Annotated in this window: 53 protein-coding genes and 2 tRNA genes (1 of these 55 cut by a window edge); 31 read left to right on the top strand and 24 right to left on the bottom strand. The window is 67.4% G+C overall.

The genetic code is table 11. The features are described from left to right. Positions 1-29 precede the first annotated feature (29 nt). Complete coding sequence (locus G3N96_RS07490) at positions 30-3,722, top strand: DNA translocase FtsK (RefSeq protein WP_206136851.1); 3,693 nt, start codon at positions 30-32, stop codon at positions 3,720-3,722. 100 nt (positions 3,723-3,822) lie between these two features. On the opposite strand, the gene G3N96_RS07495 is transcribed toward G3N96_RS07490, so the two are convergent. After that, complete coding sequence (locus tag G3N96_RS07495; protein WP_241022538.1) at positions 3,823-4,995, bottom strand: lactonase family protein; 1,173 nt, start codon at positions 4,993-4,995, stop codon at positions 3,823-3,825. A 238-nt stretch (positions 4,996-5,233) separates the two neighbouring features. Between G3N96_RS07495 and G3N96_RS07500 the strand changes: the two genes are divergently transcribed. Both G3N96_RS07500 and phaZ read left to right on the top strand, forming a co-directional pair. Continuing rightward, on the top strand, positions 5,234-7,063 hold the full coding sequence (locus tag G3N96_RS07500) for a glycoside hydrolase family 15 protein (protein WP_206136820.1): 1,830 nt from the start codon (positions 5,234-5,236) through the stop codon (positions 7,061-7,063). 212 nt (positions 7,064-7,275) lie between these two features. Continuing rightward, entirely contained in the window at positions 7,276-8,742 is a 1,467-nt protein-coding gene (gene phaZ / locus G3N96_RS07505) for a polyhydroxyalkanoate depolymerase (protein ID WP_206136821.1), read from the top strand. A gap of 79 nt (positions 8,743-8,821) precedes the next feature. Here phaZ and G3N96_RS07510 read toward each other — a convergent pair whose 3' ends face one another. Then, a complete protein-coding gene (locus tag G3N96_RS07510) occupies positions 8,822-9,454 on the bottom strand; it encodes a TetR family transcriptional regulator (RefSeq protein WP_039370405.1) in 633 nt (210 codons plus the stop codon). Between the two features lie 253 nt (positions 9,455-9,707). On the opposite strand from G3N96_RS07510, the gene rsxB reads away from it, so the two are divergent. Both rsxB and nth read left to right on the top strand, forming a co-directional pair. Next, a complete protein-coding gene (gene rsxB, locus G3N96_RS07515; RefSeq protein WP_206136822.1) occupies positions 9,708-10,613 on the top strand; it encodes an electron transport complex subunit RsxB in 906 nt (301 codons plus the stop codon). Further along, the gene (gene nth, locus G3N96_RS07520; protein WP_042976184.1) at positions 10,610-11,254 is read left to right on the top strand and encodes an endonuclease III; all 645 of its coding nucleotides are present in this window, start codon (positions 10,610-10,612) and stop codon (positions 11,252-11,254) included. The genes rsxB and nth overlap by 4 nt, the downstream gene beginning before the upstream one ends. Positions 11,255-11,403: 149 nt before the next feature. Here the strand turns inward: nth and G3N96_RS07525 are convergent, their stop codons facing one another. Further along, the gene (locus G3N96_RS07525) at positions 11,404-12,333 is read right to left on the bottom strand and encodes a DMT family transporter (protein ID WP_124582665.1); all 930 of its coding nucleotides are present in this window, start codon (positions 12,331-12,333) and stop codon (positions 11,404-11,406) included. Between the two features lie 261 nt (positions 12,334-12,594). On the opposite strand from G3N96_RS07525, the gene G3N96_RS07530 reads away from it, so the two are divergent. Continuing rightward, on the top strand, positions 12,595-13,029 hold the full coding sequence (locus tag G3N96_RS07530; RefSeq protein ID WP_011352791.1) for a DUF1841 family protein: 435 nt from the start codon (positions 12,595-12,597) through the stop codon (positions 13,027-13,029). Positions 13,030-13,114: 85 nt separating this feature from the next. On the opposite strand, the gene G3N96_RS07535 is transcribed toward G3N96_RS07530, so the two are convergent. Both G3N96_RS07535 and G3N96_RS07540 read right to left on the bottom strand, forming a co-directional pair. Continuing rightward, positions 13,115-13,474, bottom strand: a complete 360-nt coding sequence (locus G3N96_RS07535; RefSeq protein ID WP_011352792.1) for a cytochrome c — start codon at positions 13,472-13,474, stop codon at positions 13,115-13,117. 40 nt (positions 13,475-13,514) lie between these two features. Then, positions 13,515-13,874: a c-type cytochrome gene (locus tag G3N96_RS07540; RefSeq protein ID WP_011352793.1), complete on the bottom strand. Its 360-nt coding sequence runs from the start codon at positions 13,872-13,874 to the stop codon at positions 13,515-13,517. 246 nt (positions 13,875-14,120) lie between these two features. Here G3N96_RS07540 and G3N96_RS07545 point away from each other — a divergent pair, with 246 nt between their 5' ends. The 5 genes from G3N96_RS07545 (at position 14,121) to G3N96_RS07565 (ending at position 19,261) form a co-directional block, all read left to right on the top strand. Next, on the top strand, positions 14,121-14,963 hold the full coding sequence (locus G3N96_RS07545) for a MoxR family ATPase (RefSeq protein WP_089426034.1): 843 nt from the start codon (positions 14,121-14,123) through the stop codon (positions 14,961-14,963). A 27-nt stretch (positions 14,964-14,990) separates the two neighbouring features. Continuing rightward, entirely contained in the window at positions 14,991-16,166 is a 1,176-nt protein-coding gene (locus G3N96_RS07550) for a VWA domain-containing protein (RefSeq protein WP_206136823.1), read from the top strand. Positions 16,167-16,220: 54 nt separating this feature from the next. Continuing rightward, positions 16,221-17,432, top strand: a complete 1,212-nt coding sequence (locus G3N96_RS07555) for a benzoate/H(+) symporter BenE family transporter (RefSeq protein WP_206136824.1) — start codon at positions 16,221-16,223, stop codon at positions 17,430-17,432. A 168-nt stretch (positions 17,433-17,600) separates the two neighbouring features. Then, positions 17,601-18,554, top strand: a complete 954-nt coding sequence (tal, locus tag G3N96_RS07560) for a transaldolase (protein WP_206136825.1) — start codon at positions 17,601-17,603, stop codon at positions 18,552-18,554. Between the two features lie 251 nt (positions 18,555-18,805). Then, positions 18,806-19,261, top strand: a complete 456-nt coding sequence (locus G3N96_RS07565; protein ID WP_124582657.1) for a VOC family protein — start codon at positions 18,806-18,808, stop codon at positions 19,259-19,261. 67 nt (positions 19,262-19,328) lie between these two features. On the opposite strand, the gene G3N96_RS07570 is transcribed toward G3N96_RS07565, so the two are convergent. From G3N96_RS07570 to G3N96_RS07580, 3 genes are all read right to left on the bottom strand, one after another. After that, a complete protein-coding gene (locus G3N96_RS07570) occupies positions 19,329-20,879 on the bottom strand; it encodes a sodium:solute symporter family protein (protein WP_206136826.1) in 1,551 nt (516 codons plus the stop codon). Further along, positions 20,876-21,118 carry a DUF3311 domain-containing protein gene (locus G3N96_RS07575; protein ID WP_011352801.1) on the bottom strand — a complete coding sequence of 81 codons (243 nt, stop codon included), beginning with the start codon at positions 21,116-21,118 and terminating at the stop codon, positions 20,876-20,878. The genes G3N96_RS07570 and G3N96_RS07575 overlap by 4 nt, the downstream gene beginning before the upstream one ends. 198 nt (positions 21,119-21,316) lie before the next feature. Continuing rightward, complete coding sequence (locus G3N96_RS07580; RefSeq protein ID WP_206136827.1) at positions 21,317-22,234, bottom strand: spermidine synthase; 918 nt, start codon at positions 22,232-22,234, stop codon at positions 21,317-21,319. 144 nt (positions 22,235-22,378) lie between these two features. Between G3N96_RS07580 and G3N96_RS07585 the strand changes: the two genes are divergently transcribed. From G3N96_RS07585 to G3N96_RS07595, 3 genes are all read left to right on the top strand, one after another. Further along, complete coding sequence (locus G3N96_RS07585; protein WP_206136828.1) at positions 22,379-22,633, top strand: hypothetical protein; 255 nt, start codon at positions 22,379-22,381, stop codon at positions 22,631-22,633. A 343-nt stretch (positions 22,634-22,976) separates the two neighbouring features. Beyond that, positions 22,977-23,339 (top strand): type II toxin-antitoxin system RelE/ParE family toxin, encoded by a 363-nt coding sequence (locus G3N96_RS07590; RefSeq protein WP_046544690.1) that lies wholly within the window; start codon positions 22,977-22,979, stop codon positions 23,337-23,339. Next, positions 23,336-23,659, top strand: coding sequence for a helix-turn-helix transcriptional regulator (locus G3N96_RS07595; protein WP_206136829.1), 324 nt, complete (start codon positions 23,336-23,338; stop codon positions 23,657-23,659). The genes G3N96_RS07590 and G3N96_RS07595 overlap by 4 nt, the downstream gene beginning before the upstream one ends. A gap of 61 nt (positions 23,660-23,720) precedes the next feature. Here the strand turns inward: G3N96_RS07595 and G3N96_RS07600 are convergent, their stop codons facing one another. From G3N96_RS07600 to G3N96_RS07615, 4 genes are all read right to left on the bottom strand, one after another. Then, complete coding sequence (locus G3N96_RS07600) at positions 23,721-24,197, bottom strand: DNA-deoxyinosine glycosylase (protein ID WP_206136830.1); 477 nt, start codon at positions 24,195-24,197, stop codon at positions 23,721-23,723. Further along, complete coding sequence (locus G3N96_RS07605) at positions 24,197-24,793, bottom strand: chorismate lyase (RefSeq protein WP_206136831.1); 597 nt, start codon at positions 24,791-24,793, stop codon at positions 24,197-24,199. The genes G3N96_RS07600 and G3N96_RS07605 overlap by 1 nt, the downstream gene beginning before the upstream one ends. 8 nt (positions 24,794-24,801) lie before the next feature. Beyond that, on the bottom strand, positions 24,802-26,700 hold the full coding sequence (gene htpG / locus G3N96_RS07610; protein WP_206136832.1) for a molecular chaperone HtpG: 1,899 nt from the start codon (positions 26,698-26,700) through the stop codon (positions 24,802-24,804). A gap of 158 nt (positions 26,701-26,858) precedes the next feature. Beyond that, entirely contained in the window at positions 26,859-28,319 is a 1,461-nt protein-coding gene (locus G3N96_RS07615; protein ID WP_124582647.1) for a PLP-dependent aminotransferase family protein, read from the bottom strand. 230 nt (positions 28,320-28,549) lie between these two features. On the opposite strand from G3N96_RS07615, the gene G3N96_RS07620 reads away from it, so the two are divergent. The 7 genes from G3N96_RS07620 to G3N96_RS07650 all read left to right on the top strand — a co-directional run bounded on the left by G3N96_RS07620 (position 28,550) and on the right by G3N96_RS07650 (position 36,896). Next, positions 28,550-29,242: a VOC family protein gene (locus tag G3N96_RS07620; RefSeq protein ID WP_206136833.1), complete on the top strand. Its 693-nt coding sequence runs from the start codon at positions 28,550-28,552 to the stop codon at positions 29,240-29,242. Between the two features lie 57 nt (positions 29,243-29,299). Continuing rightward, positions 29,300-30,208, top strand: a complete 909-nt coding sequence (locus G3N96_RS07625; RefSeq protein WP_124582642.1) for a DMT family transporter — start codon at positions 29,300-29,302, stop codon at positions 30,206-30,208. 152 nt (positions 30,209-30,360) lie between these two features. Then, positions 30,361-31,542 (top strand): PLP-dependent aminotransferase family protein, encoded by a 1,182-nt coding sequence (locus tag G3N96_RS07630; protein ID WP_047852437.1) that lies wholly within the window; start codon positions 30,361-30,363, stop codon positions 31,540-31,542. Between the two features lie 42 nt (positions 31,543-31,584). Continuing rightward, positions 31,585-32,043 carry a RidA family protein gene (locus G3N96_RS07635; protein ID WP_011352811.1) on the top strand — a complete coding sequence of 153 codons (459 nt, stop codon included), beginning with the start codon at positions 31,585-31,587 and terminating at the stop codon, positions 32,041-32,043. 13 nt (positions 32,044-32,056) lie between these two features. Further along, positions 32,057-32,938 carry a PhzF family phenazine biosynthesis protein gene (locus tag G3N96_RS07640; RefSeq protein WP_206136834.1) on the top strand — a complete coding sequence of 294 codons (882 nt, stop codon included), beginning with the start codon at positions 32,057-32,059 and terminating at the stop codon, positions 32,936-32,938. Between the two features lie 219 nt (positions 32,939-33,157). Further along, entirely contained in the window at positions 33,158-35,497 is a 2,340-nt protein-coding gene (locus tag G3N96_RS07645) for an EAL domain-containing protein (RefSeq protein WP_124582638.1), read from the top strand. A gap of 190 nt (positions 35,498-35,687) precedes the next feature. Beyond that, positions 35,688-36,896, top strand: a complete 1,209-nt coding sequence (locus G3N96_RS07650) for a chromate transporter (protein ID WP_206136835.1) — start codon at positions 35,688-35,690, stop codon at positions 36,894-36,896. 57 nt (positions 36,897-36,953) lie between these two features. Here G3N96_RS07650 and G3N96_RS07655 read toward each other — a convergent pair whose 3' ends face one another. Further along, a complete protein-coding gene (locus tag G3N96_RS07655; protein WP_124582634.1) occupies positions 36,954-37,400 on the bottom strand; it encodes a multidrug/biocide efflux PACE transporter in 447 nt (148 codons plus the stop codon). 113 nt (positions 37,401-37,513) lie between these two features. Between G3N96_RS07655 and G3N96_RS07660 the strand changes: the two genes are divergently transcribed. Then, positions 37,514-38,398 carry a LysR family transcriptional regulator gene (locus G3N96_RS07660; protein ID WP_039370345.1) on the top strand — a complete coding sequence of 295 codons (885 nt, stop codon included), beginning with the start codon at positions 37,514-37,516 and terminating at the stop codon, positions 38,396-38,398. Between the two features lie 53 nt (positions 38,399-38,451). Here G3N96_RS07660 and G3N96_RS07665 read toward each other — a convergent pair whose 3' ends face one another. From G3N96_RS07665 to G3N96_RS07685, 5 genes are all read right to left on the bottom strand, one after another. Then, entirely contained in the window at positions 38,452-38,910 is a 459-nt protein-coding gene (locus G3N96_RS07665) for a CopD family protein (RefSeq protein ID WP_124582633.1), read from the bottom strand. Between the two features lie 250 nt (positions 38,911-39,160). Then, complete coding sequence (parC, locus tag G3N96_RS07670; protein WP_206136836.1) at positions 39,161-41,482, bottom strand: DNA topoisomerase IV subunit A; 2,322 nt, start codon at positions 41,480-41,482, stop codon at positions 39,161-39,163. A 69-nt stretch (positions 41,483-41,551) separates the two neighbouring features. After that, positions 41,552-43,534 carry a DNA topoisomerase IV subunit B gene (gene parE / locus G3N96_RS07675; protein WP_089426056.1) on the bottom strand — a complete coding sequence of 661 codons (1,983 nt, stop codon included), beginning with the start codon at positions 43,532-43,534 and terminating at the stop codon, positions 41,552-41,554. A gap of 242 nt (positions 43,535-43,776) precedes the next feature. Next, positions 43,777-45,726, bottom strand: coding sequence for an ATP-binding cassette domain-containing protein (locus G3N96_RS07680; protein ID WP_206136837.1), 1,950 nt, complete (start codon positions 45,724-45,726; stop codon positions 43,777-43,779). A 318-nt stretch (positions 45,727-46,044) separates the two neighbouring features. Beyond that, positions 46,045-46,449 carry a DUF4399 domain-containing protein gene (locus G3N96_RS07685; RefSeq protein ID WP_206136838.1) on the bottom strand — a complete coding sequence of 135 codons (405 nt, stop codon included), beginning with the start codon at positions 46,447-46,449 and terminating at the stop codon, positions 46,045-46,047. Between the two features lie 199 nt (positions 46,450-46,648). Here G3N96_RS07685 and G3N96_RS07690 point away from each other — a divergent pair, with 199 nt between their 5' ends. From G3N96_RS07690 to G3N96_RS07705, 4 genes are all read left to right on the top strand, one after another. Then, positions 46,649-46,831 (top strand): rubredoxin, encoded by a 183-nt coding sequence (locus G3N96_RS07690; protein WP_006398668.1) that lies wholly within the window; start codon positions 46,649-46,651, stop codon positions 46,829-46,831. A gap of 158 nt (positions 46,832-46,989) precedes the next feature. Beyond that, a tRNA-Arg gene (locus G3N96_RS07695) sits at positions 46,990-47,064 on the top strand. Positions 47,065-47,271: 207 nt separating this feature from the next. After that, positions 47,272-47,348: transfer RNA gene (locus G3N96_RS07700), tRNA-Met, on the top strand. Between the two features lie 211 nt (positions 47,349-47,559). Next, positions 47,560-47,892, top strand: a complete 333-nt coding sequence (locus G3N96_RS07705; protein ID WP_206136839.1) for a hypothetical protein — start codon at positions 47,560-47,562, stop codon at positions 47,890-47,892. 54 nt (positions 47,893-47,946) lie between these two features. Here the strand turns inward: G3N96_RS07705 and G3N96_RS07710 are convergent, their stop codons facing one another. Further along, positions 47,947-48,687, bottom strand: coding sequence for an SDR family NAD(P)-dependent oxidoreductase (locus G3N96_RS07710; RefSeq protein ID WP_089426060.1), 741 nt, complete (start codon positions 48,685-48,687; stop codon positions 47,947-47,949). 115 nt (positions 48,688-48,802) lie between these two features. Between G3N96_RS07710 and G3N96_RS07715 the strand changes: the two genes are divergently transcribed. Next, entirely contained in the window at positions 48,803-49,417 is a 615-nt protein-coding gene (locus tag G3N96_RS07715) for a TetR/AcrR family transcriptional regulator (protein WP_124582622.1), read from the top strand. A 29-nt stretch (positions 49,418-49,446) separates the two neighbouring features. Here the strand turns inward: G3N96_RS07715 and eco are convergent, their stop codons facing one another. Next, complete coding sequence (gene eco, locus G3N96_RS07720; protein WP_124582621.1) at positions 49,447-49,947, bottom strand: serine protease inhibitor ecotin; 501 nt, start codon at positions 49,945-49,947, stop codon at positions 49,447-49,449. A 144-nt stretch (positions 49,948-50,091) separates the two neighbouring features. Between eco and G3N96_RS07725 the strand changes: the two genes are divergently transcribed. Next, positions 50,092-50,400, top strand: coding sequence for a hypothetical protein (locus G3N96_RS07725; protein ID WP_046544669.1), 309 nt, complete (start codon positions 50,092-50,094; stop codon positions 50,398-50,400). Between the two features lie 184 nt (positions 50,401-50,584). Here the strand turns inward: G3N96_RS07725 and G3N96_RS07730 are convergent, their stop codons facing one another. Then, a complete protein-coding gene (locus G3N96_RS07730) occupies positions 50,585-50,986 on the bottom strand; it encodes a hypothetical protein (RefSeq protein WP_206136840.1) in 402 nt (133 codons plus the stop codon). Between the two features lie 117 nt (positions 50,987-51,103). Here G3N96_RS07730 and G3N96_RS07735 point away from each other — a divergent pair, with 117 nt between their 5' ends. Then, the gene (locus G3N96_RS07735) at positions 51,104-51,484 is read left to right on the top strand and encodes a DUF5594 family protein (RefSeq protein WP_124582619.1); all 381 of its coding nucleotides are present in this window, start codon (positions 51,104-51,106) and stop codon (positions 51,482-51,484) included. Positions 51,485-51,643: 159 nt separating this feature from the next. Next, the gene (locus G3N96_RS07740; RefSeq protein WP_089495401.1) at positions 51,644-53,011 is read left to right on the top strand and encodes an MFS transporter; all 1,368 of its coding nucleotides are present in this window, start codon (positions 51,644-51,646) and stop codon (positions 53,009-53,011) included. 31 nt (positions 53,012-53,042) lie between these two features. Here the strand turns inward: G3N96_RS07740 and G3N96_RS07745 are convergent, their stop codons facing one another. The 3 genes from G3N96_RS07745 to G3N96_RS07755 form a co-directional block, all read right to left on the bottom strand. Continuing rightward, on the bottom strand, positions 53,043-53,636 hold the full coding sequence (locus tag G3N96_RS07745; protein ID WP_206136841.1) for an AAA family ATPase: 594 nt from the start codon (positions 53,634-53,636) through the stop codon (positions 53,043-53,045). Continuing rightward, positions 53,629-55,050, bottom strand: coding sequence for an alpha,alpha-trehalose-phosphate synthase (UDP-forming) (gene otsA, locus G3N96_RS07750; protein ID WP_206136842.1), 1,422 nt, complete (start codon positions 55,048-55,050; stop codon positions 53,629-53,631). The genes G3N96_RS07745 and otsA overlap by 8 nt, the downstream gene beginning before the upstream one ends. A gap of 138 nt (positions 55,051-55,188) precedes the next feature. Beyond that, complete coding sequence (locus G3N96_RS07755; protein WP_124582613.1) at positions 55,189-55,395, bottom strand: hypothetical protein; 207 nt, start codon at positions 55,393-55,395, stop codon at positions 55,189-55,191. A 288-nt stretch (positions 55,396-55,683) separates the two neighbouring features. Here G3N96_RS07755 and G3N96_RS07760 point away from each other — a divergent pair, with 288 nt between their 5' ends. Continuing rightward, positions 55,684-55,858 carry the 5' portion of a hypothetical protein gene (locus G3N96_RS07760; protein WP_206136843.1) on the top strand. The gene runs 377 nt beyond the window's last position, so 175 of the gene's 552 nt are visible here — the first part of the coding sequence; its start codon is at positions 55,684-55,686; its stop codon lies beyond the right edge, outside the window.

Here is a 55,858-nt window from a genome sequence, read left to right on the forward strand (position 1 = left end):
CCGCAGCAGCAGCAGCCGGTTCGACCGGCCTGCCGCCGGATGCGGCACGACGTCGCCCGCCGCAGCCCACGCCGGCGCGTGCACCGCTCTATGCCTGGACGGAAAAGCCCGCCGCGCCGATCACGCCGGCGCCGAGCGTGCACGACACGCTGCGCTCGATCGAAGCCAGCACCGCACAGTGGGCGACGCTGGGCGGTGCGCAGGACGATGCCAGGCACGCGGCGGCGGCAACCGTGGCCGCTGTGGCCGCGACGGCGGCCGGCATGACGGCGCCGGCAACAGCGGCCGTGCCGACCGGGATCGCCTCCACGGCTCATGGCCTCGCGGCGCATGACGCCAGTGCGCCGCTCGCCTACGATCCGGCGCCAACGTACGACGACAACGCACCGATCGTGCTCGATGCGTTCAATCCGGCAGCCCCCGCTGTCCATGCACCCGTCGCCGATGCGGGCGCCGTGGCGTTCGACGCCGCCGCACCGCACGCGTTGTCGAATACCGGTAGCGACGATGCCGCGTTCCCGCATCACGCCGATGACGAGATCCGGCACGCCGGCGATGTCGCCGCCGCTGCCGCACCGGCATCGGGAATCTCGCCCGCGCCGACGTTCGACGCGCCCATCGACCTCGCGCCGTGGGAGGACCTCGCCAGCCGACCGGTTTCCGCGTTCGATGCATCCGCCTGGAACCCGGTCGCCGAATCATCGACCGGCATGACGGGATCGGAACCGGCCCATGCCGCCTTCGCGCAACCTGGGACCGATGCGGTTCACGACCTCGCCGCGAGCACCACGTCGGCATCCCTCGATACCGACGACGAGTACACGGCGCATCCGGCTCCTGAAATCGATCGCACGGCATCGGCCAGCGTGCCGCAGGGCATCGCCAATGCGCACGCCGACGTGAAGCCCACCGGGAACAGCGCGCCGTTCGCGGCCCTCCCCGCTTCGCCGATCGCCGAAACGACACCGCGCGCAAGTGCCGAAACCAGGCCGTTTGCAGCGGCGGCGCCGGCCGCATCGAGTGCCGCACTGGAAGCTGCCAAATCGGACGCGGTGGAACCTGCAGCGCCGCTGGCGGCAATCGCTCACGGCACCGCACCGGCGACAGCATGGACGTGGACGCCTTCGACGGCGCAACCGGCCCCGACGAATACACCTGTCACCGCGGAATTGCCGAAATCGCCGGTTGCCGCTCAACCGTTTGCCGATCCGCAAACGGCTTTTGCAAGCACTGCGTCGCCGCTCGTCGGCACCGCGCACGGTTCGACCGCGCAAGCGCCTGCATCCGCCTCGGGCATTGCGCCTGTCGCCATTTCCGCTTCGTCGGATGGTGTGATCGACACGGCATCCGGTTCGCTGACTCAACCGGCTGCGTCGACCGTTGCCGCCGTTCCGTCGGCATCTCCGATCGACGTAACCGGTACGGCGTCGACCTCGCTTTCGCAACCAACCGCGTCGGCATCGACCGTTGCGCACACGACTTACGGTTCGTTCCCCCGCGCATCAACACCCCCATCGCCCGCTGCGCCCGCCGTGACGCCGTCGACGGCCAGCCCGACGGCCGCGGCATCCGGTTCGAGCACCCCGGTGGTCGTGCCCTCGACGCCCGTGGATGTCGTGTCCGGCTCGGTCGCGGCTCCATCCGCCGCGCCTGCCCCGACGCATCCGGCCACCCCATCAACCTCGTCGACCGGTACGACATTCGGCACATTCGCCCCCTCCGGCGCAATCGCATCGCAGCCGGTCGCAGGCCTGCCCGTGCCGCCCGCCCCTGCCGCCACGACGGCAACGTCCTCCGGCGCGGTCGCGCCGATCACCACCGCCGCGGCCACCCCAGCGCAACCGATCGCCAGCTCGCCCGTTGCTCCGGCCGGCTCGCTGACGTCCTTCGGCGCAACCACTGCGGCGTTGGCTCCGTCGATCGCTTCCGCGCCCGCAGCGGTCGAAGCCTCGACGTTCGCCCCCGCGGGCGCCGCCACTTCGTCGCCGGCAAGCTGGTCCGTGTCGAATGTCTCCGCGGCACCGTTCGCCACTTCGCCCGTGGCACCGCCGCAACCCGCGGCGACAATCCCCGGCGCGAGCGTGTCCGCACCGGCGATCGCCCCTGCCCTGCCGACCGAAGCAACCACCCCGGCAACCGAACCGGCCGCACCTGCCGCAGCCGGCTCGCCCGCCCCCGACACCCCCGCGCGCCAGCCGCGCCCGAACGCATTCGAATTCCACGCACCCGCGTCGTTCAGCGTCGAACTGCCGACGCTCGACCTGCTCGAGCCCGCGTCCGCGTCCGGCGACATCGAAACGATCACCGACGAACACCTCGCGCAAACCGCGCAGGTGATCGAACAGCGGCTGCAGGAATTCAAGGTGCCGGTGACGGTGGTCGGCGCGTCCGCCGGCCCGGTGATCACGCGCTTCGAGATCGAACCCGCGCTCGGCGTGCGCGGCAGCCAGATCGTCGGGCTGATGAAGGACCTGTCGCGCGGCCTCGGCCTCACGTCGATCCGCGTCGTCGAGACGATTCCCGGCAAGACCTGCATGGGCCTCGAACTGCCGAACGCGAAGCGCCAGATGATCCGCCTGTCGGAAATTCTCGAGTCGCGCCCGTACCAGCACTCGGCGTCGCAGCTGACGATCGCGATGGGCAAGGACATCACCGGCCACCCGGTCGTCACCGATCTCGCGAAGGCGCCGCACATGCTCGTCGCGGGCACGACGGGCTCGGGCAAGTCGGTCGCGATCAACGCGATGATCCTGTCGCTGCTGTACAAGGCGACACCCGAGGACGTGCGACTGATCATGATCGACCCGAAGATGCTGGAGCTGTCGGTCTACGAAGGCATCCCGCACCTGCTCGCGCCGGTCGTCACCGACATGAAGCTCGCGGCGAACGCACTGAACTGGTGCGTCGGCGAGATGGAGAAACGCTACCGGCTGATGTCGGCCGTCGGCGTGCGCAACCTCGCGGGCTTCAACCAGAAGATTCGCGATGCCGAGGCGAAGGAAAAGAAGATCGGCAACCCGTTCTCGCTGACGCCCGAGGATCCGGAGCCGCTGTCGACGCTGCCGCTGATCGTCGTCGTGATCGACGAGCTGGCCGACCTGATGATGGTCGCCGGCAAGAAGATCGAGGAACTGATCGCCCGCCTCGCGCAGAAGGCGCGTGCGGCCGGCATCCACCTGATCCTCGCGACGCAGCGTCCGTCCGTCGACGTGATCACGGGGCTGATCAAGGCGAACATCCCGACGCGCGTCGCGTTCCAGGTGTCGTCGAAGATCGACTCGCGCACGATTCTCGACCAGATGGGCGCCGAATCGCTGCTCGGGATGGGCGACATGCTGTTCCTGCCGCCGGGCACCGGTTATCCGCAACGCGTGCACGGCGCGTTCGTCGCGGACGAAGAAGTGCACCGGGTCGTCGAGTACCTGAAGCAGTTCGGCGAGCCGCAGTACGAGGAAGGGATCCTCGACGGCCCGACCGCCGACGGCGCGACGCAGGACCTGTTCGGCGATGCGCCGGACGCGGAAGCCGATCCGCTGTACGACGAAGCCGTCGCGTTCGTCGTGCGCACGCGGCGCGCGTCGATCTCGTCGGTGCAGCGGCAGTTGCGCATCGGCTATAACCGCGCCGCGCGCCTCGTCGAGCAGATGGAGGCGGCCGGGCTCGTGTCGCCGATGGGCATCAACGGCAGCCGCGAGGTACTCGTGCCGGCCGCGGCCGACTGAACGTGGCGGCCGGGCGGCCGCCGTCAGCCGATACGGGCGCGCCGGGAAACCGGCGGCCCCGACAAACGAAGGGCGCTGCATCGGCAGCGCCCTTTTTCATTTACAGCACCGGCACCAGCTTGAAGTCGACCGGCTTGCCGACCGCCACCTTCTGCGGATTCGGGCCGAGCTGCCCGGTTTCGGCATTGCGGCTGAACACGTAGAACGTATCGCTGTCCTGGTTGCCGACGATCAGCCACTTGCCGGTCGGATCGATCAGGAACTCGCGCGGCGTCTTGCCGAGGCTCGACTGGCGGCCGACCTGCTTCAACCGGCCGTCGACCTGGTTCACCGCGTAGATCACCAGGTCGTTCGCGTCGCCGCGGTTGCTCACGTACAGGAAGCGGCCGTCCGGCGACAGGTGGATCGCGCCGCCGCCGACCTTGCCCTTGAAGCCCGGCGCGGTCATCGACACGGTCTCGACCGGTGTCAGCTTGCCGTCGTGGTAGCCGAACACCTCGACCGACGCGTTGAGCTCGCTCGTCACGTACGCATACCGGCCGTCGGCGCCGAACACCATGTGGCGCGGGCCCGAGCCCGCCTTCACCGGCGTGTAGCGCGTGTCCGTCGGGCTGATCAGCCCGCGGCTGCCGTCCACCGTGTAGCGGTAGCCGTAAATCTTGTCCGCGCCGAGATCCTGCACGAACAGGTAACGGCCGTCCGGCGAAAACACCGTCGAATGCACGTGCGCGCCGTCCTGGCGGCCCTTCACGGGCCCCGTGCCTTCATGGTGCACGGTCAGCGCGGCCTGGTCGACCGCGCCGTCGTCGCGCAGCGGAAACACCGCGAAGCTGCCGCCCGGATCCTTCGCGACCGAATAGTTGGCGGTCACGAGGTACTTGCCGTCGGGCGACAGCGCGAGATAGCAGGGATCGTTCCCTTCCGACGACACGCGGTCGATGAAACTCAGCGCGCCCGTCTTCGCGTCGAAGCGGAACGCGCTGATGCCGCCGCGCGTCGTCGCCGGCCCATCGTCGCCGGGCAGTTCGTTGACCGCATAGACGGTGCGACCGTCGCGGCTCGGCAACAGATACGACGGATTCACGGTCTTCGCCGACGACACGGGCGCGACGTTGCCGGTTTTCGTATCGAAGCGGTAAACATAGATGCCGTCGCTGCCGCCGCCCGTATAGGTGCCGACGAGCAGGTTGTAGACGCCGTCGGCCGGGGCGGGCGATTGCTGCGCAAATGCGTGGGTCGCGGAAAGGGAGAGCACGAGCGCGAAACCTTTCATCCAGTGAGCGAGCCTAAGCGGGAACCCTCGTGTCGAAGCGCGTGCGTCACGCTCGCGTAAACGGTTGGGCATTGAATCCTCCTTGCATCGAGTCGCTTCAAGTGTTGAGATAGGACGAAACGCCGGCCGTTCATGCGCTCCGCCGCCCGGCCGAGTATACGGGGCGCGGTGCCAGCGCGTGAAGCCTTGGCCGCCGTCGTCCGCATTGTGAACTCGAATACCCAAGGATCGCCTGCCCATGCCTGCCCTGATCGAAGACTACGCCCTCGTCGGCGACGGCCACACCGCCGCGCTGATCGCAAAAGACGGCTCCGTCGACTGGCTGTGCTGGCCCCGCTTCGATTCGGGCGCCTGCTTCGCGGCGCTTCTCGGCACCCCCGAGCACGGCCGCTGGCTGCTCGCGCCGGCCGCCGACGCCGCGATCACGCACACGACACGCCGCTATCGCGGCGACACGCTGATTCTCGAAACCGACTACGAAAGCGCCGACGGCGCCGTCACCGTGGTCGACTTCATGCCGCCCGGCAACGGCTGGTCCGAACTGGTGCGGATCGTCGTCGGCCGCCACGGCACGATGAAGATGCGCATGGAGCTCGTGTTGCGCTTCGACTACGGCTTCTCGATCCCGTGGGTCACGCAGCTGACCCGCGAGGACGGCATGAAGGCGATCGCGGGCCCCGACACCGTCGTGCTGCGCACGCCGGTGCCGCTCACCGGCAAGAATCTCCACACGCTCGCGGAATTCACGGTGAGCGCCGACGAGCGCGTGCCGTTCTCGCTCAGCTATGCGGCGTCCCACCTGCGGCTGCCGCCCGCCCGCGATCCGCTGTCGATGCTCGCGCGCACCGAGAACTACTGGCTCGAATGGTCGGGCCGCTGCCAGGTGCAGGGCCGCTACGCGGCCGCCGTGCGCCGCTCGCTGATCACACTGAAGGCGCTCGCGTACGAGCCGACCGGCGGCATCGTCGCGGCGCCGACCACGTCGCTGCCCGAGAAGATCGGCGGCAACCGCAACTGGGACTATCGCTACTGCTGGCTGCGCGACGCGACGATCACGCTGCTCGCGCTGATGCGCGGCGGCTACTACGACGAGGCGCGCGCGTGGCGCACGTGGCTCGGCCGCGTGATGGCCGGCTCGCCCGAGCAGATCCAGATCATGTACGGGATCGCCGGCGAACGCCGGCTGCCGGAAATGGAACTCGACTGGCTGCCCGGCTACCAGGACTCGAAGCCGGTGCGCATCGGCAACGGCGCCGCCAACCAGCTTCAGCTCGACGTGTTCGGCGAGGTGATGGCCGCGCTGCACCTCGCCCGGGTGGGCGGCCTGCAGGCCGACGACACGGTCTGGTCCGTGCAGTGCGCGCTCCTCGACCATCTCGAGAAGATCTGGCAGGAGCCCGACGAAGGCATCTGGGAAACGCGCGGCGGCCGCCGCCATTTCACGTTCTCGAAGGTGATGGCGTGGGTCGCGTTCGACCGCGCGATCAAGTCGGCGGAGATGTTCCGGCTGCCCGGCTCGCTCGACCGCTGGCGTGCGCTGCGCGACCAGATCCATGCCGACGTGTGTACCAACGCGTGGCACGAAAGCAAACGGGCGTTTGCGCAGAGCTACGGCAGCGACGAGCTCGACGCCAGCGTGCTGCTGATGCCGCTGCTCGGCTTCCTGCCGCCGGAAGATCCGCGCATCGTCGGCACGGTCGAGGCGATCGAGCGGGAGTTGCTGCACGACGGGCTCGTGATGCGCTACCGCACGACCGACTACGACGACGGCCTGCCGCCCGGCGAAGGCACGTTTCTCGCGTGCAGCTTCTGGCTGGTCGACAACTATGCGCTGCTGGGCCGGATCGACGACGCGCACCGCCTGTTCAGCCGGCTGCTCGCGCTGTCGAACGACCTCGGGCTGCTCGCGGAGGAGTACGACCCGGTGGCCGGGCGGCTCGTCGGCAACTTCCCGCAGGCGTTCTCGCACGTGGCGCTCGTGCATACCGCGATGAACCTGATGCACCACGAGGACGCAATGGCGCGCGCAGCCGGCCAGCCCGCGCCGGCCGTCGCGACGGGGCGCTGAACGGGGGCGCGAGCGGCTTGGTCAGAGAACGTCAAATCGCAAAACTTTGATGAAAAATCGGGGAAATGTTGCATTGCACCACCCATCGTTGTCCGATATGATCGACGCGATTGTCCGGCTGCAATGCAACATGGCCGGTCGCTGACCCACACGGCACGCCGCGACGCCCCACGCCGCCCTTGCGCACCGTCCCCCACGCGGGAGTAGTCTGCATGCTTTACCAACTGCACGAATTCCAGCGCGCCATGCTGAGCCCGCTGACGGCCTGGGCCCAGGCCGCGTCCAAATCGTTCGCCAATCCGTCCAGCCCGTTCTCGCTGATGCCGGGCGCGACGCGGATGGCCGCCGCGTATGAGCTGATGTACCGGCTCGGCAAGGATTACGAGAAGCCCGAATTCAACATTCATCAGATCGTCAAGGACGGCCACAACATCCCGATCGTCGAGCAGACGATCGTCGAGAAGCCGTTCTGCCGGCTGCTGCGCTTCAAGCGCTATTCGGACGACGCCGACGCCGTCACGCAACTGAAAGACGAACCGGTCGTGCTGGTCTGCGCACCGCTGTCGGGCCACCACTCGACACTGCTGCGCGACACCGTGCGCACGCTGCTGCAGGATCACAAGGTCTACATCACCGACTGGATCGACGCGCGGATGGTGCCGGTCGAGACCGGCCCGTTCCACCTGCACGACTACATCGCGTACATCCAGGAGTTCATCCGTCACATCGGCGCGCGCAACCTGCACGTGATCTCGGTGTGCCAGCCGACGGTGCCGGTGCTCGCGGCGATCTCGCTGATGGCGAGCCGCGGCGAGGACACGCCGCTCACGATGACGATGATGGGCGGCCCGATCGATGCGCGCCGCAGCCCGACGTCGGTGAACTCGCTCGCCACGCAGCACTCGACCGCATGGTTCGAGAACAACGTGATCCACACGGTGCCGGCGAACTATCCGGGCGAAGGCCGCCAGGTGTATCCGGGCTTCCTGCAGCACACGGGCTTTGTTGCGATGAACCCGGAGCGGCACGCGCAATCGCACTGGGATTTCTACCAGAGCCTGCTGCGCGGCGACGAGGACGACGCCGAAGCGCACCGCCGCTTCTATGACGAATACAACGCGGTGCTCGACATGGCCGCCGAGTATTACCTCGAGACGATCCGCGTCGTGTTCCAGGAATTCCGCCTGGCGGAAGGCACGTGGGACGTCGAAGGCGAGCGCGTGCGTCCGCAGGACATCCGGCACACCGCGCTGATGACGATCGAGGGCGAACTCGACGACATCTCGGGCAGCGGCCAGACGCACGTCGCGCACGAGCTGTGCACGGGCATCCCGCAGGACCAGCGCCGCAGCCTGACCGCCGAGAAGTGCGGTCACTACGGGATTTTCTCGGGCCGCCGCTGGCGCACGATCATCTATCCGCAGCTGCGCGATTTCATCCGCGAGCATGCACCGGAGCCGAAGCACGGTGCGACGAAGGATGTGCCGGAAACGCCGGCCGCCAAGACGCTCTCCGCCGTGCCGGCCGCCGACGCACCGGCCGAAACGACGCGCGCCACGGCAGCGAAGCGCGCGAAGGCGCCGGCCAAGGCCGTCGCCCCCGCCAAGGCCGCACCGGCCGCGAAACGCGCCGCCGCCAGCCCGCGCGCAAAAGCTGTGCGCACGCGCAAGGCCGCCTGACGCACCGCGTTCCGACGAAAAAACGCCGCCGTTGCCTGCGCGCGGCGGCGTTTTTACATCGGGCGCCCGATTCAGCGCATCAGCGCCGCAGCAGATAGGCGAGCAGCACTTCGGTGTTCATCCGGACCATCTCCGCGCGCTCGTCGGCGTCGGTGAAGTCGCGGCCGAGCGTCGCGGCGAGCGTGAAGCGGTTCGACACGATGTAGTAGCCGAGCCCCGACAGCGTCACGTAGAAGCGCAGCGGATCGACGTCGGTGCGGAACAGCCCGGCCTTCTGGCCGCGCGTCAGCACATTGCCGAGCTTCGCGACGATCGGCGACATCATCTCGCGGATCCGCGTCGACTTGTGCAGGTAGCGCGCTTCGTGCAGGTTCTCGTTGTTGATGAGCCTGAGCAGTTCCGGATGGTCGCGGTAGTAGTCCCAAACGAAATGCGCGAGCCGCGTGACGGCTTCGACCGGCGCGACGCCGTCGAGATCGAGCTCGCGCTCGGCCTCGGTCAGCGCGGAGAACGCGTGTTCGAGCACCGCCGTGAACAGCTGTTCCTTGCTGCCGAAGTAGTAATAGAGCATGCGCTCGTTGGTTTCGGCCCGGCGCGCGATCTGGTCGACGCGCGCGCCGAACAGCCCTCCACTCGCGAACTCTTCGGCTGCCGCCATCAGGATGCGGCGGCGCGTACCTTCAGGATCTCTTTTGATTTTTGGCTGATTCATGGTGGCGTTTTGCTATGTGAGCCGCTTGATCCGGACCGGCACCCCCACCGCCTTGGCGCCGGCCGCCCTGGAACGGGCGCGCCGCGAACGGCCGCCCTCCTGCTGAGCCCCTGCAAAAAAGCGGTTCGATTATGCGCACAGACGGCGTCCAGCGCAATGCGGGAAATCGGCGATAATCGAGCTTTGGCAAACCTTTTCCGGCCGCGCCCGACGCGGCCGAGAGCCATTCGGCGCCGCTGCGCCCGTTGTCACCGTGACCGATTCCAAAACACTCGCAGATCGCATCGAAGATCTGCTTCCCCAGACGCAATGCACGAAGTGCGGCTATAACGGCTGCCGCCCGTACGCGGAGGCGATCGCCGCCGGCGATGCGAACTACAACCAGTGCCCGCCCGGCGGCGCCGAAGGCATCGCGCGCCTGTCGAGCCTGCTCGGCAAACCGGTGATTCCGCTGAACCCCGTCAACGGCAGCGAGCATCCGCGCGCGGTCGCCTTCATCGACGAAAGCCTGTGCATCGGCTGCACGCTGTGCATGCAGGCGTGCCCGGTCGACGCGATCGTCGGCGCGCCGAAGCAGATGCACACGATCATCGCGTCGCAGTGCACCGGTTGCGACCTGTGCGTGCCGCCCTGCCCGGTCGACTGTATCGCGATGCTGCCGGTGACCGGCGAACGCACCGGCTGGGACGCGTGGTCGCAGGAGCAGGCCGACGCCGCACGCGAGCACCATGACCTGCGGCTCGCGCGCCAGCGCCGCGAACGCGAGGCCGCCGAAGCGCGCGCGGCCGCACGCCGCGCGGCGAGTGCCGCTAAACCGGCTGCGGCACCGGCGGAAACGCCATCCGCCGCGCCGGCCGCCGCCCCCGCGGACGACGCCGACGCGAAGAAGCGCGCGATCATCGCCGCCGCGCTCGAACGTGCGCGCAAGAAGAAGGAAGAGCTGTCCGGGCAAGGCGCCGGGCCGAAGAACACCGAAGGCGTGAGCGCGGCCGTCCAGGCACAGATCGACGCCGCCGAGGCGCGCCGCAAGCGGCTCGCCGAACAGCAGGCCCAGCGCGACGCCGAAGCGGCCGCCGCGAGCGGCAACGACGAACAGAACGATGCAGGCAACGACGGCCCGGATGGCCCGTCCGCCCCGCCCGACCCGAACGCTCCATGAACGCCAGCAAACGACGCGCGATCTACGAAACGCTGCAGAGCCTCAATCCGCATCCGACCACCGAGCTCGAATACTCGACGCCGTTCGAGTTGCTGATCGCCGTGATGCTGTCCGCGCAGGCGACCGACGTATCGGTCAACAAGGCGATGCGGAAGATGTTTCCGGTCGCGAACACCCCGCGACAAATCGTCGCACTCGGTGAAGAGGGCGTCACCGAGTACATCAAGACGATCGGCCTGTACCGGACCAAGGCGAAGAACGTGGTCGCGACGTGCCGGATCCTGCTGGACCGCTACGACGGCGAGGTTCCGGCCGATCGCGAAGCGCTCGAAGGGCTGCCGGGCGTCGGCCGCAAGACCGCGAACGTCGTGCTGAACACCGCGTTCGGCCAGCCGACGATCGCGGTCGACACGCATATCTTCCGCGTCGCGAACCGCACCGGCCTCGCGCCGGGCAAGGACGTGCGCGCCGTCGAGGCCGCGCTCGAGAAGTTCACGCCGAAGGAATTCCTGCAGGACGCGCATCACTGGCTGATCCTGCACGGGCGCTACGTGTGCAAGGCCCGCAAGCCCGAGTGCTGGCACTGCGCGATCGAGCCGCTGTGCGAATTCAGGCCGAAGACGCCGCCGCCGAACGAGTGATACGCCACCGCGGCTGACATGCCGCAGGCCGCCCGGCGCCAGGCGGCCGGGCGCACGATGCGCGCCCCGTCGGCCGTTGATCGGCCGGCAAACCGCAACCACGATCACGCATCGCCACCCGCGCCATCGCCCCGCTTTCCCCCTCCCGGCTACGCGTTGGACGTCGCCGTCGCGTCGTCTGCCGCCGCGCCGCCCGCGCGCACCAGCGCCAGCACGGCAGCCAGAATCGCGACGCCACCCGCCCACTGCAGCGGCGACAGCGCTTCGCCGAACAGCAGCGCCGCAAGCGCGACCGTCACGACCGGTTCGAGCGTCGACAGCATCGACGTGCGCGCGGCCCCGAGCCGTTCGAGCCCGGCAAAGAACGCGAGCATCGCCGCCACCGTCGACACGAGCGCGATCGCGAGCATCGATGCCCAGCCGCCGGCCGTCGCGGGCCAGCGCGGCGGCGCGCCGAACGCGGCGGTCCGCACGACGGCGATCGCCACCAGCGTCGCGGTTGCCGACAGGCAGATGATCGCGGTGGTCGCGAGCGGATCGACGCCGCGCGTCGCCTTCGTCCCGCCGACGATGTACAGCGAATAGATCACCGCAGCAGCCAGCGCGAGCGCGATCCCGAGCGGCTCGCCATGCCCGCCGCCGACCATCAGCGCCGAACCCGCGACGCACAGCACGAGCGCGACGGCCTTCGCGCGCGTGAGGCGCTCACCGAGCCACCACGCGGCCAGCAGCGTGACGAACGCCGGATACAGGTACAGCAGCAACGCGACGAGACTCGCCTGCGCATGCTGCAGCGCGCTGAAATAGCAGAACGACTGCCCGACGTAGCCGAGCGCGCCCATCGCCACGAGCGGCGCGAGCGCGCGCCCGCGCGGCCACGCGACGCGGCGATGCCGTGCAATCGCGGCGAGCACCGCGCCGCCAATCGCGAAACGCACGATCAGCAGCCCGAGCACGTCGACACCGGCCGCATACGCGTAGCGGCCGAAGATCGCCATCGCGCCGAATGCGGCGGCGGACAGCGCGACGTAGAGCGTGCCCTGCAGGGCGGTGGACGACGGGCGGACGGTGGCGGTCATGACGAAACGGGCGCGAGCGGCGTGGCGACGGAAATCGTCGGAGTGTAACGGCGCGGCGGCGGCGAGCCTAGCCCGCGCTTACCCGTTCCCGGTTGCAGGCTCAGGGCGCAGGCGACCGGCCGGCGCCCCGAGCCTGCGCACCTGCTCGCCCGGCGGGCCAACGCACAGCCCGCTCCCGCCCGCCGCCAGCGCCGTCCGCCGACCCGGCGTACAATGCCCGACGCGGCATCACGCCGTCCGAATCACGACGTTTTCCCCACCATGTTCAATCCAAGCCGCGACGAAGTGCGTCGCTTTTTCACCGAGACCTGGCGCAAGCAGCGCGCCGGCGAGATCCTGACGCCGCTGGAAGCGATGGCAGCCGACTGGATCGTCGAGCATCCCGAATACCACGACGAACTCGCCGACGCCGATGGCGCGACCGCGCGCGAGTACACGCCCGAGGAAGGCCGCACGAACCCGTTCCTGCACCTGTCGATGCATCTCGCGATCAGCGAGCAGTTGTCGATCGACCAGCCGCCCGGCATCCGCGCCGCGCACGACAAGCTCGCGGCCAAGCTCGACTCGACTCACGACGCGCAGCACGTGATCATGGAATGCCTCGGCGAGACGATCTGGGAAGCCCAGCGCACGAGCACGCCGCCCGATACCGACGCGTACCTGCAGCGCATCCTGCGTCGCGCATCGCGCGACTGAGCGCCGCGGCGCCGGCGCGCGGACAAAAAAATACCCCGCCTCGGCGGGGTATTTTTGCTGCGCGAGCCCGTCGGGCCCGTCGCACTTACTTCTTGAACACGAGATCGGTTTCTTTCAGCGACTCGATGTAGGCCGCGATGTCCTTCATGTCGCTGACCGACAGGCTCTGCACCTGCGCCTGCATGATCGCGTTGTTGCGACCGAGCAGCGGATTCGTGAGGCCCATCTGGTACTGGCGCATCGCCCACACGAGGTAGTCGGCATGCTGGCCGGCGAGGCGCGGATATTCGGCGTTGATCGGCTTGTTCATCTGCGCGCCGTGGCAGGCGGCGCAGTTGTGCGATTCGACCAGTTCCTTGCCCTTCGTGGTGTCCGCCGCGTGCGCGGTACCGATCGCGAGGCCGGCCGCCAGTGCAACCGCCGCCGTCTTGAATGCGTTGTTCATGAATGCTCCTGTCCCGCCGGTCAGATCGGCGGCGCGCGCTTTACTTGTAGGGATTGTCCTTCGTGTCGGCCTTCTGGACGGCGTAGTACGCCGCCAGATCCGCGATGTCCTGGTCCGTCAGCGAACCGGCGATCGCATTCATCGACGGGAAGTGACGATCCTTCTTGCGATAGGCCTTCAGCGCGTTCTCGAGATATTGCTGGTTCTGGCCGCCGAGGACAGGCACCCGGTAGACCTCCGGGTACGCCGCGCGGTAGTCCTGGATGCCGTGGCAACCGATGCACATGGCGGCCTTGCTCGCCCCGTCCTTCGGGTTGCCGACCACACCGGCCGCCTGCGCGCTGCCCGCGAGCGCCACGAGCGCTGCGACAACGACGTGTTTGCCGACGAATTTGTTCATAGCTCTTGTAACCTAGCTTGAGGGGAAACTGGCGCCGAAGCGGCAACGGCCCGCGCCGTTATGCTTATCAGGTCGCCACGCAGGCCAAAAAAAACGGCCAGATTGTACCGCGTCGGCGGGGAACGCGTCCACAAGGCACCCCGGTTCGCCCCGCCACAGCCCCGCAACGATACGCGGGCGTGGCCCAACCGGACAGCCCTTCTGACTTATACTGGGTTTTTTTCCCCGATTGAGAAGAGCGCCGCCATGCGTTTCGAAGGGTCCTCGCACTACGTCGCCACCGACGATCTGAAGCTCGCGGTCAATGCCGCGCTGACGCTGCAACGCCCGCTGCTGATCAAGGGCGAGCCCGGCACCGGCAAGACCATGCTCGCCGAGGAAGTGGCCGCCGCGCTCGACATGCCGCTGCTGCAGTGGCACATCAAGTCGACCACGAAGGCGCAGCAGGGCCTGTACGAATACGACGCCGTGTCGCGGCTGCGCGATTCGCAGCTCGGCGACGCGCGCGTGAAGGACATCTCGAACTACATCGTCAAGGGCGTGCTGTGGCAGGCGTTCGATGCCGAGCACCCGAGCGTGCTGCTGATCGACGAGATCGACAAGGCCGACATCGAATTCCCGAACGACCTGCTGCGCGAGCTCGACCGGATGGAGTTCCACGTGTACGAAACACGGGAAACGGTTCGCGCGAAGCACCGCCCGCTCGTCATCATCACGTCGAACAACGAGAAGGAGCTGCCCGACGCGTTCCTGCGCCGCTGCTTCTTCCACTACATCCAGTTTCCCGACCCGGCGACGATGCAGAAGATCGTCGCGGTCCATTTCCCGGACATCCGCGAGGAGCTGCTGCGCGCGGCGCTCGAGAGTTTCTTCGAATTGCGCGGCGTGTCGGGCCTGAAGAAGAAGCCGTCGACGTCCGAGCTGCTCGACTGGCTGAAGCTGCTGCTCGCCGAGAACATCCCGGCCGACCAGTTGCGCGGCGTGGATGCGAAGCAGATCGTGCCGCCGCTCGCGGGCGCGCTGCTGAAGAACGAGCAGGACCTGAGCCTGCTTGAACGGCTCGTCTACATGAACCGGCACAACCGGTAATCCTCTCTCACCCGCGAAGGCCCGGCCATGCTGCTCAATTTCTTCTACGCGCTGCGTGCAGCCAAGCTGCCCGTCTCGGTGAAGGAATACCTGACGCTGCTCGAATCGCTGAAGGCCGGGCTGATCTCGCCGTCGATCGACGCGTTCTACTTCCTCGCGCGGATGACGCTCGTCAAGGACGAGCAGTACTTCGACAAGTTCGACCAGGCGTTCGGCGCGTATTTCCACGGCGTGTCCGCGCTGCCGTCCGAAGCGTTCGACATTCCGCTCGACTGGCTCGAGAAGCGCCTCGAGCGCGAGCTGTCGCCGGAAGAGAAGGCGCAGATCGACGCGATGGGCGGGCTCGACAAGCTGATGGAGCGCCTGAAGGCGCTGCTCGACGAGCAGAAGGAGCGCCACGAAGGCGGCAACAAGTGGATCGGCACCGGCGGCACGTCGCCGTTCGGGCACGGCGGCTACAACCCGGAAGGCGTGCGCATCGGCGGCCCGTCGAACGGCAACCGCACCGCGGTGAAGGTATGGGAAGCACGCGCGTATCGCGACTACGACGATTCCGTCGAGATCGGCACGCGCAACATCAAGGTCGCGCTGCGGCGGCTGCGCCGCTTCGCGCGCGAAGGCGCCGCCGAGGAGCTCGACCTGCCCGGCACGATCCGCAGCACCGCCGCGAACGCAGGCTGGCTCGACCTGCGGATGGTGCCCGAGCGCCACAACAACGTGAAGGTGCTGATGCTGCTCGACGTCGGCGGCTCGATGGACGATCACATCAAGCGCACCGAAGAGCTGTTCTCCGCCGCGAAGGCCGAATTCAAGCACCTGGAGTTCTTCTACTTCCACAACTGCGTGTACGACCACCTGTGGAAGAACAACCGCCGCCGCCACTCGGAACGCACCGCGACGTGGGACGTGCTGCACAAGTTCACGCCCGACTACAAGCTGATCGTCGTCGGCGATGCAACGATGAGCCCGTACGAAGTGCTGCAGCCCGGCGGCTCGGTCGAGTACAACAACCCGGAAGCCGGCGCCGTATGGCTGCGCCGCCTCGCCGACCAGTTCCCCCATCATGCATGGCTGAACCCCGAGCCCGAGCGGCTATGGGAATACCGGCAGTCGGTCGCGGTGATCCGCGACCTGCTCGGCCATCGCATGTATCCGCTCACGCTCGCGGGCCTCGAAACCGCGATGCGCGCACTCAGCAAGTAACGCCCCCACCCAGACACGAAGGCCGCGCCCGAGCGGCCTCCCCCCGGAGATAGCATGAACCCCTCGCCCACCGCGAGCGCCAGCCGCGCCGGCGGCCGCCGCTTTTTCGCCGATACGTCCGTCTCGGCCCTCGTCGCCGGCTTCGTCGCGATGATGACGGGCTATACGAGCTCGCTCGTGCTGATGTTCCAGGCCGGCCGCGCCGCCCACCTCACCGATGCGCAGATCTCGTCGTGGATCTGGGCGCTGTCGATCGGCATGGCGCTGACGACGATCGGCCTGTCGCTGCGCTTTCGCGCGCCCGTCGTCGTCGCGTGGTCGACGCCCGGCGCCGCGCTGCTGATCGCATCGCTGCCCGGCGTGCCCTACCCCGAGGCAATCGGCGCATTCGTCGTCTGCGCGGTGCTGCTCACGGCCGTCGGCGTGAGCGGGCTGTTCGACACGCTGATGCGCAAGATTCCGGCCGGCATCGCAGCCGCGCTGCTCGCGGGCATCCTGTTCGAGATCGGCATCGAGATCTTCCGCGCCGCGCAGTTCCAGACCGCGCTCGTGCTCGCGATGTTCTTCACGTACCTGATCGTCAAGCGGCTCGCGCCGCGCTATGCGATCGTCACGACGCTGATCGTCGGCACGGCGGTCGCCGGCGGTCTCGGCCTGCTCGACTTCGGCGGCTTTCACATCGCGTTCGCGAAGCCCGTGTTCACGATGCCCGCGTTCTCGATCGCGTCGATCGTCAGCATCGGCATTCCGCTGTTCGTCGTCGCGATGGCGTCGCAGAACGTGCCGGGCATCGCGGTGCTGCGCGCGGACGGTTATCAGACCCCGTCGTCGCCGCTGATCGCGACCACCGGCCTCGCGTCGCTGCTGCTCGCGCCGTTCGGCTCGCACGGCGTCAACCTCGCGGCGATCACGGCCGCGATCTGCACGGGTCCGGAAGCGCACGAGGATCGCGCGAAACGCTACACGGCCGCCGTGTGGTGCGGCACGTTCTACCTGGTCGCGGGGATCTTCGGCGCGACGATCGCCGCGCTGTTCGCGGCGCTGCCGAAGGCGCTCGTCGTGTCGGTCGCCGCGCTCGCGCTGTTCGGCTCGATCATGAGCGGCCTCGCGAACGCGATGCAGGACGTGAAGCAGCGCGAAGCCGCGCTCGTCACGTTCATGGTCACCGCGTCGGGCCTCACGCTGCTGTCGATCGGCTCGGCATTCTGGGGGCTCGTCGCGGGGATCGTCACGCAGGTGATCCTGACCGCGCGCCGCCCCGCGTAACGCGGCACGGCGCCCGCCGCTGCGGCCTTCGGACACGCTGGAACGTGCCCGACACGAATCGGGCCTAGAATAGCGGATCGGAGGCGGTGCCCGGCGCCGCCTCGCTTCGCCGCCGCGTTCGCGCGGCCCGTGAGAACCCGGCGCCTTGCGCCCTTCTTCCGAATCGCCATGACTACCGCACTCGACCAGCTGAAGCAGTACACGACCGTCGTCGCCGACACGGGCGATTTCCAGCAGCTTGCGCAATACCAGCCGCAGGACGCGACCACGAACCCGTCGCTGATCCTGAAGGCCGTCCAGAAGGATGCGTACAAGCCGATCCTCGAGAAAACCGTCCGCGATCATCGCAACGAAAGCACCGATTTCATCATCGACCGCCTGCTGATCGCATTCGGCACCGAGATCCTGAAGCTGATCCCGGGCCGCGTGTCGACCGAGGTCGACGCGCGTCTGTCGTTCGACACGCAGCGCTCGATCGACAAGGGCCGCGAACTCATCAAGCTGTACGAAGCAGCCGGCATCGGCCGCGAGCGCATCCTGATCAAGCTCGCGTCGACGTGGGAAGGCATCCGCGCGGCCGAAGTGCTGCAGAAGGAAGGGATCAAGTGCAACATGACCCTGCTTTTCTCGCTCGTGCAAGCCGCCGCCTGCGCGGAAGCCGGCGCACAGCTGATCTCGCCGTTCGTCGGCCGCATCTACGACTGGTACAAGAAGCAGGCCGGCGCCGAGTGGAATGAAGAGAAGGACGGCGGCGCGAACGATCCGGGCGTGCAGTCGGTGCGCCGCATCTACACGTACTACAAGACGTTCGACTACACGACCGAAGTGATGGGCGCGAGCTTCCGCACGACCAGCCAGATCACCGAACTGGCCGGCTGCGACCTGCTGACGATCAGTCCCGATTTGCTGCAGAAGCTGCAGGACAGCAACGAAACGGTCACGCGCAAGCTGTCGCCGGAAGCGCTGCAGGACAAGCCCGCCTCGCGCGTCGCGATCGACGAGGCCGCGTTCCGCTTCCAGCTGAACGACGACGCGATGGCGACCGAAAAGCTCGCCGAAGGCATCCGCGTATTCGCCGCCGACGCGGTGAAGCTCGAGAAGCTGATCGACTCGCTGCGCTGAGCCGCTGAGCCGCAACAAGCGTCAGCGGCTGTCAGCAACACTGGCAACAGCCGTCAGCACGCACGCCGCACACGGCCGCGAACGTCATGTTCGCGGCCGTTTTTAATTTTCATTCCATCGTCAAGCACGCGCACTACAATCCACGTCACGGGTGCGTCGGCCGCCTCCCGAGGCGCCCTTTCCCAGTCAGTCTCGCACGACGCCGAACCCGCGCGAATGCGCAGGCCGGCTCCCCACTCCAGGAGACAACGATGCAAGTCCAACCGTACCTGACGTTCTACGGTCGCGCCGACGAAGCCCTTCAGTTCTACGAAAAGGCACTCGGGGCGAAGACGATGTTCAAGATGCACTTCAAGGACGCGCCGCCGAATCCCGACTACACGATTGCGCCGGAGATAGCCGACAAGGTGATGCACGCGAGCTTCACGATCGGCGACTCGATGATCATGTGCTCGGATGGCGACTGCAGCCAGCCCGGCGGCGGCATGCACGCCGGCTATTCGCTGTCGCTGAACCCGGCGACGGTCGAGGAAGGCCAGAAGCTGTTCAATGCGCTCGCCGACGGCGGCGAAGTGACGATGCCGTTCGGCAAGACGTTCTGGGCGCTCGGCTTCGGGATGGCGAAGGATCGCTTCGGCGTGCACTGGATGGTCAACGTCGAGGATCTGTCGCAGCGCGAGAGCCTCGCGGAGCGCGCGCAGGGGTAACGCGAAAAACAAAGCCCGCCACCTTGCCGGTGGCGGGCTTTTTCATTGCGAGGCCGTACAGGCGGCGTCAGCCTTCCACCACGTCGAGATAGTCCTCCGGCCGCGTGCGATCCTCCGCATGCGCCATGCCCATCACGCGCACCAGCACGCTCACCGCCACCGCCACCACCAGGTTCACGACCAGCGACCATACGGCCGCGTAGCCGGGAATCGCGAGGCCGAACAGGTGGATCGTGAAGATCGAGCTGGCGAGCTTCAGCGAGATCGCCATCCACGTGCCGCACACGATGCCGGCCGCCCAGCCGGCCAGCAGGCCGCGATGGTCGAGCACGCGCGTGTACAGGCCGAGCACGATCGCCGGCAGCGTCTGGATGATCCAGATCCCGCCGAGCAGCTGCAGCTGGATCGCGTAGGTCAGCGGCAGCCCGAGGATGAACGCGACGGCGCCGACCTTCACGATCAGCGACACGAGTTTCGCGACGTGCGTTTCCTGCTCGTGCGACATGTTGCGGTTCACGAACTCGCGGTGAATGTTGCGCGTGTACAGGTTCGCGGCCGCGATCGACATGATGGCCGCCGGCACCAGCGCGCCGATGCCGATCGCCGCGAACGCGACGCCGACGAACCACGACGGGAAATACTGGAGGAACAGCGCGGGCACCGCGAAGTTCGGGCCGAAGGCCTTGAAGTACGGCGCGTACTGCGGCATGTCCTTCACGCCCGATGCGAGCGCCATGTAGCCGAGCAGCGCCAGCAGGCCGAGCACGAACGAATACGCGGGCAGCATCGCCATGTTGCGGCGGATCGAGTTGCCCGACGACGACGACAGGATCGCCGTGACCGAGTGCGGATACAGGAACAGCGCGAGCGCCGAGCCGATCGCGAGCGTCGCATACGCGCTGTAGCCGTTCAGGCTCATCGCGTCGGGCGCCTTCAGCAGCAGCTTCCCGGGCGGCACGCTCGCGAAGATGTGCCCGAAGCCGCCGAGCTTCGCAGGAATCACGATGACCGCCGCGGCGATCGTGATGTAGATCAGGATGTCCTTGACGATCGCGATCATCGCGGGCGCGCGCAGGCCCGACGTGTACGTGTACGCGGCGAGGATCGCGAACGCGATGATCAGCGGCAGGTCGCCGACGAAGCCGGTCGTGTCGAAGCCGAGTGCGCCGATCACCACCTCGATACCGACGAGCTGCAACGCGATATACGGCATCGTCGCGACGATGCCCGTGACCGCGATCACGAGCGCGAGCATCCGGCTGCCGTAGCGTGCGTTGACGAAGTCGGCGGCCGTCACGTAGCCGTGCCGCTTCGCGATGCTCCACAGCTTCGGAAACACCACGAACGCGAACGGATAGATCAGGATCGTGTACGGCAGCGCGAAGAAGCCCATCGCGCCGGCGCCGAACACGAGCGCGGGCACCGCGACGAACGTGTAGGCGGTGTAGAGGTCGCCGCCGAGCAGGAACCACGTGACGATCGTGCCGAAGCGGCGGCCGCCGAGGCCCCATTCGTCGAGATGGGCGAGATCGCCGCGCCGCCAGTTCGCGGCCAGGAAACCGATGATCGTGACGCCGATGAACAGCAGCACGAAGACGAAGGTTGCGCCGAGATTCATCGCGCACCTCCCTGCGGGCCGCTCGCCTTCCACGCGTTCTTGGTCTTGAAGTACACGAACGCGGTGATCACCGCGCTAATGAAGACCCAAAGCAGCTGGTACCAGTAGAAAAACGGAAAACCCAACCATTGCGGTTCGATCTTGCTGTACGACGGTACCCAGACCATCGCAATCAGCGGCAGTACCAGCAGCCAGAGCCAGCGCTTGGCGGCCCGGTTGGCGTCGGCATCGTGAGCCATGACGTCTCCTCATCTTTCCCGGTTATCGATCTTGTTGAGCGGGTACGGCGCCGAGAGGAGCGCAAAACGGGTAGGCTGCGGCTCCCCTGGCTTCGCGCCAGTATAGGAGCCGCTCGCACGCGGTCAAGCAGGGGCGAACCCGAGGTGATCCGCCCCTTGTCGCGTGGTTGCACCGGCATGCCGCCGGTGCATGAAGCGTCAGATCGCGAACGCGGTGTCGCGTGCGCCGGTCGTTTCTTTCAAGGCTTTCACCCACTTGCGCGCGGGCAGCTTCAGCGTGTCCTCGATCAGCTTCGCGCGTTCGTCGAGCTGCGCGAACGACACGTCGAGCGCGGGGCCCGAGAACGCGATCGCGATCCGGTTGCCATCATGCACTTCCGGCAGCGCGATCACGCGGTGATCGAACGCCGCGTTCAGGTGCTTCATGTTGCGCACGAAGCTCGGATGATCGCCGAACAGGTTGATCGTCGCGATGCCCGCATCGGCGAGGCAGCCGCGCACCGCGCGGTAGAACGCGACGCTGTCGAGCACGGGGCCGCGTGCGGTCGCGTCGTACAGGTCGATCTGGATCGCGCCCGTCGTGCCGCGGTTGGCCGGGTCGTTGACGAAATCCCACGCGTCGGCTTCATGCACGGCGAGACGTGCATCGTCGGGCGGCAGCGCGAACATCGTGCGCGCGGCAACGATCACGGCCGGGTTCAGCTCGACGGCCTCGACCTTCGCGTGCGACAGGAAGCGGTGCGAGAACTTGGTCAGCGCGCCGGTGCCGAGCCCGAGCTGGACGATCCGCTCTGGCGTTTCCAGGAACAACAGCCACGCCATCATCTGCTGTGCGTATTCGAGCTCGATATGCAGCGGCTTCGAGATCCGCATCGCGCCCTGCACCCATTCGGTACCGAAGTGCAGGAAGCGCACGCCGCCCTCTTCCGAGAACGTGACGGGCGCGAAGCGCGGCTTGCGCGGGGCTTCGAGCACGGGCACGTCGTCGTGTTCGTCGATCTCCGGGCGGCGCTTCATGCGCGGCGGCTGGAGCTTTTCGGGGCCGTTGTATGCGGACGGCTTGCTGCGCTTGGACGCGCGCGCCTCGGCGGACGCGCGCTTGATCAGTCGGGTCATGTGTGAATCTCGCTGGGTGAAGCTGGTTTTAGCGGACGAGAGGATAGCATTGGTGGGAGAACGGAGACCGCGACCCACGCGCGGCCTCGCGTGACGTTGAATCGCGTCGGCGCTACGCTGCATTCGCGGATCACTGGAGAACACATGACGTCGAACGAAAGGAATATCTGGTTTCCGGCCAAACGCTACGGCTGGGGATGGGGCCTGCCGGTGGCCTGGCAAGGGTGGGTCGTGCTGTTGCTGTTCGCGATCGGGATCGTCGCGAGCGCATGGCTCGTGCCACCACGCGAGTCGCCGTTCGCGTATGGCGCCTGCATCGTAGTGCTGGTCACGCTGCTCACCGCGGTGTGCTGGGTAAAGGGCGAGAAGCCGCGGTGGCGATGGGGCAGGGACGATTGAGCTTCGCTCGCCCCGCTGCTGCAACGGCGGGCCGGGAAGAAACACCTGTCCGCCTTCCATCATCGATACGCCGTGACAGCGCTCTGTCGAACGGCTGAATTGTCTCGGGTCCCGCGCAACGCAAGAATGTGACGAATCGGCCCTGCTCGGCAGGTCACATGCGCATTCGCCTTCGCCACGCCCGCATCCGGTACTGAACCGGCGTCACCCGTCGGTGCTGCTCGATCTGCCGACTGCTACCCCTACCACCCCGCCCTGCACGCTCGCGATGCCGCATTTGAGCGGCCGCACGGCGTTCGTGCGCACCGCTTGAAAATATACCCAAATAGGGATAAATTCGTCGATGGATCCATACATCAAACCGCTGTACTGGCTCGGCTCAGCGCGCAAGGATTTGAAAGCGATGCCGCAAGCCGTGCAGGACACGTTCGGCTATGCGCTGTATCTGGCGCAGACGGGACGCAAGCACGATCAGGCCAAGCCGTTGAAAGGATTCGGCTCGGCCGGCGTGCTCGAGATCGTTGAATCGGAAGACAACGGCACGTATCGCGCGGTCTATACGGTGAAGCTCGGCAGCAGCGTGTACGTGCTGCACTGTTTCCAGAAGAAATCGTCGATCGGTATCGCAACACCGAGGCCGGACAGCGATCTCGTCCGCGAACGTCTGAAAGCGGCCGAAGCACACGCACAAGGAGTAAGGCGATGATCGAAATCGAACAGGGCAGCGGCAACGTCTACGCCGATCTCGGCATGCACGATGCCGCCGAAATGCGGGTGAAAGCCCAACTCGCCGCGAAGATCGCGGAAATCATCAAGGCGCGCCAATGGACACAGCAGCACGCGGCCCGGTTGCTCGGCATCACGCAGCCGAAGCTGTCGAACATGCTGCGCGGGCAGTTTCGCGGCGTCAGCGAAACGAAGATGCTCGAATGTCTGGCGAAGCTCGGACGCGACGTGCGCATCGTCGTCGGGCCCGATCGTCAATCGGAAGTCGAAGGGCACATCGAAGTCGTCTTCGCAGCGTGACGGCCGCGCCTGGCCGATCGCGTCGGGAGGCCGATAGCAGATGCCGCAAGGGCCCGATCCTTCAGGAAAGGATTCCACGCCACTGCGCGAGCTTCTGCTCGAACGACAGCATCGCATTCGCCGGGCTCGACGACGGCAGCACGAGCGTGTCGTATCCGGCCTGACCGATCACCTCGGCAAACCGCCCCGCCGTCTTCCCGTTGAAACACACTTTCTTCAGCAACGGCGCATGCTCGCGCAACGACGCGAAGTCGTTCGGCTTCGCATTGCGGATCGCGGAATCGAGACTGCCTTGCCGATGGCACGCATCGAGCACGTCCCAGATGCCGATGCCGTGCTTCAACACGCGCTCGAGCCGCGCGTCATACGCGAGTTCATGCAGCCCCGGCTCGCCGAGCACCGCACCCAACAATCGCCAGAACTGGTTGCGCGGATGCGCGTAATACTGCGCGGCATCAAGCGACGCCTCGCCCGGAAAACTGCCGAGGATCATCGTGTGCGTATTCGCCGCGACGACCGGCGGAAAACCCCGCAACATCACGCGCCTCCGTCCGGGCCGCCCGAGCGCGGCCCGTCGCCGTGCGCATCGAGATGGCGCCACAGCGCCGGCAGCATGCACTCGGTGACCATCAACGGCTTGCCGTGACGCTGGAACACCGAGCGCCGCGCGGCGAACGAATGCGGCGCACGCGCGCCGCCAAGCGCGTGGCTCGCCAGCGCATACAGCGGATGGCCGGCGATCACGCGCCGGCTGACGAGCGCCGAACGCTCGACCTGCGGATCGCTGTACAGCAACTCCGCCAGCGGCCGTGTGCGCAGCCGCCGCATCGCCTGCCACACGCCCTTGCTGGCCGCGAGCGGCGCGATGCTGTGCGCGGCAACATACGGCGTGCCGTCGACCGACAGGATCACCTCGCGCACCCACATCGGTGCGCGCGGCGCACTGGCGAGCGCGTCCGGCTCGTCGAACCACGGGCAGTCGACGGCCTCGCGCGTCACGCGCACGGCCACGCGGCCGAGCCGCGCGAGGTGCGCGGTCAGCGATCCGCCGCGCGTCAGCCAGTCACGCTGATCGAGCGTGCAGCCAGGCCGCGGCGTCTCGCGCCAGCCGGCCAGAGCGCCGTCGAATCGCATCCGCGTGTTCACGCGGCGCGCGACAGCAGCAGCGCGTTGGTCCGCTTCACGAAGCTTGCCGGATCGTCGAGCATGCCGCCTTCGGCCAGCAGCGCCTGATCGAACAGCAGATGGCACCAGTCGCCGAAATCGGCGCTGTCGGCGTTCAACTGCTTCACGAGCGCGTGCTCCGGGTTGATCTCGAGGATCGGCTGCATCGCCGGCGCGTTTTGACCAGCCGCCTTCAGCATGCGCTGCAGGTAGCCGCTCATGTCGTTGTCGTCCGCGACGAGGCACGACGGCGAATCGGTCAGGCGGAACGTGACGCGCACTTCCTTCACCTTGTCGCCGAGCGCTGCCTTCATCTTCTCGACGACCGGCTTGATCGCCTCGCCCGCCTGCTCCTGCGCCTTCTTCTCCTCGTCGTTCAGCTCGCCGAGGTCGAGGTCGCCGCGCGCCACGCTCGCGAGCGGCTTGCCGTCGAATTCGTGCAGGAACGACAACATCCATTCGTCGACGCGGTCGGTCAGCAGCAGCACCTCGACGCCCTTCTTGCGGAACACTTCCAGATGCGGGCTGTTCTTCGCGGCCTGCCACGTATCGGCGGTCACGTAGTAGATCTTGCTCTGCTCGGGCTTCATGCGCGACACGTAGTCGGCGAGCGACACGTCCTGCGCATCGGTGTCGCCGTGCGTCGACGCGAAGCGCAGCAGCTTCGCGATGCGCTCGCGGTTCGCGTGATCCTCGCCAAGGCCTTCCTTCAGCACCTGGCCGAACGCGTTCCAGAACGTCTTGTACTTCTCCTTGCCGGTATCCTCTTCCGCGTTCGCGAGCTCTTCGAGCATCGACAGCGCACGCTTCGTCACGCCCTCGCGGATCGCCTTCACGTCGCGGCTTTCCTGCAGGATTTCACGCGACACGTTCAGCGGCAGGTCGGCCGAATCGACCACGCCCTTCACGAAACGCAGGTATTGCGGCAGCAGCTGCTCGGCGTCGTCCATGATGAACACGCGCTTCACGTACAGCTTCAGGCCGCCGCGATAGTCGCGGTTCCACAGGTCGAACGGCGCGTGCGACGGCACGAACAGCAGTTGCGTGTACTCGCTGCGGCCCTCGACGCGGTTATGCGTCCACGTGAGCGGATCCTGGTGGTCGTGCGCGATGTGCTGGTAGAACTGCGTGTATTGCTCGTCGGTGACGTCGCTCTTCGATCGCGTCCACAGCGCGCTCGCCTGGTTGACGGTCTCGTCCTCGTCCTTCAGGACCATCTCGCCCTTTTCCTGATCCCATTCTTCCTTCTGCATCAGGATCGGCAGCGCGATGTGGTCGGAATACTTCTGGATGATCGACTTCAGGCGGTGCGACGACAGCAGTTCGTCCTCGCCTTCGCGCAGGTGCAGCGTGATCGTCGTGCCGCGCTGCGCGCGCTCGATCGCGTCGATCGTGAAATCGCCCTCGCCCGCGCTTTCCCAGCGCACGGCTTCGCTCGCCGGCAGGCCCGCGCGACGCGTCTCGACGGTGATCCTGTCGGCGACGATGAAGCCCGAGTAGAAACCGACGCCGAACTGGCCGATCAGCGCCGCATCCTTCTGCTGGTCGCCGGACAGTTTCGTGAAGAACTCCTTGGTGCCCGAACGCGCGATCGTGCCGAGGTTCGCGATCGCTTCGTCGCGGCTCATGCCGATGCCGTTGTCGTCGATCGTGATCGTGCGCGCGGCCTTGTCGTAGCCGATGCGGATGCGCAGGTTCGGATCGTTCTCGTACAGCGCGTTGTCCGCGAGCCCTTCGAAACGCAGCTTGTCGGCCGCGTCGGACGCGTTCGACACCAGTTCGCGCAGGAAGATTTCCTTGTTGCTGTAGAGCGAATGGATCATCAGGTGGAGGAGTTGCTTGACCTCTGCCTGAAAGCTCATCGTTTCATGTGCCATGGATGCTGTTTCCTCTTACTTGAACTTGAATGGTGTGGCGCAGGCGCCCCGCCCGCGATGCCGGCCGGCCCGTGAAAGGCGACCGCCCGGCGCTGGCGGTTTGCGCGCGTATCTGGAGGCGGCACGCCCGATTTCAAGGGCGGGCGTGCCGCGCCGCGTCACGATGCGCGGCGCACGGCCGAATCGATATAGCGCGACAGCAGCGCCGGCAGCGCCGGATCGCCGCAGTTCGCGACGTTGAAGCGCATCCACGTGGACGGCGATTGCTGCGGCGAGAACAGGCTGCCCGGCGTCAGCAAAAAACCGGCCTCGTGCGCGACCGCCGCGAGCGCGTCCGAATCGACGCCCGTGTCGGCCCACAGGAACATCCCGGCCGCCGGCATCGTGAACAGGCCGAGCCCCGTGCGCTCGAGCATCCGCGCGGTCTTGTCGCGCACCCCGTCGAGCCGCGCGCGCAGCCGCTCGACGTGGCGCCGGTAATGTCCTTCGGTCAGGATCTTGTAAAGCACGCGCTCGTTGAGCTCGGGCGTCGTCATCCCGACCAGCATCTTCTGGTCGGTGACCGCCTTCGCGATCTCCGGCGCGCACGCGACGTAGCCGACCCGCAGGTTCGCCGCGAGCGTCTTCGAATAGCTGCCGAGGTAGATCACGCGCTTCAACTGGTCGAGGCTCGCGAGGCGCGTGGCCGGATAGCTCGGCGGGCACAGGTCGCCGTACACGTCGTCCTCGACGACGAGGAAGTCGTACGCCTCCGCGAGCTTCAGGATCCGGAACGCCTGCGCGGCCGACAGCGACGTGCCGGTCGGGTTCTGCAGCACCGAATTGAGCACGAGCATCTTCGGTCGCCACATCTGGACGAGCGTTTCGAGCGCGTCGAGATCGGGGCCGTCCGGTGTGTACGGCATCCCGACGAGCTGCGCGCCCTGCGCCGCGAAGCGCCCGAACATCTGGAACCAGGCCGGATCGCCGACGATCACCGCATCGCCGGGTTTCATGTAGATCCGCGCGATCAGGTCGATCGCCTGCGTGATCCCCGACACCAGCACGATCTGTTCGGGCTTCGCGCCGATCTCCACTTCGGCGAGGCGCGTCTGCAGTTGCTGGCGCAGCGGCAGGAAGCCCTGCGCGGTGCCGAAGCCGAGCATCTGCGCGCCGGACTGGCGCCCGAGCGCGCGCAGCGCGCCGGTGATCAGTTCGCCGTCGAGCCAGCGGCCCGGCAGATAGCCGAGACCCGGCCCCTTTTCCGGGCTGACGGTATGCAGCATGTTGCGCAGCAGCCAGACGACGTCGATCGTGTTGTGCACCGGCGCGGCCTCGGCCACGCGTGCGACGCCGTCGGCCGGCTGCGGGCCGGCGGCCGTGCGCTCGCGCACGTAGAAGCCCGAGCCGCGCCGCGAGTCGAGGTAACCCTGTGCGACGAGGCGCTCGTACGCCTCGACGACGGTGAAGCGCGACACGCTCTTGTCGAGCGCGAGCTTGCGGATCGACGGCATCCGCATGCCGGGCCGGAACACGCGTTCGTCGATGCGCCGTCGCGCCCACTGGACAAGCTGGTCGACGAGCGTGAGCGTGGCCGTGTCGTGCGGCACGGGAATCTGGGCGAGTGGGACGGTGGACATGGGCGGCAACTCCAACTGTACCGAAGGCTATCGCGCCGATTGTACCGTTACTGTGCCGGTAGCGACGATTACAGTTGACCGGAATAGCGACCGTGCGGCCACCGTTCCGGCCCCGCCGCATCTGGCACCGTGCCCACCGGCCCGCCTCGCGGCCGGTACGCCGGCCGGTCCGGCCACCGCCCGGCGCATCGCCTGCCCACCATGACACTTTCGCTTCCCGACCGACGTTCATGCCAGCCCGCTCCCTGACACTCGACCATCTCGTGATCGCCGCGCGCACGCTCGACGAAGGCGTCCGCCACGTCGCCGACGCGCTCGGCATCGAACCGGCCGGCGGCGGCCGCCACGCGCTGATGCGGACCCACAATGCGCTGTTCGGCGCGTGGGGCGGGCTCTACCTCGAAGTGATCGCGATCGATCCCGATGCGCCTACGCCGAACGCCGGCGCCGAACCGCCCCGCGCGCGGCTGTTCGGGCTCGACGATCCGGCCATGCACGCGCGGCTTGCGCAAGGCCCGTTTCTCGCGCACTGGGTCGCGCGGGTCGACCGTCCGCGACAGCTTGCGCTGTGGCAAAGCCAGTACCCGGCGCGCATCCCGCCGGTCGTCGCGATGCGGCGCGGCGACCTGAGCTGGGGCCTCACCGTGCCCGACGACGGCACGTTCCCGGCGTGGCAAGGCGCGGGCGACGGCCTCCTGCCGTCGCTGATCCAGTGGGACAGCGCGCGCCACCCGGCCGAATCGTTGCCGGGCGACGGCGTCGCGCTGAAGGCGCTCAAGGGCGCCCACCCGCGCGCGGACGCGCTCCGCGAACAGCTCGACTGGCTCGGCGCCGCCCACCTGCTCGACCTCGACGCCGCCGACGGCCCGCCCGCGCTGGTCGCCGAATTCGACACGCCGCAGGGCGCGCGCACGCTGCGCTGAGCACCCTGCCGCCGCCCTGAACCACACCCCTACCGGCAACACGGAGACACCCACTTCATGAATTCGCGCGAAACTCGGGGCATGCTGCTCGGCCTCATCGGCGTGATGATCTTCAGCCTGACGCTGCCGATGACGCGGATCGTCGTCTCCGAACTCCATCCGCTGCTCAACGGGCTCGGCCGCGCGCTTGCCGCCGCCGTGCCGGCGGGCCTGCTGCTGTGGTGGCGCCGCGAGCCGCTGCCGACCCGCGCGCAGCTGAAGAGCCTCGCGATCACGTCGCTCGGCGTGATCATCGCGTACCCGGTGTTCTCCGCGTGGGCAATGAAAACGGTCCCGGCGTCGCACGGCGCGGTGGTCAACGGGCTGCAGCCGCTGTTCGTCGCGCTGTATGCGGCCTGGCTGTCGCACGAGCGGCCGTCGAAGGCGTTCTGGGCCAGCGCGGTGGCCGGCAGCGCGCTCGTGATCGCGTTCGCGCTGCGCGACGGCGGCGGCACCGTGCAGGCCGGCGACGCGCTGATGCTCGTCGCGGTCGGCATCGGCGCGCTCGGTTATGCGGAAGGCGCGCGGCTCGCGCGCCAGATCGGCGGCTGGCAGGTGATCTGCTGGGCGCTCGTCGTGTCCGCGCCGTTCCTCGTGCTGCCGGTCGGCTGGCTCGCATGGACGCAGCATGCCGCGCATCCGGGCCCGCTCGCGCTGCGCACCTGGCTCGCGTTCGGCTACGTGACCCTCTTTTCGCAATTCATCGGCTTTTTCGCGTGGTACGCGGGGCTCGCGATGGGCGGCATCGCGCGCGTCGGCCAGGTGCAACTGCTGCAGATTTTCTTCACGATTGCTTTTTCCGCGCTGCTGTTCGGCGAAACGGTGACGCCGTCGACGTGGCTGTTCGCGGCCGCGGTGATCGGCACCGTGGTGCTCGGGCGCCGCTCGGCGGTCGCCACCGCCGCGCAACCGGCTCGCGCCGGCTGAACAGCTGCGCCATAATGGACGTTTTGCCTGATCGGTTTTGCCCACCCGGCCGCGAAGGCTCGATCGCGCTCGTGCCTGCCCACCCGGCGGCGTCGACGCGATTTGCCCGAACGACCTTTCTTGACTGACCACGATATCCGAACGAGGAGACTATGAATCCGAGCGACCTGCATCCGCCGCACTGGCAGCTTTCCGAACGCGCACGCAAGCTGACGAGCTCTGCCATCCGCGAAATCCTGAAGGTCACGGAGCGCCCCGAGGTCATCTCGTTCGCCGGCGGCCTGCCCGCCCCTGCCACGTTCCCGGCCGAGCGCATGCGCGCCGCCGCCGATCGCGTGCTGCGCGACGCGCCGGCCGCCGCGCTCCAGTACAGCGCGACCGAAGGCTACCTGCCGCTGCGCGAATGGATCGCCGAGCGCTACAGCGTGCGCGTGTCGCAGGTGCTGATCACGACCGGCTCGCAGCAGGCGCTCGACCTGCTCGGCAAGGCGCTCGTCGATCCGGGCAGCCCGATCCTCGTCGAAACCCCGACCTACCTCGGCGCGCTGCAGTCGTTCTCGCTGTACGAGCCGCGCTACGTGCAGGTGCCGACCGACGAGCAGGGCCTGCTGCCGGACGGCCTGACGCCCGAACTCACGCAAGGCGCGCGCCTCTTGTACGCGCAGCCGAACTTCCAGAACCCGACCGGCCGCCGCCTGCCCGTCGAGCGCCGCCGCGCGCTCGCCGCGTTCGCGCAGTCGAGCCCGTTCCCGGTGCTGGAAGACGATCCGTACGGCGCGCTGAACTACCGCGGCGAGCCGCTGCCGACGATGCTGTCGATGGCGCCCGATCACATCGTGCACCTCGGCACGTTCTCGAAGGTGCTCGCACCGGGCCTGCGGATCGGCTACATCATTGCGCCCGAGGAACTCCACTTCAAGCTCGTGCAGGCCAAGCAGGCCACCGACCTGCACACGCCGACGCTCACGCAGCGCATCGCGCACGAAGTGATCAAGGATGGTTTCCTCGACGAGCACATCCCGACGATCCGCGAGCTGTACAGCGCGCAGTGCGACGCGATGCTCGGCGCGCTCGAGCGCCACATGCCGGAAGGCGTCACGTGGAACCGCCCGGAAGGCGGGATGTTCATCTGGGTGAACCTGCCCGCGCAGATCGACAGCATGAAGCTGCTCGCCACGGCCGTCGACAATCACGTCGCGTTCGTGCCGGGCGCGCCGTTCTTCGCGGACAACGCGCAGCAGAACACGCTGCGCCTGTCGTTCGTGACGGTGCCGCCCGAGAAGATCGAGGAAGGCGTCGCGCGCCTCGGCAAGCTGCTGCGCGAGCGTCTCTGATCCCCTTTTTCCTGTCACGACTCTCTACGAGGAATCGAATCCATGGCTAACGTCTACGACAAGCTGAAGTCGCTCGGCATCGAGCTCCCGACCGCCGGCGCACCGGCCGCCGCCTACGTGATGAGCGCGCAAACCGGCAACACGGTCTTCCTGTCGGGCCACATCGCGAAGAAGGACGGCAAGGTCTGGGCCGGCAAGCTCGGCGCGGATCTACAGACGGAAGACGGCAAGGCCGCCGCCCGCTCGATCGCGATCGACCTGCTCGCGACGCTGCACGCGCACACCGGCGACCTGAACAAGGTCACGCGCATCGTCAAGCTGATGAGCCTCGTCAACTCGACGCTCGACTTCACCGAACAGCACGTCGTGACGAACGGCGCGTCGGAACTGATCGCGGAAGTGTTCGGCGACGCCGGCAAGCACGCGCGCTCGGCATTCGGCGTGGCGCAGATCCCGCTCGGCGCGTGCGTCGAGATCGAGCTGATCGCCGAAGTTGCATAACGAACGCGGCACGATGCCCGGCCGTCTCGTCCGTTTCAAGCAGGTCGACGTGTTCACGTCGGTGCCGTTCAAGGGCAACGCGCTCGCCGTGGTGTTCGACGCCGATGCGCTCGGCGACGACGACATGCTCGCGATCGCCCGCTGGACGAACCTGTCGGAAACGACGTTCGTCTGCACGCCGACCGATCCGGAAGCCGACTACCGCGTCCGGATCTTCACGACGGAGGGCGAACTGCCGTTCGCCGGCCACCCGACGCTGGGCACCGCGCATGCGTTCCTGGAAAGCGGCGCGCGGCCGCGCACGCCGGGCCGGCTGATCCAGCAGTGCGGGGTCGGCCGGGTCGCGCTGCGCGAGCAGGCCGACGGCTGGGCGTTCGCCGCGCCTCCGGCACGCGTCACGCCGCTCGACCGCTCGGACTACGCGGCGCTGGCTGCCGCGTTGCGCAGCGACGCGCTCGATCTGGATGCCGAGCCGTGCGCGGTCGACAACGGCGCGCCATGGCTGGTCGTGCGGCTGAAGTCGGCCGATGCCTGCATCGGCCTGACGCCCGATCCGGCCGCGCTGGCGGCGCTCACGCACCGCTACGGCACGGACGGCGTCGCCGTCTATGCGCCGCACGCCGAAGGCTGCCCCGCGACGTTCGAAATCCGCTGCCTGATGACGGGCGGCAATTTCGGCTTCGGCGAGGATCCCGTCACCGGCAGCGCGAACGCCGCGCTCGCGGGGCTGCTGACGCGGCAGGAACGCCGCCCCGGCCAGTCGTATACGGCCCGCCAGGGGACGGCGATCGGCCGCGACGGCCGCATCTTCGTCAGCTATGACGAAGACGGCACCACGTGGATCGGCGGCCAGGTCGTTACCGTCGTCGACGGCACTTTCCTGTCACCCGCCTGACATTTCGCGATGTGCGATGGCGCCGGCCCGTCCGGCGCCCCCTACGATTCGCCCAACTATCGCAAAAACGTTCCAACCAGTAATATCGGGCCTAATCCGTTGTTTCGGAGGTCTGTCCATGGTTGCGTGTCCCGCGAACGAACAGACGTCGGGACAACCCCAACCAATAGTCAGCCATCCAGACGGATGGCGCACGCGAGCAGGACGCCACCCGCTTCGATGAGCTCCGCCCGGTCCAACCACACGCCGCCGACCCGGCCGCTACGCGCGCCGCGCAAATCGCGCCGGCGTGCGCTATTCGCGATCCCGCTGCTCGGGATGCTGGCGCTCGCGCTGCTGTGGGCCGTGATCATCGCGCGTCTGTCGGTGGAAAAGGACAGCGCGTACAAGGAAGCAGCGGCTTCCGCGGCGATCCTGTCCTCCGCGCTCGAGCAGCATACGGTCAAGGCGATCCACCAGGTCGACCAGATCACCCGCTTCGTCAAGTTCGAATTCGAGAAGTCGCCCGCCCGCTTCAACCTCGCCAGCGCCGTCGAGAAAGGCGTCGTGCCGAGCGATACGCTGATCCAGGTCTCGCTCGTCAACGCGAAGGGCATCCTGTTCGCGAACACGGCCGAGCTGCATCCGCAGCCGATCAACCTGTCCGACCGCGAGCACTTCAAGGTCCACCTCGCGCACAACGACGACCGCCTGTTCATCAGCAAGCCCGTACTCGGCCGCGTGTCGAGCCACTGGACGCTGCAGATGACACGGCGCCTGAACAACCCGGACGGCAGCTTCGCGGGCATCGTCGTCGTGTCGGAAGACCCGAGCTACTTCACCAACGACTTCTACAACAACGCGGCGATCGGCAAGGAAGGCGTGATCGCGGTCGTGTCCGATACCGGCGCGGTGCTCGCGCGGCGCACGGGCTCGGTCAGCAACGCGCCCGGCGCGTTTTCCGCGTCGGGTGTTTACCCGATCGCCGAGCGCGTGACGGGCACGATCATCGACCCGATCGACGGCGTGACGCGCATCGTGTCGTACCGCCACCTCGACGGCTACCCGCTCGCGGTGATGGTCGGGCTGTCGCAAACCGAGGAATTCGCGGACTACTACCACACGCGCAACGTCTACCTGCTGATGACGAGCTTCATCACGCTCGCGATGCTCGCGTTCTTCGGCGTCGCGACGGGCCTGATCGGCAAGCTGCTCGGCCGTGAGCGCGAAATGACGCAGCTCGCCGAATACGACCTGCTCACCGGTCTCGCGAACCGCTATGCGACGCTGCGCGGGCTGCGCAACGACGTGTCGATGCCGGCGAGCCTGTCGCGGCTCGGGCTGCTGTTCATCGATCTCGACAACTTCAAGACCGTCAACGACACGCTCGGCCACAACGCCGGCGACATCGTGCTGCAGATGACCGCGTCGCGCCTGTCCGATGCGGTCGGCGACGAAGGCTCGCTCGCGCGCATCGGCGGCGACGAATTCGTCGTGGTGATGAAGGGCGACGACGTCGAGCGGCGTGCGGTGCGGCTCGCGGAAGCGATCATCCGGATGTTCGGCGAACCGTTCGACGTGCGCGGCAGCTCGTTCGTGCTGCATGCGAGCATCGGCATCGCGCTGCACACGGTGGCGAACGAGAGCGAGATCGACCTGCTGAAGAAGGCCGATCTCGCGATGTACAGCGCGAAGGATGCCGGCAAGAACTGCTACCAGTTCTATGCGCCGCACCTGTCGCACCGCGCCGACCACCTGATGCGCTGGGAGCAGCAACTGCGCGTCGCGCTCGCCGAAGGGCAGCTGTTCCTCGCGTACCAGCCGAAGATCGACCTCACGCACCGCCACATCACCGGCTTCGAGGCGCTCGCGCGTTGGGATCACCCCGAGCACGGGATCATCTCCGCGAACGAATTCATTTCGATCGCCGAATCGACCGGCCTGATCGTGCCGATCGGCGACTTCGTGATCCGCACCGCCTGCGAGCAGATCGCGCGCTGGCGCGACGACGGCCACGACACGCTGACGCTCGCGGTCAACATTTCACCCGTGCAATTCTGGCGCGGCGACCTGATCGAGACGATCTCGCAGGCGCTACAGGACACCGGCATCGATGCGAACCGGCTCGAGATCGAGATTACCGAGACCGCGATGATGGAATATCCGGAGCTCGTGTCCGAGAAGATCGTCGCGCTGAAGAAGCTCGGCATCCGGATCGCACTCGACGATTTCGGCACCGGCTATTCGTCGCTGTCGTACCTGCACCGCTTCTCCGTCGATACGCTGAAGGTCGACCGCTCGTTCGTACAGGCCATCCCGAACGATCGCAGCGTGTGCGTGATGGTGTCGTCGATCGTGCATCTTGCGCGCTCGCTCGGCCTCACCGTCGTCGTCGAAGGCACGGAAACCGAGGAGCAGATCACGTGGCTCGCCGCGCTCGGCGAGATCGAGGCGCAAGGCTTCCTGTTCTCGCGACCGGTGCCGGCCGACGCGATTCCCGCGCTGATCGCACGCTTCGGCGTGCGCGGCGACGCGCCGAACGTGATCGCGCATCGCGCGACCGGCAGCACGGGCGCGTAAGCGCACCGCGGCGCGCGTTGCGCGCGCCGTCACTGTTTCGTTTTCCGATCCAATTGTTTAGTTCATGAACTAGCGTTTTCGCGCATGGCAGTGTCACGGTGCGCGGCGGACAATTGGGAGGGCCAACGTGTCGGCGGGCCGCCGGCATGGCCACACGCGAGAGATCGGGCCCCGCGCTCACACCACCAACATGACTACCGTCGAAATCGAAGCGACCGCTGACATCGAACAGGCGCAGGCGTCCCTGTGGGACCTGTTCAAGGTCGTCGCCAGCATTTCGGCGGTCTCGTGGGGCGGGCTGTCGATGATGGCGCAGCTCGAACGCCACTACGTGGAGCGGCTGAAGCGCATCGAGCCCAACGTCTTCGGCGACCTCGTCGCGCTGGCCTGGCTGGTGCCGGGCCCCGTCGGCTGCAACGTGGCGGTGCAGGTCGGCCAGATCCTGCACGGCCGCATCGGCGCGTGGATCGCCGGCATCGCGAGCGTACTGCCGTTCTCCATCCTGATGACGCTGTTCGCGATCTTCTATCGCACGCCGCTCGTGCGCTCGCTCGCCGCGCCGATGCTGATCAATCACTTCGGGATGGTGCTCGCCGCGCTGATCGGCGTCACGTGGGTCAAGCAGCTGCGCTCGCTCGCGCGCACACGGCGCGAACAACTGATCGCCGCGCTGTCGACGATTCTGCTCGGTTTCGCACATAATCCGGCCGCCTTCGTCGGGATTCTCTTCGCCGCATTCGCGGCCGGCTGGCTCACGGGGCCGCCGCAACGCGACGCGGTCGATTTCACGTTGTCGACCCGCGACCGCAACCTGCTCGTGCTGCTCGGCGTGCTCGTCACGCTGTTCGCGGTGCCGCTGCCCGGCGATTACCAGGCGACGTTGCTGTGGCCGCGTCTCGCCGGCGCCGGCATGACGCTGTTCGGCGGCGGCTTTTCCGCGCTGCCCGTGCTCAAGACGCTGTTCGTCACGCCCGCAACGGGCATCTCCGATCACGACTTCACGCTGGCGTTCGCTCTGTCCCCTGTCTCGCCGGGGCCGTTGCTGAACGTCGTCCCGTTTCTCGGCTACCTGACCGACGGCTGGGTCGGCGCGCTGCTCGCGACGGCCGCGCTGTTCATTCCGTCGGGATGCCTCGTCGTGTTTGCGCAGAACCACCTGTCCCGGCTCAAGCGCCATTCGCGCTTCGAGCACGGAATGCGCCTGCTGCGTGCGGCGACCACGGGTTTTCTCGTCGTCGCCGTCGTGAGGATCCTGTACCGCGAACCCGTCGACCCCGTTTACTGGCTGACCGGCGCCTTCGCGACGCTGTGCTTCGCACGCTTCAAGGTGCCCGTCTATGCCGTGTACGGCACGGTCGCGGTGGCTTGCGGCGTGTGGCTGCTGGCCGCCGCGCGCTGACGGGCGGCGCCCCCCGCCCCGCCGGGTTCTACCGGCATTCGCGCGTCCGGCCCGCCCTCAACCTGCCTGCACCGCGACCCGGCGTGCCATCCAGCGGGCGCGCAACGCGTCGTAAGCGAGGTTGAAGCAGAACGTGTAAGGCAGGAAGAACAGCACGATGCCGAGGTCGAGCAGCAGCGCCTCGACGAGGCTCACGTTCAGCCACCACGCGGCGACCGGCACCACCATCGCGACGAGGCCGAGCTCGAACGTGACCGCATGCGCGATCCGCATGCCGAGCGTGCGGGTCAGCCCCGCGCGACGCTCGAAGCGGTCGAACAGCGTATTGAACACCATGTTCCACGCCATCGCGATCAGCGACACCATCACCGTCAGCACGCCGACGTGCGACACCGGCATGTCGAGCAGCCACGCGCCGATCGGCGCGCACAGCGCGATCGCGACCAGTTCGAACGTCAGTGCATGCAGCAGCCGTTCCGTCACCGTTTTGTTGACCTGTTTCATGATTCCCTCCGATTCGTCTACTTCGTTCATGGCCGCCATTTTGATCGGCGCAACCGTATGAATCCAGTTTGATATCATCGGTTTCACCGATACATCGCCACCAGGAGCACCGCATGCGCCACGCCCCCGAAGCCCTGCTCGCCTTCGCCGAAGCCGCGTTGCTCGGTTCGTTCACGGCCGCCGCGCGAAAGCTCGGCAAGCGCCAGTCGACCGTGTCGGAGGCGATCGCGAACCTCGAGATCGATCTCGGCGTGCAGTTGTTCGACCGCTCGACACGCGCACCGACGCTGACCGATGCAGGGCGTGCGCTGCTGCCGCAGGTGCAGCGCGCACTCGAAGCCGGCGCCGCGATCGACCGGACGGCCGCGCGGCTCGCGCGTGGCGAGGAAGCGCGGCTGACGCTCGTCGTGTCCGATACGTACCAGTCGAAGCGCTACGAGGAAACGTTGATGGCGCTCGAACGGCGCTTTCCGGCGCTCGAGCTCGAATGCCAGATCGCCGAGCACGAAGACGTGCTCGACCTGATCCAGCAGGGGCGCGCGCAGCTCGGGCTGATGGCCGCGCGCGCGGCCTACCCGGCCGATATCGGCGCGGCGACGATCGCCGAAGAGTCGGAAATCGGGCTGTTCGTCGGCCGCACGCACGCGCTCGCCGAATACGGCGACGCCGACGTGCCGCACGCCGCGCTGCGCGACGTACGCGAACTGCGCCTCAATACCTATGTGAAAACGGAAGGCCGCGGCGCCGACGACCGGATCGTCGTCGGCACGCAGCACTGGCTGGCGCCGAGCTACCTGATGCTGCTGGAGATGGCCGTGCTGGGGTTCGGCTGGGCCGAACTGCCGCGCTGGATGGTCGACCACTTCGCGCGCGATCGGCTGTGCGAACTGCGTGCGCGCGGCTGGCCGCGCCGTGTGCGGGTCGATGCGGTCTGGTCGCGCAACCGGCCGCTCGGCCCGGTCGGCTCATGGCTGCTCGATGCGATGCTGGCCGCGTAGCGGCGCTTGCCGGCGCACCCGCGGCTGCGCGCGGGCCGGCCGGCTGCGGTCAATCAGAAACCGCGCGACAACACCGCCGCGCCGATCGTGACGACGCCGAGCACGAGGTTCACGAGCACGAGCAGGCGCACCGTGTTCACCGCGCGCGCGCCGTCCGGCCACTTCTGCGCCTGCACCGCACGGCGGATGCGCGGGAACAGCGCGAACCGGATATGCCCGAAGATCAGCATCATCACGACGCCGAGCCCGGCCATCGCGTGCAGCGACCACGTCGCGTGCGCGCCGCCGAATTGCACGAGCAGGAAGCCGCCGCTCAGCAGGATCACGATCACGGAACCCGAGACCCAGTTGAAGAAGCGGCCGAACACGCCCTCGATCAGCGGCAACCGAAGCTGCGGCGACAGGTCGGACAGCGCCGGACGCAGGCAGAAGTTGGCGAAGACCATCCCGCCCACCCACACGGCGACGGCCAGCAGATGAAGAAACAGCGCGACGGAGACAGCATGGGACATGACGGCAATCCTGTGAGGAGTGGGGTGCGGCGAACGGCCGCGTCGCACGCGGCATCGAGCGACGTTCGACCGGATTGTCGCCGAGCGGTTCAGACCCCAGGCGCGATTTCACATTATTTTGCAAGTTCCGCGTGACAGCGCCACGCTTGCTTACCCGAATCCCCACTCCAAAAGAAAAGGCCGCACGTCCGCCGAAGCGGAGGTGCGGCCCTCGATCGCGGCCGAACCGGGCGATCGAACGTGCGTAGCGTCAGCCGAGCAGCGGACGCAGTTCGCTGACGACCTTGAGCTTCGTGTCCGGCGCGCGGCCCTTGCGGGCGCGCTTGCCGACGTGCGGCGCCAGCCCCGCATACGACAGCGTTTCGTCCATCGCCTTGCCGCCGCGGCCGGTGCCGATCAGCACGACGCCGGCCGGATCGATCGCGAGCGCCTGAACGAGCGTTTCCTTGTCGTCGAGCGCCATCAGGATCACGCCGCGACCGCCGCCGGACAGCGTCTTCATCTCGTCCATCCCGAACACGAGCAGGCGGCCGCCGCTCGACAGGCACGCGACCTGCGTCGCGTTCGGCAGCACGGGCATCGGCGCGAGCGGCACCGCGCCCGCGTCGATCGTCATGAACGCCTTGCCGGCCTTCACGCGGCTCACCATGTCGCCGACCTTCGCGAGGAAGCCGAAGCCGTTGCTCGACGCGAGCAGCAGTTGCTGCTCGGCCGGCGCCGCGAAGTAATGCATCAGGTGCGAGCCCGACTCCAGCTCGATCAGCGACGTGACCGGCACGCCGTCGCCGCGCCCGCCCGGCAGCACCGACACGTCCACCGAGTACACGCGGCCGCTGCTGCCCCATGCGATCAGGCGATCCGGCGTGCGGCACTGGAATGCCGCGTACAGATGGTCGCCGGCCTTGAACGAGAAGCTGGCCGGGTCGAGCCCGTGGCCCTTCAGCGCACGCACCCAGCCCTTCTGCGACACCACCACCGTCACCGGCTCGTCGACCACCTTCGCCTCGAACGTCGCGCGCTTTTCCTGCTGGATCAGCGTGCGGCGATCGTCGCCGTACTGCTTCGCGTCGGCCTCGATCTCCTTGATCATCAGCCGCTTCATCGCGCTTTCGTTCGCGAGCAGTTCCTCGAGCTTCGCCTTTTCGTCGCGCAGCGCCTCGAGTTCCTTCTCGATCTTGATCTTCTCGAGCCGCGCGAGCTGGCGCAGCCGGATTTCGAGAATGTCTTCCGCCTGCCGTTCGCTGAGGCCGAACGCGCTCATCAGCGCGGCCTTCGGCTCGTCCGACTCGCGGATGATGCGGATCACCTCGTCGATGTTCAGGAAGACGATCATCCGCCCTTCGAGGATGTGGATGCGGTCGTCGACCTTCGCGAGACGATGGCGGCACCGGCGCGTCATCGTCAGCTGGCGGAACTTCACCCACTCGTCGAGGATCGTCAGCAGGCCCTTCTGGCCCGGCCGGCCGTCGGCGCCGATCATCACGAGGTTCAGCGTCGCGTTCGACTCGAGGCTCGTGTACGCGAGCAGCGTGTTCACGAATTCCGTCTGGTCGATCGTGCGCGACTTTGGCTCGAACACGAGCCGCACCGCCGCTTCCTTGCCCGACTCGTCGCGCACCGCGTCGAGCAGGTCGAGCATCGCCTTCTTCGTGTTGAGCTGCTCGGGCGTCAGCGTCTTCTTGCCGAGCTTGAGCTTCGGGTTCGTCAGCTCCTCGATTTCCTCGAGCACCTTCTGGCCCGACGTGCTCGGCGGCAGCTCGGTCACGACGAGCTGCCACTGGCCGCGCGCGAGATCCTCGATCTTCCAGCGCGCTCGCACCTTCAGGCTGCCGCGGCCGGTTTCATAGGCCGCCGCGATTTCGGTGTCGCTCGAGATGATCTGCCCGCCGCCCGGGAAATCCGGCCCCGGAATCAGGTTCATCAGCTCCGCGTGCGAGAGCTTCGGATTGCGGATCAGCGCGACCGCCGCGCCCGCGACTTCGCGCAGGTTGTGCGACGGGATTTCGGTCGCGAGGCCGACCGCGATGCCCGACGCGCCGTTCAGCAGCACGAACGGCATGCGGCTCGGCAGTGTCTTCGGCTCCTCGAACGAGCCGTCGTAGTTCGGCATGAAGTCGACCGTGCCCTGGTCGATCTCGTCGAGCAGCAGCTTCGCGATCGGCGTGAGGCGGGCTTCGGTGTATCGCATGGCCGCGGCGCCGTCGCCGTCGCGCGAACCGAAGTTGCCCTGCCCGTCGATCAGCGGGTAGCGCAGCGAGAAATCCTGCGCGAGACGCACCAGTGCGTCGTACGCCGACTGGTCGCCGTGCGGGTGGTATTTACCGAGCACGTCGCCGACCACGCGCGCCGACTTCACCGGCTTCGCGTCCGGGCCGAGGCCCATTTCGTTCATCGCGTAGAGAATCCGGCGCTGCACCGGCTTCTGACCGTCGCAGACGTCAGGCAGCGCGCGGCTCTTCACGACGCTGACCGCGTAGCTGAGATACGCCTGCTCCGCGTAGTTGCCGAGCGTCAGCGCGTCGGCATCCGGTGCATCGGAGCTGGCGAAGAGATCGGAAGTGTTGTCGTCCATCTGAATTCCGTATTCGTAAGTGGCGTAAGGCCGGGCCGGGCGTCATGCCCGGCCGCGCAGGTGTTCGGCTTAGATGTCGGCTTCGACGTCGTTGCCCTTTTCCTCGAGCCAGCCGCGCCGCGCGGCTGCCTCGCCCTTGCCCATCAGCATCGTCATGCGTGCGACGGTCGCCTCGTAGTCGAGCTCGCCGAGCTTCACCGGCATCAGGCGTCGCGTATCGGGGTTCATCGTCGTATCCCACAGCTGCTCGGCGCTCATTTCGCCGAGTCCCTTGAAGCGGCTGATGCTCCATTGCGTCTCGCGCACGCCGTCCTTGCGCAGCTTGTCGAGGATCGCCTCGAGTTCGCCTTCGTCGAGCGCGTAAAGCTTCTGCGCGGCCTTCTTGCCGCGCGCGGGTGCGTCGACGCGGAACAGCGGCGGGCGCGCGACGCATACATGGCCGCGCTCGATCAGTTGCGGGAAATGCTTGAAGAACAGCGTGAGCAGCAGCACCTGGATGTGCGAGCCGTCGACGTCCGCGTCCGACAGGATGCAGATCTTGCCGTAGCGCAGGTTCGACAGGTCGACGCTTTCATCCGGGCTGTGCGGATCGACGCCGATCGCGACCGAGATGTCGTGCACCTCGTTGTTCGCGAACAGGCGGTCGCGCTCGGTTTCCCACGTGTTCAGCACCTTGCCGCGCAGCGGCAGGATCGCCTGGTATTCCTTGTCGCGGCCCATCTTCGCGGAGCCGCCCGCCGAGTCGCCCTCGACCAGGAACAGCTCGTTGCGCGCGATATCTTCCGTCTCGCAATCGGTCAGCTTGCCGGGCAGCACCGCGACGCCCGAGCTCTTGCGCTTCTCGACCTTCTGGCCCGCGCGCGTGCGCGCCTGCGCCTGCTTGATCACGAGTTCGGCGAGTTTCTTGCCGTGCTCGACGTGCTGGTTCAGCCACAGCTCGAGCGCCGGGCGCGAGAACGACGACACGAGCTTCACCGCGTCGCGGCTGTTCAGGCGCTCCTTGATCTGCCCCTGGAACTGCGGATCGAGCACCTTCGCGGACAACACGAACGACACACGCGCGAACACGTCTTCCGCGAGCAGCTTCACGCCCTTCGGCTGCAGGTTGTGCAGTTCGACGAAGCTTTTCACTGCCTGGTAGAGGCCGTCGCGCAGGCCGGATTCGTGCGTGCCGCCGGCCGGCGTCGGGATCAGGTTCACGTACGACTCGCGCACGAGCGAGCCTTCCTCGCTCCATGCGACGACCCACGACGCGCCCTCGCCTTCGGCGAAGGTGTCGTCGCCCGAACGCGAATCGGCAAAGCGCTCGCCTTCGAACAGCGGGATCAGCAGCTCGCTGCCGTTCATTTCGTCGAGCAGGTAGCCGCGCAGGCCGTCTTCATACTTCCACGTCTGGCGCTCGCCCGACTTCTCGTTGACGAGCACGACCTCGACGCCCGGCAGCAGCACGGCCTTCGAGCGCAGCAGGCGCTGCAGCTCGCCGAGCGGCAGGTTCGGCGAATCGAAATACTTCGGATTCGGCCATACCTGCACGCGCGTGCCGGATTTCTTCTCGCCGCGGCCCGCGCCCTGCGTCGCGAGCGGCTTCACCACGTCGCCCTCGGCGAAGCCGAGTTCCGCGATCTTGCCGTCGCGCCAGACCGTCACGTCGAGGCGTGTCGCCAGCGCGTTCGTCACCGACACGCCGACGCCGTGCAGGCCGCCCGAAAACGTGTAGGCGCCGCCCGCGGCCTTGTCGAACTTGCCGCCCGCGTGCAGGCGCGTGAATACGATCTCGACGACCGGCACGCCCTCTTCCGGGTGCATGCCGAACGGGATGCCGCGACCGTCGTCCTCGACCGAGACCGACTGGTCGGCGTGCAGCGTGACCGTGATCTGCTTGCCGTAGCCGCCGAGCGCCTCGTCGGACGCGTTGTCGATGACTTCCTGGATGATGTGCAGCGGATTCTCGGTACGGGTGTACATGCCGGGCCGCTGCTTGACCGGCTCGAGACCCTTGAGCACCTTGATCGATGCTTCGCTATAGGCCGCGCTGGGTTTCTTCGTTGACATAGGCGCTGAATTTCGTCATTCATCGGGACGTTGTCCACACCTCGTGTGGATAACGTCGTGGACAAAACGTTGAGTTCCGTAAAAAAGCGAATCGAAACAACGGTGTGCTTGGACTGCTCCGAAAGCGGGCGCGCGGCGTGCGCTGCGCTGCCCGGGACGCGCGGTATTTTACTGGTTCCGCGTGGCACGCCAATCGCGGAATCGCGCGCAGCGGCCCGCCGGCCGCGCGACGCGTCTGCGTTTTACGCGGGCTTGCGCTTCGCCTCGAGCGTTTCCCACCGCTCGAGCGCGGCGAGCAATTCGTCGTCGATCGCCGCGAACCGCTCGGTCAGGCGCGTGCCTTCCTGCGGATCCTTCGCGAAAATCGAGCCGTCCTCGAGCCGCGCATTGATCGTCTTCTGCTCCTCTTCGAGTGCCGCGATCTTCTCCGGCAGCGCATCGAGCTCGCGCTGCTCGTTGAACGACAGCTTCACCGTGCGTTGCGTGTTGCGGCCCGCGGCGCTTTTCGCCGCCTCTTCCTTGACGGGCGCGGCTTCCTTGACCGCACGCTTCGCGGCTTCCTGCTGCGCGAGCTGATCCGCGCGCGCGCTCTGGATCTGCCAGTCGCTGAAACCGCCGACATATTCGCGCCACTTGCCGTCGCCCTCGGCCGCGATCACCGACGTCACGACGTTGTCCAGGAACGCGCGATCGTGGCTGACGAGCAGCACCGTGCCGTCGTAGTCGGCCAGCAGTTCCTCGAGCAGCTCGAGCGTCTGGATGTCGAGGTCGTTGGTCGGTTCGTCGAGCACCAGCACGTTGGCCGGACGCGCGAACAGGCGCGCAAGCAGCAGCCGGTTGCGCTCGCCGCCCGACAGCGACTTCACCGGCGAACGCGCGCGTTCCGGCGCGAACAGGAAATCGCCGAGATAGCTCATCACGTGCTTGCGCACGCCGCCGATCTCGACCCATTCGCTGCCGGGGCTGATCGTATCCGCCAGGCTCTTCTCCTGGTCGAGCTGTGCACGCATCTGGTCGAAATAGGCGACCTGCAGGTTGGTGCCGATGCGCACCGTGCCTTCGTCGGGCTTCAGTTCGCCGAGAATCAGCTTGAGCAGCGTCGTCTTGCCGGCGCCGTTCGGGCCGATGAAGCCGATCTTGTCGCCGCGCATCACCGTCGTCGAGAAGCGATCGACGACCGCGCGGCCGCCGTAGCGCTTCGTCACGTCGGTCAGCTCCGCGACGATCTTGCCGGACTTCTCGCCCTGCGCGACATCCAGCTTCACGTTGCCCAGCGTGTTGCGGCGCTCCGCGCGCTCGTTGCGCATCTGCACGAGCCGCGCGATGCGGCCGACGCTACGCGTACGGCGCGCTTCGACGCCCTTGCGGATCCACGCTTCTTCCTGCGCGAGCAGCTTGTCGAACTTCTCGTTTTCCACGCGCTCGATTTCGAGCTGCTGCGCCTTGCGCGTCTGGTACGCGGAGAAATTGCCCGGGTACGACAGCAGCCGGCCGCGATCGAGATCGACGATGCGCGTCGCGACGCGGTCGAGGAACGCGCGATCGTGCGTGATGAACAGCAGGCCGGCGCGCTGCGCGACGAGCAGTTCTTCCAGCCAGCGGATGCCGTCGAAGTCGAGGTGGTTGGTCGGTTCGTCGAGCAGCAGCACGTCGGGCTGCAGCACCAGCGCGCGCGCCAGCGCGACGCGCTTCTGCATCCCGCCCGACAACGCATCGACGGGAGCATCGACGTCCGCCAGGCCGATCTGCGCGAGCGTCATCGACACGCGCGTGCGCCAGCTCCACGCGTCGTGCGCATCGAGCGACGACTGCAGCGCGTTCATCCGCGCGAGCAGCGCATCGTGCTCGGCGCCTTCGGGGATATCGGCGAGGCGGTGCGCGATCGAATCGTATTCCTCGAGCAGTTCGCGCGTGTGCGCGAGCCCCGATGCGACTGCCTCGAACACCGTCGCGCCCGGCTCGAATTCGGGCTCCTGCGGCACGTAGACGGTCACGAGTTCCTGCTGGCGCGTGACCAGCCCGTCGTCGGGCTTCGCCAGCCCGGCGACGATCTTCAGCAGCGACGACTTGCCCGCGCCGTTGCGGCCGATCAGGCCGACGCGCTCGCCGGCTTCCAGCGAGAAATCCGCGTGATCGAGCAACGCGACGTGACCGAACGCGAGCTGCGCGCCGGAAATGGAATAGAGCGACATGGGGAGACAGCGAAGAGAGGAATCGGAAGCGCCCATTGTACCGGTCGCGGGCGGCGTTACCGGCATGGCCGGACGGACAAGGCCGGCAAACGGGTTGGGAGGCGGGTTGGAACGGGCTTTTGGCGGCAGGCGGGCGGAGCGTCGATCGACGCGCATCGACGCAATGCGCTTCAATGGCACGCCGGGTGCGCCCGGCTTCCGGTCGCGGGCGCCGGGCGTGCGTTCCGGGCAAAACGCCTGCGTCGGCCGGACGCCTGCAGCCGGCCGATCGACCATTCCGCGCCGGGCGCCCTGGGCGTCCGTACGCGGCACATGCGATTACTTCACGTTGACCGTGATCGTCGAGCTCAATTCGGGGCCGTACGAGCGGTGCATGCCGTCGCCGAACTGCAGCGTCAGTGTGTGCTGGCCGGGCGGCAACTTGATTTCGGTCTCGGTCTGCGCCTTGCCGAAGTGCAGCGAACGTTCGCTCGCGGGAATCACGTCGCCCTTCGGAATCGGCCGACCGTCGATCAGCAGGTGATGATGGCCGGTATTCGGCGTCATGTCGCCGGCCGGTCGAAGCTCCATCCCTTCAAGCCCGAACTTCACATGCACCGGGTTCGACACCGTCGCGCCCTCGCTCGGCGCTTCGAAATACACGCGCGCCTCGGCCCGCGCCATCGTCGACACGGCCATCGCCGCCACGCATGCCGCACCTGCGATCCACTTTCTGTTCAGCATCGCATTCTCCTTATGATTGGACAGCCTCGGAAGCATACACCGCACGCACGGCAGGCGTGTTTCAGTTGAGTTGTTCGCGATGCGTACGTTTAAAACGACGTTGCGGAGCCGTTCGACGAAATTCCGGTACCATTGCGCCTTTCGTCCGCCGGCCACGCCGCGGACGGCATCACCGGATTTCCATTTTCCCGAGCGCTACATGAGCGAAGTAACCGAATACCAGAGCTGGGTCTGCCTGATTTGCGGGTGGGTCTACAACGAAGCGGAAGGGCTGCCCGACGAAGGCATCGCACCCGGCACCCGCTTCGCCGACATTCCCGCCGACTGGCGCTGCCCGCTGTGCGATGTGGGCAAGGAAGATTTCGTCGTCGTCGATTTCTGATTCGCTGACACGCTGATTTCCGATCGCGGGTAATGACGCAATCACGCGCGTCGGCATGCATTCCGCCCCGCCGACGCGCCGCGCGTTTGCTATACTCTGCGCGCTGTCCACACTGCCGTCCGGTTCGCGTTTTTTATGCGTGTTACCCGGACATGGCTCTCCCCGTAGTTCAATGGATAGAACAAGCGCCTCCTAAGCGCTAGATACAGGTTCGATTCCTGTCGGGGGGACCAGCCATCCTCATGGCCTCATCCACTTTCCCACGATCCAATACCGCAACGACGGCGACGAAAAGCGTCTGACATCGAAGCAGATCGGGAAGCATCGGCAGGCAACCTGCACACCGGATCGTCGCGCTTGTTGAAGGTGAGCCGCGGCTTCCAGTCGACGTAAATCACCAATCGATTGACTCTCCCCATCAGCCCTAGTACACTTCGCGCCGCGGGGTGGAGCAGTCTGGCAGCTCGTCGGGCTCATAACCCGAAGGTCGTAGGTTCAAATCCTACCCCCGCAACCAATACCGAAGCCCGCTCTGCGAAAGCAAGCGGGCTTTTGCTTTCCGCATGTACTGCCGCGTGAGCCCCAACCGGCTGCGATGCAGACGAATCGCAGAACATTCAGCCCCAGGCATCCCCTGCGACACACCATCGCATCCTGCCCGATCGCCACTGCCCTGCGCCACACATTGCGTAGAATTCCGAACCTTCTTGAGCATCCGGACTCCCGCAATGATTCGAGCGATCGCGGCACTCGCCGCGCTTTCAGCGATAACCGGCACGGCAAACGCCGCTGACACCCTCACCGCGCCCGCGAAGCAGCGCTACGTCAGCCCCGGCATCGCCAACATCACGAACGCCGCAGCCCCACACGCGGAAAACCCCTCCCCCAACGCACGCTGCCGCGAACTGGCCGCCGGGATCGACGCCGTTACGCACGCCCCCGACCGCGGCCAGAAGGTCGTGCGCGGAATGGGCCCGGACGGCAAGCCGCGCAACGAACTGCGCGCTTACGACAAGCGCGCCGATCTCGAAACCGAGCATCAGCGGCTCGGCTGCCGCTAACGAACGCAACGCCGCCCGGTCGAACAATCACGCCGGGCGTCGGCATTCACACACTCACGCGTTCGCACCACCATCGATTGTCAACCCGGTGCCATTGATCGACCGCCCTTCCGGCCCGACCACGAACGCGACGAGCGCCGCCACGTCGTCGGCCTTGCCGTACTGCGGGATCGCCATCCGCGAACGCTGCGCACCGGCATGCTCGCCGTCGGCCGGATTCATGTCGGTATCCGTCGACCCCGGATGCACGATGTTGACCGTGATGCCGCGCGAACCGAGATCGCGCGCGAGCCCCTGCGTCCAGCCGATCAGCGCGGCCTTGCTCGCCGCATAGAGGCTCATCCCCGCATCGGGCACGCGCGTGGCGAGGCAACTGCCGGTCGACACGATGCGCCCGCCTTCGCCGAGATGCCGCGCCGCCGCCTGCGACGCGACGATCACCGCGCGCACGTTCACGTTCAGCGTCGCATCGATATCGTCGAGCGTGAGGTCGTCCAGCGCGCCGGCCCGGAAAATCCCCGCGTTGTTGACGAGAATGTCGAGACCGCCGAACGCCTCCGCCGCACGATCGACCGCGTCGCGCACGGCCACCGGATCGGCGCTGTCGGCCTGGATCGCAACGGCGCGGCGGCCCAGCGCCTCGATGCCGGCGACGACGGCCTGCGCCCGCTCCGCCGATTTCTCGTAGGTGATCGCGACGTCCGCGCCCTCGGCCGCCAGCCGTTTCGCGATCGCCGCCCCGATGCCGCGGCTGCCGCCCGTGATGAGTGCACGCTTGCCCTGAAGTCGGTTCATGTCGGTTCCTTTCCTCATTTATGTAACGACCGACACAGAATGTGGCAAGTTGCGCGACACAGTCAATTGATTTAATTTATCGATCGATACAGAAATCGATGAAGGAACGGACGCAATGGCTGAACGGGGCCGACCGAGAAGCTTCGACAAGGAAGCGGCGCTGGATCGCGCGATGGAGGTGTTCTGGCGCCTCGGCTACGAAGGCGCGTCGATGGCCGACCTGACGGCCGCGATGGGCATCGCGTCGCCGAGCCTGTATGCGGCGTTCGGCAGCAAGGAAGCGTTGTTCCGGCTGGCGCTCGAGCATTACAGCGCAACCGAGGGGCGGGAAATCTGGGGGGGCGTGGAACAGGCCGGCAGCGCCCACGACGCGGTACGGAACTACCTGATGGATACCGCACGCGTGTTCACGCGGCGGTCGAAGCCGGCCGGCTGCCTGATCGTGCTGTCGGCACTGCATCCGGCCGAGCGTTCCGATACGGTTCGGCAAACGCTGATCGCGATGCGCGAGCGCACGGTGGAGAACCTGCGCGAGCGCCTCAGGCAAGGGGTCGCGACCGGCGAGATCGCCGCGCAAGCGAACCTCGACGCAATCGCGCGGTACTACGTGACGGTCCAGCAGGGGATGTCGATCCAGGCGCGCGACGGTGCGAGCCGTCGCGATCTGGAGGCCGTCGCGCAAGCCGCGCTGGCCGCGTGGCCAGCGCTCGTCGGTACGGGCGGCGCGTAGCGGCAGGACGCCGCGGCCGCGCCGTAACGTTACTGCTTTGCCGCGTGTTGCACGTCCTTCGACGCATGCCACACGCGATAGCGCACCTCGAAGCCGTCCGGCACATAGACGACGAGCGGCAGGCGGCTGTTGTAGCGCAGCAGCTGGCCGTCACCGCGCACCTGCACGAACCGTTGCTGCGGCGCCTGGCCCGGGCATGCCATCAGCGTCGATGCCGGCCCCTTCACGTCGGTGAGCTGGTAGTACGTATAGCCCCAGCCCTTCACGTCCTCGGCGGTCAACTCGCCGCCGAACCACTGCTGGTTGCAGTCGGTCTGCAGCGTCTTGCCGATCATCAGCTCGACGCGCGCATCGCCTTCGTTCTCGAGCGCGGGCAGCGCGATCACGGCGCGCTGCTGGCCGGCCGCTGCCTGCGGAAACATCTTGATCGACTCGGCCGTCACGGCGGGCGCCGAAGCGGGCCCCGCCACGCAGGCGGCGGCTGTCGTCACGCAGAAAGCGGCCAGCGCGGCCCGGATCGCGAATTTCATCGATGGACTCCTGAAAAACAAAATGAGCCCTGGATGCTAACACTTCCGTCGCACGACCTTACGCCGCTGTAATTTGACGACACAATTGCAAACAGCTGGCAATCCCCTTGCGCGGTACTTATACGGGAACCAATGGAGAACATCATGCTGAAGCTCATTGCTGCCGCCGGCGTCGCCACCCTGCTGGCCGGCTGCGTCGTCGCCCCGGACGCCGGATACGGCTACGGGCAGCCCTACTATTCCGATCCCGGCTACGCGTACGCCCCGTCGCCCGTGTACGGCACGGTCAATATCTGGGGCGGTGGCGGCGGACGCGACTGGGATCGCGGCCGGCGCGACTACCATCGCTGGGACGGCGATCGCGGCAACCGCGGCAACGGCTGGGGGCGCGGCGGCGGACACCGCGGTGGCGACTGGAACGATGGCGGCGGAGGCGGCGGCCATCGCCACTGACGCGCATTTGCAACCGTTTGTATCCGCGTACCGTGCGCCAGGATGGCCGGCGCGTCACGCAGACCAAAGAACGGCCGCGCAAAAGACGAAGGCCCTCGCATGAAGCGAGGGCCTTTTTGTCGTTCGGCGCGGTGAAGCGAACGGCGCCACCGCCGCCTGATCACGCTTCGCGCATTCAGCCTGCTCACCAGCCGGCCGGCTGCGCGTAGCCACCCGATACGGGCGCGCCGCACACATACGCGCGCTGGTAGCGGTCGTAGCAATAGTTCGGGCCGTCGTCCTGGTACTGCGCCTGCTGGTAGGTCGGATACGCAGGCTGCTGGTACGCGGGCGCCTGGTAGTACGTCGGCGGCTGATAGGCCGGCGCCTGGTACGCGGGCGCTTGATATGCGACGGGCGGATTCATCGCGGACGTCACGATCGCGCCGAGCACCGCGCCGCCGATCAACGCGCCGATGACGGCGCCACCATCGCGGCCATGCGCGGACGCCGGACCTGCCACGGCAAGCGAACCGGCGAGGACCCACACTGCGGCAATTTTTTTCATGATGGACTCCCACGCGAAGTGGTACTGGATGCGATGCATTGTGGCGGCTTGCGGCCGTAATAGATGCAGCAAGTGGTAACGCGCGATTACCGGTATCACGCCCGTCGAAATGCGCCGTCGCCGTGCTACGATTTTCGGCACACAGGAGACGCCGTCATGCAGCCCGAAACCGCCCGCCGTTTCGATACCGAATTCGCCCCGCGCATCGCACAGGCGATCGCCGCCTTCTTCGCCGATCACGTGCTGGCCGACGTCGTCCCGTATGGCGGCCACGGGCACCCGACGCGCGTGCAGATCCGCAGCGCGCCGCACGAGCACGTCAGCGGCTTCGAGCATCCGCTGAACCTCGAGCTGACCTGGGACACCGACGAAATCGAACGGTTGATGGAGCCGGACGGCCCGCAACGCTTCGAGCACTACCTCGCCGCGTTGCCGAAAAAGCTGGGTGCATGGCAGAGCGCGCGCGACATCGATCTCCTGTCGCGCACGCAGGCCGACCCGCTCGTGCGGCTCGGCGGCCTCGACTTCGAAGGCTGAGCGCCGGCGTCGCGCGATGCAGCCCGGTGATACACTCGACCGGCCCCGCTCCGGTGCCGTTGCGCCGGCCGGGCCGCTCATCGCCGCCTCCACCCTTCTGCATGGTTGCGCACGCAACCGGCAACCGGGCGCGCGGACAACCACGCCTCTGCTCCCGCCATGAACGCCGATACCGGCCTGCCGCTTCCGCAACGCTACTGGGCGATCGTCTGCGTCGCACTGGGCATCACGCTCGCCGTGCTCGACGGCGCCATCGCGAACGTCGCGCTGCCGACGATCGCGCGCGACCTGCACGCATCCGATGCCGCCTCGATCTGGATCGTCAACGCGTACCAGCTCGCGGTCACGATCACGCTGCTGCCGCTCGCGTCGCTCGGCGAGCGCATCGGCTATCGCCGCATCTACATCGCTGGGCTCGCGCTGTTCACTGCCGCATCGCTCGGTTGCGCGCTCGCCGGCTCGCTGCCGATGCTGGCCGTGATGCGCGTGATCCAGGGCTTCGGCGCGGCCGGCATCATGAGCGTCAACGCCGCGCTCGTGCGGATGATCTACCCGTCGTCGATGCTCGGTCGCGGCCTGTCGATCAACGCGATGGTGGTGGCGCTGTCGTCGGCGATCGGGCCGACGGTCGCGTCCGCGATCCTGTCGTTCGCGTCGTGGCCATGGCTGTTCGCGGTCAACGTGCCGATCGGCATCGCCGCGGTATTCGGCAGCCTGCGTGCGCTGCCGGCCAACCCGCTGCACGATGCGCCGTACGATTTCGCGAGCGCGCTGATGAACGCATGCGTGTTCGGGCTGCTGATCACGGCAGTGGACGGGCTCGGCCATGGCGAAAGCCATGCGTACGTCGCGGCCGAGCTGGCCGTCGCGTTCGTCGTCGGCTACTTCTTCGTGAAGCGCCAGCTGTCGCAGCCGGCGCCGCTGCTGCCGGTCGACCTGATGCGCATCCCGATGTTCGCGCTGTCGGTCTACACGTCGACGGCGTCGTTCACGTCGCAGATGCTCGCGTTCGTCGCGCTGCCGTTCTGGCTGCAGAACTCACTCGGCTTCTCGCAGGTCGAGACGGGCCTGTACATGACGCCGTGGCCGCTCGTGATCGTGTTCGCCGCGCCGCTCGCGGGCGTGCTGTCGGATCGCTATTCGGCCGGCATCCTCGGCGGGATCGGGCTCGCGCTGTTCGCCGCCGGGCTGCTGTCGCTCGCGACGATCGGCGCGCACCCGGGCACCGTCGACATCGTGTGGCGGATGGCGCTGTGCGGTGCGGGCTTCGGGTTGTTCCAGTCGCCGAACAACCGCGCGATGCTGTCGTCGGCGCCGCGCGAACGCAGCGGCGGCGCGGGCGGCATGCTGAGCACCGCGCGGCTGACCGGGCAGACACTCGGCGCCGCGCTCGTCGCCTTGATTTTCGGGCTCGTGCCCGATCGCGGGCCGACGATCGCGCTCTATGTCGCCGCGGCATTCGCGGCGGTGGCCGCGGTCGTCAGCATGCTGCGCATCACGTCGCCGCGGCCGGACACGGCGACCTGACACCCCCGCGCACCGCGTGCGTGGCCGAGCATCATGCCGCGTCGAGCGCGTCCAGCACGAAGCGCACGCGCGTCTTCACATTCTCGCGCGGCAGTTCGATCAGCCGGTAGCCATATGACGTGTAGCACTCGACCATCGCGTCGTAGGTGCGCACGGCTTCCGCGAAATCCTGCCGGCGCTCGGTGTCCTGCGCATAGATGTCCGGCCACGGCGGCGCGATGAACACGCGCCGGTGGTAGCGGAAACGGCGGGCCGCGGCTTCCGCATGCGCGGGCACCGCGAGCCCCGTCAGCCGTAGATAGCCGACCACGTCCGGCACGCCGCGATCGAAGAACACGGGCCCGCGCGCGTGGCGCGCGAGATCGTACGAGCGCATCTCCCAGCTCAGCATCAGCTCGGCGAACGCCGCCGGGTCACGCCACGGCAACGCGTGACCGTCGATCGCCATCTGGTCGCGGATCACGCCGCGACCGGCTTCCTGCGAGCGCGCGAAACCGGCGCGTTCGAGCGCGTCGAGCAATGTGCTCTTGCCCGAGCCCGGGCCACCGGTGACGATAAAGAAACGGCGGGCGGCTTCGTCGCTCGCATCGTCTGCGGCGCCGGGCGCCTGCACGACCTCACGCATGCGCAACGCGCCGGCCCGCGCGCCGCGTGACCGACGCGGCCGCCGCGACGCTGCGCAAGTCGGCAACGAACGTATCGCGCCAGACCGACAGGTCGTTCGCGCGCAGCCGCTCGAGGTTCTCCTCGTGGCGCGCCTGCCGCTCCGCGAGCGGCATCGACAGCGCGCGCTCGAGCGCCTCGGCCATCTGCGACAGGTCGTACGGATTGACGAGGAGCGCGCCGGTCAACTCGGCTGCCGCGCCCGCGAACTCCGACAGCACGAGCACGCCCGGATCGGCCGGATCCTGTGACGCGACGTACTCCTTCGCGACGAGATTCATCCCGTCGCGCAGCGGCGTCACGTAGCCCACCTGTGACATCCGGAAGAACGCCATCAGCAGGTTGCGCTCGTACTTGCGGTTCAGGTACTGGATCGGCGTCCAGTCGAGCTGCGAGAAGCGGCCGTTGATGCGTCCGGCCTCGCCCTCGAGCGTTTCGCGGATGTCCTGATAGGTCTTCACGTCGGAACGCGTCGGCGGCGCGATCTGCAGGAGCGACACACGCCCCTGCCAGCCCGGCGCGTTCGCGAGCATCCGCTCGAACGACTGGAAGCGCTCGACGAGTCCCTTCGAATAATCGAGGCGGTCGACGCTCATCACCAGCTTGCGGCCGTCGAGCGCGTCGCGCAGCATCTTCACCGGCTTGCGCGTGCCGTACTGGACGGCCGCCTGCGCGATCGCGTCGGGGTGCACGCCGATCGGGTAGGCAGCGACCTTCACGACGCGGCCATGCGCGTGCAGCATCCCGTCGTCGCTCGCCGCGCCGATCCGGCGCCGCTCGATGTAGTCGGTAAACGCCTGCTTGTCGGCCTCGGTCTGGAAGCCCGCGACGTCGTACGCGCACATGAACTTCACGAGTTCCTCGTGCGGCGGCACGAGACGCAGCATGTCGGGCGACGGAAACGGAATGTGCAGAAAGAAGCCGATCGGGTTCTTCACGCCGAGTTCGCGCAGGTAATGCGCGAACGGCAACAGGTGATAGTCGTGCACCCAGATCAGGTCGTCGGGGCGCAGCAAGGCGGCGAGCTGCTTCGCGAGCATCGCGTTCACGCGCAGGTAGCCCGCGTACTCCTGGCGGTCGAAGCGCGCGAGATCGCCGCGGTAATGGAACACCGGCCACAGCGTCGCATTCGAGAAGCCGCGGTAGTACTGGTCGTAGTCGCGCCGGGTCAGCCCGACCGTCGCGTAGGTGACGTTGCCGTCCCGCTGGATTGCGGGCTCGGTGTCGGGTGCGTCGACGATCTCGCCGTTCCAGCCGAACCAGACGCCGCCCGTTTCCTTCAGCGCGTCCATCACGCCGACCGCCAGGCCACCCGCGCTCGGGCGCGTGTCCTCGCCGGCGGCGACACGGTTCGATACCACGATCAATCTGCTCATGCGGCTTCCCCTCCTCGATTCGATTGGCTGGCGCGCGGCGCGCGCCAAAGCAAACACGGCGGCCCGAAGGCGGCCGTGCGGCGACTCAGTTCCGAGAATTGCAATGAAATACGGCGGTGGAATGCGGCTACGACGGAATCACGCGTCCTGCTCCTGACCGAGGTCGCGTTGATAGTCGAGCCCTTCCGGGCGCGCGCCGCCCTGGTTGTGATCGCCGTCCGACGGCGGGTCGTCGGGCGCACCCGGCGGCGGCGCCGATGGCGCGTCGGTCCGCGGACGCGGGCGGTCTTCCGGACGGACGGCCGCGTCGGACGGCCGAGGTGATAGCCGTTTCGAACGGCGCATAGCTGGGTGTCTCATATGCGGCGCGGCCCGAGGCCGTCGTAGAAACATTCCATAGCTCAACAGTCTAGGTCGCCTGATCGCATCCGAAGGTAACAATTACCTTCAATTTGTAACGTTTCGACCCCTCCGCAAGCATCTATCCGACAATAGCGCCGCTCGCGCGCACGCGGCCTGCCGCACGGCGATTTGTCAAAGCTTTGCAGTTTTCCTATGACAATTGCGAAACAATGACGCGGCATCAGGGCGTGCACGCGTCGCCGCTCACCCAGACAGGACTCGCACTCAGGGATGAACATTCGTTTCGAATCGCCGCGCCGGGCCATGCCGGCGCGCGTCGTGCTGGCCGTGATCGCCTCGGCCGCACTGCTGTCCGGCTGCAACTCGCTGTACAGCGAAGGCGCGACGGCCGGCGCCGGTATCGCGGGCGCCGCGATCGCCTCCAAGGTCACCAACAACGCCGCCG

This window comes from Burkholderia sp. Se-20373 (genome assembly GCF_017104705.1).
Classification (GTDB): domain Bacteria; phylum Pseudomonadota; class Gammaproteobacteria; order Burkholderiales; family Burkholderiaceae; genus Burkholderia.

Coding starts and splice junctions, on each gene's coding strand:
- G3N96_RS07730 (WP_206136840.1), bottom strand. CDS start 50,986: ATGCATCGCATCCAGTACCACTTCGCGTGGGAGTCCATCATGAAAAAA.
- G3N96_RS07495 (WP_241022538.1), bottom strand. CDS start 4,995: ATGAAAGGTTTCGCGCTCGTGCTCTCCCTTTCCGCGACCCACGCATTT.
- G3N96_RS07725 (WP_046544669.1), top strand. CDS start 50,092: ATGCTGAAGCTCATTGCTGCCGCCGGCGTCGCCACCCTGCTGGCCGGC.
- G3N96_RS07635 (WP_011352811.1), top strand. CDS start 31,585: ATGGCTAACGTCTACGACAAGCTGAAGTCGCTCGGCATCGAGCTCCCG.
- G3N96_RS07690 (WP_006398668.1), top strand. CDS start 46,649: ATGAGCGAAGTAACCGAATACCAGAGCTGGGTCTGCCTGATTTGCGGG.
- G3N96_RS07595 (WP_206136829.1), top strand. CDS start 23,336: ATGATCGAAATCGAACAGGGCAGCGGCAACGTCTACGCCGATCTCGGC.
- G3N96_RS07565 (WP_124582657.1), top strand. CDS start 18,806: ATGCAAGTCCAACCGTACCTGACGTTCTACGGTCGCGCCGACGAAGCC.
- parC (WP_206136836.1), bottom strand. CDS start 41,482: ATGGACGACAACACTTCCGATCTCTTCGCCAGCTCCGATGCACCGGAT.
- G3N96_RS07510 (WP_039370405.1), bottom strand. CDS start 9,454: ATGAATCAGCCAAAAATCAAAAGAGATCCTGAAGGTACGCGCCGCCGC.
- G3N96_RS07555 (WP_206136824.1), top strand. CDS start 16,221: ATGAACCCCTCGCCCACCGCGAGCGCCAGCCGCGCCGGCGGCCGCCGC.
- G3N96_RS07615 (WP_124582647.1), bottom strand. CDS start 28,319: ATGTCCACCGTCCCACTCGCCCAGATTCCCGTGCCGCACGACACGGCC.
- G3N96_RS07625 (WP_124582642.1), top strand. CDS start 29,300: ATGAATTCGCGCGAAACTCGGGGCATGCTGCTCGGCCTCATCGGCGTG.
- G3N96_RS07645 (WP_124582638.1), top strand. CDS start 33,158: ATGAGCTCCGCCCGGTCCAACCACACGCCGCCGACCCGGCCGCTACGC.
- parE (WP_089426056.1), bottom strand. CDS start 43,534: ATGTCAACGAAGAAACCCAGCGCGGCCTATAGCGAAGCATCGATCAAG.
- G3N96_RS07685 (WP_206136838.1), bottom strand. CDS start 46,449: ATGCTGAACAGAAAGTGGATCGCAGGTGCGGCATGCGTGGCGGCGATG.
- G3N96_RS07605 (WP_206136831.1), bottom strand. CDS start 24,793: ATGCGATTCGACGGCGCTCTGGCCGGCTGGCGCGAGACGCCGCGGCCT.
- G3N96_RS07600 (WP_206136830.1), bottom strand. CDS start 24,197: ATGTTGCGGGGTTTTCCGCCGGTCGTCGCGGCGAATACGCACACGATG.
- G3N96_RS07580 (WP_206136827.1), bottom strand. CDS start 22,234: ATGACCCGACTGATCAAGCGCGCGTCCGCCGAGGCGCGCGCGTCCAAG.
- G3N96_RS07680 (WP_206136837.1), bottom strand. CDS start 45,726: ATGTCGCTCTATTCCATTTCCGGCGCGCAGCTCGCGTTCGGTCACGTC.
- G3N96_RS07755 (WP_124582613.1), bottom strand. CDS start 55,395: ATGCGCCGTTCGAAACGGCTATCACCTCGGCCGTCCGACGCGGCCGTC.
- G3N96_RS07535 (WP_011352792.1), bottom strand. CDS start 13,474: ATGAACAACGCATTCAAGACGGCGGCGGTTGCACTGGCGGCCGGCCTC.
- G3N96_RS07525 (WP_124582665.1), bottom strand. CDS start 12,333: ATGACCGCCACCGTCCGCCCGTCGTCCACCGCCCTGCAGGGCACGCTC.
- phaZ (WP_206136821.1), top strand. CDS start 7,276: ATGCTTTACCAACTGCACGAATTCCAGCGCGCCATGCTGAGCCCGCTG.
- eco (WP_124582621.1), bottom strand. CDS start 49,947: ATGAAATTCGCGATCCGGGCCGCGCTGGCCGCTTTCTGCGTGACGACA.
- G3N96_RS07705 (WP_206136839.1), top strand. CDS start 47,560: ATGATTCGAGCGATCGCGGCACTCGCCGCGCTTTCAGCGATAACCGGC.
- tal (WP_206136825.1), top strand. CDS start 17,601: ATGACTACCGCACTCGACCAGCTGAAGCAGTACACGACCGTCGTCGCC.
- htpG (WP_206136832.1), bottom strand. CDS start 26,700: ATGGCACATGAAACGATGAGCTTTCAGGCAGAGGTCAAGCAACTCCTC.
- G3N96_RS07585 (WP_206136828.1), top strand. CDS start 22,379: ATGACGTCGAACGAAAGGAATATCTGGTTTCCGGCCAAACGCTACGGC.
- G3N96_RS07715 (WP_124582622.1), top strand. CDS start 48,803: ATGGCTGAACGGGGCCGACCGAGAAGCTTCGACAAGGAAGCGGCGCTG.
- G3N96_RS07650 (WP_206136835.1), top strand. CDS start 35,688: ATGACTACCGTCGAAATCGAAGCGACCGCTGACATCGAACAGGCGCAG.
- G3N96_RS07665 (WP_124582633.1), bottom strand. CDS start 38,910: ATGTCCCATGCTGTCTCCGTCGCGCTGTTTCTTCATCTGCTGGCCGTC.
- G3N96_RS07570 (WP_206136826.1), bottom strand. CDS start 20,879: ATGAATCTCGGCGCAACCTTCGTCTTCGTGCTGCTGTTCATCGGCGTC.
- G3N96_RS07545 (WP_089426034.1), top strand. CDS start 14,121: ATGCGTTTCGAAGGGTCCTCGCACTACGTCGCCACCGACGATCTGAAG.
- nth (WP_042976184.1), top strand. CDS start 10,610: ATGAACGCCAGCAAACGACGCGCGATCTACGAAACGCTGCAGAGCCTC.
- G3N96_RS07660 (WP_039370345.1), top strand. CDS start 37,514: ATGCGCCACGCCCCCGAAGCCCTGCTCGCCTTCGCCGAAGCCGCGTTG.
- G3N96_RS07640 (WP_206136834.1), top strand. CDS start 32,057: ATGCCCGGCCGTCTCGTCCGTTTCAAGCAGGTCGACGTGTTCACGTCG.
- G3N96_RS07540 (WP_011352793.1), bottom strand. CDS start 13,874: ATGAACAAATTCGTCGGCAAACACGTCGTTGTCGCAGCGCTCGTGGCG.
- G3N96_RS07620 (WP_206136833.1), top strand. CDS start 28,550: ATGCCAGCCCGCTCCCTGACACTCGACCATCTCGTGATCGCCGCGCGC.
- otsA (WP_206136842.1), bottom strand. CDS start 55,050: ATGAGCAGATTGATCGTGGTATCGAACCGTGTCGCCGCCGGCGAGGAC.
- G3N96_RS07550 (WP_206136823.1), top strand. CDS start 14,991: ATGCTGCTCAATTTCTTCTACGCGCTGCGTGCAGCCAAGCTGCCCGTC.
- G3N96_RS07710 (WP_089426060.1), bottom strand. CDS start 48,687: ATGAACCGACTTCAGGGCAAGCGTGCACTCATCACGGGCGGCAGCCGC.
- G3N96_RS07735 (WP_124582619.1), top strand. CDS start 51,104: ATGCAGCCCGAAACCGCCCGCCGTTTCGATACCGAATTCGCCCCGCGC.
- G3N96_RS07740 (WP_089495401.1), top strand. CDS start 51,644: ATGAACGCCGATACCGGCCTGCCGCTTCCGCAACGCTACTGGGCGATC.
- G3N96_RS07575 (WP_011352801.1), bottom strand. CDS start 21,118: ATGGCTCACGATGCCGACGCCAACCGGGCCGCCAAGCGCTGGCTCTGG.
- G3N96_RS07590 (WP_046544690.1), top strand. CDS start 22,977: ATGGATCCATACATCAAACCGCTGTACTGGCTCGGCTCAGCGCGCAAG.
- G3N96_RS07745 (WP_206136841.1), bottom strand. CDS start 53,636: ATGCGTGAGGTCGTGCAGGCGCCCGGCGCCGCAGACGATGCGAGCGAC.
- G3N96_RS07655 (WP_124582634.1), bottom strand. CDS start 37,400: ATGAAACAGGTCAACAAAACGGTGACGGAACGGCTGCTGCATGCACTG.
- G3N96_RS07530 (WP_011352791.1), top strand. CDS start 12,595: ATGTTCAATCCAAGCCGCGACGAAGTGCGTCGCTTTTTCACCGAGACC.
- G3N96_RS07500 (WP_206136820.1), top strand. CDS start 5,234: ATGCCTGCCCTGATCGAAGACTACGCCCTCGTCGGCGACGGCCACACC.
- G3N96_RS07630 (WP_047852437.1), top strand. CDS start 30,361: ATGAATCCGAGCGACCTGCATCCGCCGCACTGGCAGCTTTCCGAACGC.